Origin of the sequence: Rhodohalobacter halophilus, from assembly GCF_001715195.1 — a bacterium.
Taxonomy (GTDB): Bacteria; Bacteroidota; Rhodothermia; order Balneolales; family Balneolaceae; genus Rhodohalobacter; species Rhodohalobacter halophilus.
Map to the genome: position 1 here is coordinate 115343 of NZ_MDWE01000005.1, position 41969 is coordinate 157311.

A 41969-nucleotide genomic window follows, 5' to 3' on the forward strand; every position below is an offset into this window, starting at 1 on the left:
GACAAAATTTGTGCTTCGTAAGTCTCTGGAGCTTGGATATCAGCCCATTGTTCTCATCAACAAAATTGACCGGAAGGATGCTCGGCCTGATGCGGTGTTGAATGAAATTTTTGACCTTTTTGTGTCACTCGATGCAAATGACGATCAGCTTGATTTTCCCGTTCTGTACGCAATTGGAATTGATGGAATCGCAAAGACTGAACTGGACGATGACAACGAAGATTTGAGTCCGCTTTTTGAACTGATCGTAAATCATATTCCTGCACCGGAACAGGTGAGTGATGCCCCGTTTAAAATGCTGGTGAGCAGCGTGGACTGGAACGACTATGTTGGGCGAATTGCGATTGGCCGAGTGGAGCAGGGGACCATCAAAACCAACCAGGAAATTGTGCTGATGGATCGCAAGGGAAATCAGAAGGTGAAAGCAAAAGCCACAAAACTTTTTACGTTTAACGGATTGAACCGAGAGCCGGTTGATAAAGCGCTAGCGGGCGATATTTTTGCGATGGCCGGATATGAAGATGTGGAGATAGGAGATACACTGACTCACGTTTCAGATCCGACTCCGATTGAGTATTACGATATCGATCAGCCTACAATGGCGATGTATTTTCGTGTAAACAATTCACCTTTTGCAGGGCGTGAAGGGGATTATGTGACATCCAACCAAATTAAGGATCGTTTACACAAAGAGATTCGGACCAACGTATCGATTCAGGTAGAGCAGACTGATAATCCGGATATTTTTAAAGTGGCCGGACGCGGTGAGCTGCAATTGGCTATTCTGATTGAAACAATGCGCCGGGAAGGGTATGAGTTTGCCGTTTCCCGACCGGAAGTACTACTGAGAGAAATTGACGGTCAAACCCATGAACCGTTTGAAGAGGTGGTCATTGACGTCCATTCCGATTACAGCAACAAGGTGATCGATAATATTCAAAAACGTAAAGGGATCATGACCTCCATGGTTCAGGAAGGAGAAAACCACCGTATTGAGTTTAAAGTGCCTTCGCGAGGCTTGATCGGTTTTAGAGGTGAGATGATGACCGAAACCCGAGGTACCGGAATTATGCACCAGCAATTTGATGGCTATGAGCCTTTTGCAGGAGAGATTCCGGGCAGGAATCGCGGTGCGTTAATCTCACTTGAGCAAGGGGATGTGACACCGTATGCCCTGGAAGGGCTACAGGATCGCGGACAGTTTATCGTTGTGCCCGGAGATCCGGTCTATATGGGGCAAGTGGTCGGGATCAATAAGCGAGCTGATGATCTGGTTGTGAATGTAGTGAAAAAGAAAAACCTGACGAACCACCGGGCTACACAAACGGCCGACTCAGTAAAAATCTCACAGGCTAAAAAAATGAGTCTTGAGCAGTGCATCGAGTTTATTGATAATGACGAACTGCTCGAAGTTACACCCAAGAGTCTTCGAATCCGAAAGCTCTATCTGGATCACAACGAGAGAAAGAGAGCTGAGAAGCAGAAAGAGTTGGTTTAAGCACAGGAATTTTGCAGTCATCGGATGATTAAGTTTCATTCGATGACTCAATGTTATTATTTAGGTTTTTGGAATGCCTCATTTCAAATTATCGTTTTCAACTCTATGAAAAATTTCAACAGCTACAGAGTCTTTAAACGAAACGAAAGAGAACCAAATCCGGATGGAGAATATGTTCTCTACTGGATGCAGATCAACCGGCGATTCCACTACAATTTTGCATTGGAGTACGCCGTAGGCTGGGCCAATAAACTGGGAAAACCACTTCTGATTCTGGAAGCATTTTCATGCGATTATCCCTGGGCTACAGACCGGTCTCACACATTTATGATGCAGGGGATGAAGGAGCATTTGGAGTATGCGACGGATCTGGATTTGAACTATATCTCTTTCGTTGAAGAGAAGGCCGGTCAGTATGATAAACTATTGAGAAATCTGGCTTCGAATGCGTCACTATTGTTAACTGATGAATATCCGGTATTCATCATGCGTAAACGGAATGAACAGTATCCGAAAGAGATGATAATTCCGTATATCACTGTTGATAGCAACGGATTGATTCCACTCGGCCTCACAGATAAAGATCCATACAGCGCCTATTTTTTCCGAAAAATCATGCAGAAGAATTTTATAGAGGCGTTTACGAATCCACCAAAACGGAATCCACTGGATGATCTGGAAAATCGTCAACAAGTAGATCTGCCTGAAGCTTTTTTTGAGAACATCCCTGATGCTGAAAATGCGTTATATAATATTCCGGGATTTATTTCTAAGCTGAATATTGATCATTCAGTAAAGCCTATTGACTGGCAGGGAGGCCGCTCTGCGGGTTTGGGGATGATGGGGCAGTTCATTAAAAACGGTTTGCTTGAGTATGATGAAAAGCGCAATGATCCCGATGAACAGAAAACGAGTCAGCTCAGCCCCTGGCTTCATTTTGGAAAAGTTTCGGAGTACGAAATTGTGAAGGCAGTACTCGATCATCAGCCAGATGGATGGGACCTTGATAAGATCACTTTTAATAAGGGATCAACCGGAGGTTTTTTTAACGGCAATCCAAATATTGACGGATTTCTGGATGAGGTGATTACGTGGCGCGAAGTTGGCTTTCATTTTGCCCACCACAGGGCTGACTATGACAGGATAGACAGTTTACCCGATTGGGTACAGAAGACAATGGATGAGCACCGTGACGACCCGAGGGAGTGGGTTTACAGCTATGATGAACTGAAAAACTCACAAACACATGACGAGATCTGGAATGCAGCGCAAACGCAGCTTCGTGAAGAAGGCATTATCCATAACTATCTGCGAATGCTCTGGGGAAAAAAAGTGATTGAGTGGACGCCCGATTATGAGACTGCGGCTCAATATCTGATTGATCTGAACAACACGTACGCTATCGATGGGCGTGATCCCAACAGTTACTCCGGTATTTTCTGGTGCCTTGGAAGATTTGATCGGGCATGGCAGGAGAGACCCATTTTTGGGAAATTGAGGTACATGACCAGTGAAAGTACTCGCAAAAAAGTCAAACTGAAAGAGTACCTGAACCGGTATGGAAAACAGAAAAGTCTGCTCTGATCTGCCAAAAGTTTTCCCCTAACAAGGGGAGAGTAAGAGGGGTGTCAACTAATTTCACTCAAAGCCTATCAATAAGCTCATTAACCAACCGCGCAAAATCTTCTTTACGGCTTTCGGCTGCAACCTTCACTTCGGAGTGATCCAGTTTCTGTTTGAGAACTCCGGCTGCCATATTGGTGACCAGCGATATGGCAGCAGCAGGTAAATTCAACCGGGATGCTTCGATTAGCTCCGGAGCCGTACTCATACCTACTACATCCGCTCCCATCACTCGAAACGCCCTGATTTCTGCTTTGGTCTCATAACTTGGTCCTTTTGCGAATAGGTAGGTGCCGCGCTGTACTTCCAAACCGATCGATGCAGCAATTTCCCGAACTCTGTCTGCTGTTTGCTGCAAATTATACTGAAAGCGTTCGGAGGGAGCCGGGGCTACTTTATGAAAAACCCGGAATACATCGTCGATAACCATCAGATCGCCAACCTTAAAATTGGTGTTAATGGCACCGGCCGCATTGGAAACGATTAGTTTTTTCGCATTGAACGCCTTGGCCAGGTGAACCGGCAGTACGGTTTTAGAGAGCGGATATCCTTCATAATGATGAAATCGGCCCGAAAATGCGATAACCTTCTTCCCATTCACCAAGCCCGTAAAAAGCTCACCTGCATGGCCTGCCACGCTGGAGTGGGGAAAGTTTGGAATTTGATTGTAGGGAACCGAAAAAGGTTCATCAATTGTGGTCGAAAAATCACCCAAACCGGACCCCAGAATTACGACTGCTTCAATCTTGTCCGGGAATTCGTTATCCGTCAGAAAATTTTTAATCCCGTCAATGTAATTCGGAAGTTTCGTCATGATACATTCTCTATGATGTAACCTTTATTTTCATCAAATCCGGTTAGTTTAAACATCGGATGGTCAGTTTCGTGGTAGGTTAAAAATGTATATCCCTCTTTGTATGCAACCTTTTGAAGTTCTTTCCGGTTTTGAGAACTCTTTTGGGGATCGAAATCGTATTTGGCTTCAAATGTGCGGTTAATTGCACTTCTTCGGCCAACCACATCACCTGCCATAATAAATTTATTTTCTCCATTTTCATAAAAAAGTGCCTGGTGAAATTCGGTATGCCCGCCAATAGTTTTGGTTCGAACATACTCAATCGGGTTACCTTCCTGCTTCAGAAACCCTAAATCGGCATGAGCATCCAAAAAGTTAAAAAAGTCGATTTCATCTTCACTTTTATTGTCGATGATGGATCGCAGTTTTTCCCACTCTTGACCCGAAACCCATACTTTTGCCTCAGGAAATGTCAATTCCCAATAGCCATTTTTTCTATGAGCCAATCCTCCAATATGATCGAAATGAAGATGGCTCGCAAAAATGTCTGTGATCTCAAAATCTTCCACATCCTGCTCTTCCAGGTTTTCGAGAATTGTGTCGATGGATGTATCAGCACCGAACAGATCGCCCAATCCAACATCAAAGAGTATGTTTCGGTCACCGTCCTGTATGAGGAATGGATTGATTGAGAGCTTAAGTGCACCTTGGTTTGGCGGATCATCCCTGTTTATTCGTTTGAAATCTTTATCGAGTCCCACAGAAAATGTTCCTTCATATAGCGGGGTTACATGTACACGGCTCATGGTGATGAATGTTTAAAAATGAATTTGGTGAGCGGACTTACTTGTTTTCAAATTTTTCGTAGGCATCAATGATGTCGCGAACCAGCTTATGGCGCACAACATCCGACTGATCGAGATAGACAAACGAAATACCTTCAATGTCCTTTAAGATTTTTTGAATTGAGATCAGCCCCGATTCTTGTCGTTTGGGGAGGTCTGTCTGTGTGATGTCTCCGGTGATGATCGCCCTGCTGTTGAATCCGATACGCGTCAGAAACATCTTCATTTGAGTATTGGTAGCGTTCTGAGCCTCGTCCAGAATAACAAAGGCGTTGTTGAGTGTACGCCCGCGCATGTAGGCCAGCGGAGCAATCTCAATCGTATTTTTTGCAAGCTGAAATTCCAGTTTGTCGAACTCAATCATCTCTTCCAATGCATCGTACAGAGGGCGAAGATAAGGATCTACTTTCTCTTTCAGATCTCCGGGGAGAAAACCGAGATTTTCGCCGGCTTCTACGGCAGGTCTTGCCAGGATAATTTTCTTCACTTTTCGCTCTTTAAGTGCCTTTACGGCCAAAGCTACAGATGTATAGGTTTTCCCGGTTCCGGCCGGTCCGATGGCGAAGAGGATATCATTCTTTTCTGAAGCCCGAATAATATTTCGTTGACCGCCGGTTTTGGCTGTGATGGCCTCTCCGGTGTGGGTGTGAATGATCACATCTCCTTTGTCCTCAATAAATGGTTTTCGCTGAGAAGCGGATCCAATATCACTTTCAGATTTATTGGCAAGGGCAAGCAGGGTAGAGAGGTCTGCCGGCTTGATATTGCCGGTCTGACGAGCAATGGAAATCATTTCACCCATTATATCTTCTATGGCACCAACTTCTGCCTGCGGGCCGAGTATTTTAATACGATTTCCCCTCGCAGTTATTTTTGTTGAAGGGAAAGCCCGGTCAAGCTGATTCAGATGTTCATCTCCAAATCCGAGAATGACAACCGGATCGAGATCTTTAATAAAGATCGTTTTTTCGATGAGTTGTTGAGATGTTTCGATAGGTGATAACTGATTTAGTGAGTCTTTAATTTGAAATGTAAGAAATCTATGTGAAGTTGATTTAAACGACTTTCTCCGAACCTTTTAGAGCCAGACTATTCAACTCTTCAATTCGCTCAGATATGTTTGGTGCTTTAAAAACACTGCTTCCGGCAACAAGCACATCTACACCTTTTTGAACAAGTTTTTGGATGTTTTTGGTTCCGACTCCACCGTCAATTTCAATTAGGAAATCGGCACGTAGTTCACTTCTGAGATCACGAAGCTCTTCTACTTTATCAAAACTAGCCTCAATGAACGACTGACCGCCAAAACCTGGATTTACACTCATGATTAGAGCCAGATCCACATCAGGTAAAATGGGCTTTAACAGTTCAACACTTGTTGCCGGATTGATCACTACACCGGCCATGCAGCCGTGGTCTTTAATATTCTGAATGGTACGATGTAGGTGGGGACACGCTTCGTAGTGAACCGAAATCAGGTCAGACCCGGCATCGGCAAAATCTTCTATATATTGATCCGGATTTTCAATCATTAAGTGAACATCCAGAAATGCTTCGGGGACGGTTTGGCGAACCGCGCTCACAATTCCCGGCCCATAACTGATATTGGGAACAAAATGGCCATCCATAATGTCGCAGTGGAACCAATTAATTCCGGACTCAGAGCAGGTATTTAACTCTTCTCCAAGTTTCGTGAAATCAGCGGCAAGAATAGAAGGTGCCAGGATCGGCAGGTCAAAATTCATAGGAATTAATTTTCAGAATTATCAATTTGTGATGTATCGGGTGGAGTAGATGATGTGGTATCATCGATAATAGCTCCTGTTTCTGACTCTTCGCGTGCGTCGAATCTTTCTGCAACAACAAGTTCAATGGTTTCACCTTCCTGAAGTTCAGCTACATTCGGGCTGAAAGAGAGTACTGTATTGGGGGTTACATCTCTGGATGGCTCAAAGCGAATGGGGCCTACACGTAATCCGGCTCGCATTATTTGTTGCTGAGCTTCAGTCAGCCGTAAACCTTCCAGCTGCGGGACATCCACGATGCGGGCACCGAGTCCGTCACTGACAACAAGGTTTATGGCCGTGCCTCGGTCCACCGTGTCACCGGGGGCCACAGACTGGCGAAGAATGGTATTTTTAAATCTATTGGATTCGTAGCTTGTGGAGCCAATGGTTAGCCCGCTGTTTTCGAGCTGAAGTCGTGCATTTCTATATGACAGATTAACCACATTTGGAACTTCAACCTGGGGAGTAGACTCAGTGTTTACCGTTAAATAGACTTTCCGGTTCGGCTTAACGAGTTGCCGTGGCGAGGGAGACTGGTCGATTACATAGTTGGCGGGATATGCAGAATGGGCTCTCCGGTCATGAACTTCAAAGCGGAGTCCATAATCAGTAAGAAGTGATTCAGCTTCCTCCAGTGAAAGTTTGGTTACATCAGGAATGGTTACTCCTTCATTGTAATTTGTGTACTTCGGCATAATGACAAAGTCCATCAACAGTACAAAAATTACCCCGGCTGAAATCAACCCGCCGATTGAGAGATAAAATGTTTTGCTTGTGAGGAGTTTTTTCAAAGTTTTCATGGGTCAAAAATACGATTTTCAATCTGTTCTTAGAAACGAACTGTCATACTAATTTGACGGCCCGGTACAATACTTGGAGTTGCTTCTATACGGTTTTGTTTCAGTTGAACGGTGAACAGTGCATCGAGCGCAGATACAACATGATTTGCCACCAGAAGCATTTTAAAAGATCGTCCCGATCTGTACAGATCATTAAAACGTTCGGCATCATCAGCAAATTGCCAGAAAAGAGAACTTGCGTGTGATCCGTTTCGGTCGAAAAGAAACCGCCGGTTATAGCGATTACCTGTGTGGCCAAGCTGATCATGGAAATCGTGGTAATCTCTCCATCCGGACTGATATTGATAATATTTGGCAATCAGCTCATAATATTGCTGAGAACCGTATGCGGGCAGAGCGTGAGAAAACCGACTGGCTGACTGATCATCTGTCGTCATATACCGAGTGTTTCGTTCACTCTCTCTGAGCAGTGTGATGTCAACTGCCTGCCAGTCAACAGATGGATCAAATGCCGGTGTAACACCTTCAATTTCGTCTCTAAGCTCATCAATATGTGGATTGGACAGATTGTGCACTTCATGATACTCAACCAGCCAGTGGGCATACTGAACCACGCTCCAGTTTTGGTCAGCCTGCTCTTCATACCTTGTTTCTAAACGTCCGGCGCGGTTATACCTGTCGATGGTCAGGATGATAGCCGAAACTTCAAGGGCTGCAAATAGGCCGGCACGAAGCCAGTTTTGGTTCACTGCCTGAGCTGAACCCGGAAGAAAGGCGGAGCTTAAAAATGCAACACCGGGATCGGTTCGGATCTGATGTTTTAGAGAAAATGAAGTTCTATTTTCTGATGCCAGTACATTGGTTGACGGCAGCAGATCTCGCACCGAAATTTCTGCTTCCGAAGTCGGCTGCACAACCACGCTTACGGCCTCTTGAGAAAGCGCGCCGTATGGAAAAACGATCATTATAAAAAGAAGCAGCCATTTGCTCATAGAACATCAAAATCGAAGGTTAAGCCAAAGTAAAACAGTAGTTCATTTCCGTAACGAATACGATTTGATTCTGATGTTGTAACAAATTCTGACGGTAGCGTTACTTCAAACCGATTCAACCCGTAGGAAGTATTCAGGAAAAATTTCATGGGGAAAAGATAGGCATTGTTGAATGCAAATCTCAGCTCAGCTCCAATACCTGATTTTAATTGGTTTCCAATATCAAGCGGGCCGCCCCAGCCGTTCCCAGTTTCAGCGTAGAGATGGGCGTATAGTTTGTCAAGCGTGTATGGGCCAATCTGTGTGTAGATTTCCTGAATGAGCGGTGTGATAAATGACGTTCGTAAAAATGCTGTGCGTTGTCCGCCAACAGCAAAAAATGGATAGGAGCGCAGTCCGGACAATCCTCCGTTGTAGTCAAGATAGAAGTAATCTTCAGGACTGTTCAAGTAGGCAAATGCTCGAGAGGTAATGAGCCCGGTTGATTGACCCATTAATGGAAAACCAAGTGCACTTATTAACTCGAGGGAGTGGTTTTGGGTTTGGTTATAGGCGGGGGAGAGTGTTCCATCTTCTACTTCAAATCTGTCGAGAAGCCGCCCCGGCTGGTACTTATAACCAAGTGATGCTTTAACGCCTTCTGGGGCGATGTCTGAATGTCGTGTCGGTTTGATTGCTTCGGTGTACCAGGTTGCGGATAGTGTCGTTCCTTTGAAATACTCTGAAGTGGACCCGGGGATAAATTCTCTATATTCTTCAGAGAAGAAGCCATCACTTGAAACGGTATAGGGGGAGTAGGAAACTCCCAGTTCCAGCAAGTTCCAGCGATTAATTTTGCTTCTCAAAAACAGATTTGCTTCCCAGATGGAGTATCGTGTATCGATAAAACGGGATTGGGGAAGACAGGAAGTGCATGCAAATTCCTCTATTTCGAGCCCGTTTTTAACATTCCGTTTCATGTTATAAAGTTCAATCGACAGGGTAGGCGACCAGCTTCGTTTTATGAACGGTAATCCACGGTAATCTGCAATCAGAAAAAGGTCGCGATCGAGATGATTGATTCTGGCCGGACTAAAGTATCCGGAAAAACTGTCTGCCAATCTTGAACCCGGACCCATTAAAGCTCCTGCAAAAATTGCCAGGTTTTCAGTTACATCACGTATAGAAAAGTAGGCGCCAACTTTTAAATCTCGCCATAAATTTTGTGTGAGAGAGCCAAACTTACCGGATCGGATGAGTGCTCCATTGCCTCCGTTTAATTGCGTGTAGTTATCAAACCGAACGACAGGGTAGACGGCCAGGCCGGTCGATGTTTCCTGATAAGGTTCAATGGAAAATTTCTCTGCTGTGTCCTCATCAACCGATCTTTCATTTATTGAAGTGAGCTGAGACTCGTCGGACTGCCAGGCGGGATTCAACTCAAAATGCGCGTTTTTCAATTCTGTTTTGGCAATTTTGTAACCGTCTGGTCCGTACCCAGAAAAGTAGAGCTCACCCTCATGTACAAATGGCATAAATGCACCCCCGTGTACTTCCGTCATTTTCTCCATTTGATGGTTTGTCAGATTGAGCCGGTAGATATTAAAAATGCCGTTCGGATCTGCTGAAAAGTAGAGATACTTTCCCACTGAATCGACCCATGGATCCCTGAAATCAACGAACCGATCCTCTAAAATTGTGTGCATGCGGGCAGTTGACAGATCGTATGAGTAGAGATTTCGGGATGTGCCTTTTGCAGCAGAAAAATAGATGATTTCACGGCCGGGGTGCCAAATCGGTGAAAAGATCGTTTCACGATCCTGAAAGTCGGTTAACGTCTCTATACTGGCCGTTTCCGGATCAATTATTACGAGATTTTGAGTGCCATTTTTCAACTGAATGGCTGCAATTATATCTGCGCTTTCAGACCATGCCGGATCCTGAAGCCGCTTGTCAAAAGTGAGCTGTTTACTTTTCCTGTTGGCGATGTCATATAGATAGAGATCGTTATAAAACTCACCATATCGGTTTTTTTCGCGCTTGCTAAAGATAATCTTCGAACCATCCGGAGAGAACGAAAATCGGCTGCTGATAAGATCGAGCGATGCATTACTGCTAAAACCGTGACTGATTTGGTACTGCTCACCTTGTGTAAAGTTAGACTCACGGGATTGATTTTCAAGCTCCATGATTTCACCATTATCATTGATAATCAAGGATGTGTTCCCTGAATCCCTGCCTCGGTTTGATAGGTAGGCGAATCGTTCGCCATCTGAACTCCACTGTGGATAGAAGTTGAAAAATCCCTTCTTTTCAACCGTAACGGTTCTTGTAATCTCTTTTTGACCCAGTTGTGCTACATACCCTGAACGCTTTAGGCTGATCCATTCATTAAAAAGTTCCTCACCGGACTTTCCCAGCACAGACTCTATTACCCGGCTGAAGTTTGAGTGACTTCCATCTGCAGCTTTTTGTGAAAGTTGCATGAGTACATCTTCGCCAAACTGACCGGCAAGGTGAGCAGTAAAAGCGAATCCCATGTTATAGATTAGTTCTCGTTCCAAACTATTTTTGGATGTGAAAACTCCCATTTCGTGAAAGGTGTGATGATTGTCACCAAGCAGTGCCGACCGAAGAATCATATCTCTGTGGCTATCCCAGAAATCACGTTCCCAGCCTTTTTTTTGAAACTGAGCCGCACCTTCGGCAAACCAGGCAGGAATGGCCACGGTTGAAAACGGATGAGTAATGATACCTCTCGGAAATCCATAGAGAACATCCGGTCTGCGTACATCTTCGTAGGCAAGCCACTGCAGATAGATTGCCGGAATATTTTTACTGCGTTTCATGGAAGCCCCGAGTTGTATCATATGTGTAAACTCGTGAGCAATTACATTTTCAAGCCAATCGTGTGTACCGCGAAGAGGGGTGTCAAGCGGTGGGATCCAGATCTCAATTTTGTCATCAAAAAAGAATGCGGCTCCGTTGGCGTAATCCTCACGGTCTCTTAAAACGATGCTGATTTTATTTTCTGGTTTGAACTGATATAGTTCCGTAATCGGTTCATAAACATCGTCGGCAATGGCGGCACTTACCCTTGCAATCTCTTCACTCCCTTCCTGAAAATGTATCAGAAAATGATTGCTCTGAATGGTAAACCAGGGGAGGTGATTGTGCGGATACTCAAAATTTTGTGGTGAGACTTGCGCATGTACATTGATCACTCCACACGTTAGCAACGTAATAAGAAATAAAAATGACAGGCGATATGTATTTTGCTGGTTCATCTACTTAATAATCGCAATGTTTACCAGTTTACTTTCACTTCTATTTCCATTCTTTGCTGTGATTCGAGCGATATAACCGCCGCTCGCCCAGTCGGAGGTGTCAACGGTAATCTCTTCCGGCGATCCACCCCGGCTTTGAACAGTTCTGTGATAGATTGTTCGCCCGCTAAGCGTTGAGATTTGAATACGAATTTCAGCTTCACCATCCGTTTGGAACCGGATAGTTGTTTCATCTCTGGCAGGATTCGGCCAGTTGTAAGTCTCCTCCTTGTTTAGAAATGTGAAACCGGGTTCAGTAACTTGAGTGTCAGGAATGGTTGCCGTTGACTTATTATTGCCGGTGTTACCATAGACGGACCCCCATCGGATTTCCTTCAGAGCCGGAAAATGCCATAGTTTAAAATCACCGGCCGGACTTACAGCCGCCACGTGTGTGTTGAATATTACGGGATTGACAATGTTTTGGTTGAGATCGCTATAGCCGCCAACAAGCAGCGGGAATCCCTCAAGCAAATCACCGTTCATATTGAAGGCGTATAGATTAAGGGAAGATACATCCACACCGGCAACAAGTATGTTTAGCTCGTCATCTCCATTCAAGTCAGCAATCAGAGGCGTTCCCATGAATGAAATACCAGGTTTTGGAGAGATTGGGAAGTGGCTGATCATCGCTCCATTTGAGTTGACCGCATGCAGTTTTTGCTCTTCAACGTTAATGAAGATAAAGTCGGGATTGCCATCTCCGGTCAGGTCGGTAACAGCAGGCCGGGAGATAGCACTGCTTTTCGAGATTTGAATATGGCTTGAATAGCCGTCGGAATCTGAATAAAGATTCAGATTATTACCTTCAAGCAGATAAAAGGATGGAGCCTTGCTACTACTACGGATTAATCCGGCATAGAGCCGTTCATAATCTTGGATATTAAATAGGGGGTGTGAAACAGTTCCGCCCGGATAAGAGAGGATGAACTCCTCTTCTGAAATTTGTGCAAATGCACCGGCATCAGTTTCTGTTCTATAAATGATCCGATTCTGTGTTGGAAATGCCACACCTGATTGCAGATCATATCGAAAAGGAATTCCGTCTAAATCGAGGATTCCCGGTTCAACGCTGCTGATATTTCCCCGATTTGAGGGGACTGAAAATTCTGACACAACTTGCCAATCCACACTATCAAATTGATATCTTTCAATATTTATTAATGACTGTTCGGGTTCGGCCGGTGCAGAGGCGATGAAGAGTTGATAGCTGTCTGAAACAAAAAGTGGTTGCTGGATCTTTTCAACTGTGCTTAACCGATCACTCAGTTGGCCTGTTTGTGTATTGTACACCTGAACCCCATTCCTTCCTGTAATAAAAAGTGAGTTGCCGTCAGAATCCGGGAAAAGTGAAAGTGGATAGTGATTAAAGTAGGTGTCGTCTGATGGGGTAAACGGCTCAATATCAAGGTCAGATCGTGATTCGATGAGTGTGTAAAAATCTGAATCGAGTGAAGCAGGCTGAATGGAGAACGATGCATGAACCAGGTTATCAGAAAAGTCGAAAAGTTCGAAAGAGGCCGGTGAACCCGAATGACTTCTGTTAGCAGGAGTTGTAACAGGGCCAAATCTGTTTTGATAAAGGGTGATTTCTCCAGTCTGAGTTATCACTGTTGCGTTATTTCCACTCCACCAAAAATCAAATGGTGAGCCGTTGGATGGATTTTGGAACAGACCGGCTGATACCGGCCGGCCGATATCTTGGGCGCCGTCAGCTTCAACTAACGAGATTCCCCGTCGATTGGGATTACTGTTTATCCGGTTTTGATCAATTTTTTGACCGATTACGGATTCATCAACGTGCCAGATGAGAATTCCCCCGTTCAGATGCCGGTCATTGGATTCATCGTATCCTCCGGGCAGGGCAAAATCAAAATTTGAGACGTCAGTAATAACCCCGGGTTCAAGAAGTTCATCAAAACCGCTAACCTGATTGACAAACAGGTCATCCAGATTCGAAAACTGCTGCACAACGGTTGTCCCGTCATCCCTTTGGATTGTGATGCTAATTCCCTCGTCAACCGGATCCCTGTGCCGGTTCTCAATCAGGTAGTATTCGTTAACCGAGAGATTAATTCTTGCAATGCTGTTTGGCTCTCTTAAGTAGGATGCCGGAAGGGTTACGGTGTTATCCAAAAGTGGGTCTACACTGAAAGGAGTTGTCCAGCCAAGATAGATCTTCTCCCAGGCAGACATCTCCGGAGGGAATAACCCGTTGTATGCAAAGATACCTGCACCGTCCATCAATCCAAACCGGCCGATACCGGACTGACCTGTTTCTGTATTAAATAGATCCGGCAGCCCCAGATGACTGCCAATCTGGGCAGTCAGCATGCCGTTGATGGAGAGCGGAATCACAAAAGTTTCGCCACTGATCTCTTCTCCGGCACGGGTAAGAGTCCGGGGCAGTATAAGTGTATTTGAAACCAATAGGTCGCCGTTTTGAAGTGGAAAACCGGAAAAATTCGGATCATCAAACATGTCAGCCAGCGCCGATTGGCTCAAATAAACGGAGGGAATATCCTGGGGAGTTCTGTTCAGAGTGGTTCCCGTTAGCTCAATATCCCTCCCGATTCCTGCATGAAAAATCACAAAAGCGGTGTTTTCCCCAATAAAGCTGTTGGGAACCTCAACCTCTGAAAGTGACTCCCATACATCCTTTGTAAGTTCTGATAAAATGGAAAGGTCTGGTTCAGGCCCAATGGGGGAGTATTCGGCCATCTCCTTCGGAAGTCGGACGATCTCAGGCAGTACAAAGTATTCGATGATTAACTTACCATCAGACATTCGCTGGAAGTAGTTTTTGGTAAACTCCAGATGAGCTTCAAAGTACTGCCGATTATGGGGAAGAGCGTCGATATTGGTGCCGGGATTTTCAAGATATGAAACAGCGCCATCATCAAACGTTCCGTTACCTGAAGTGTATGGATTCTCATCGGGCTGAAATTCTACCATCACAGCAAGAATTTTCAGATCACCTTCTACAGGTTCAGAAATGGATATCGGAGATTGTGAAAAAAGGGGAGGGGTGTGCAGAATACATAAAAAAAGCAGTGATAAAAATGATATACCACTGCTTTTCAAATGCTTCAATATCATTCACATAGTGCTTACTGGAAGTTTACAAGAAGACTCAGTCTGATCGTATTAGCAAGCGGATGATCTTCTTCCAGCGTATAGATATAACTGAAGTCCACGCCAAAAATATTGTAACGAAGTCCGGCGCCAAGTGTAATAAACTCTCGGTTTCCGTTATCCGGATTTTCGTAGTAATAACCGCTTCTCAGGGCAAACAGATTATTGTACCAATACTCTAAACCAAAACCCCACATTAGCTGCTGTGGCAGACTTAACGAAACAGTTTCGCCCTGGCCTCTGGTGCGTTCCAGGCTGCCCCAAGAGTTGAAGAGTGCTTTAAAAACACCCATCGGCTCATATACCTCATCTCCGTTTTCGTCAACGGTACGCTCTGTTCTGGCCATTACTTTTGAAATATCATTAGTGAAAGTAATAGTGTTCATACCGCGATCGTCAATATCCATTGTGTAGGCCCAACCGAGTCGAAGCATGGTTGGCAGCGGGTCTTTCTGAGCATTATCTGTATACTGCATACCCGGGCCAATATTGGAAAGATTCAAACCGGCATTGAATGAAGCATTTCTGTTGGCTACTTCAAAAGGGTTTGATTTGTAAAGGGCTGCGATATCCACACCTACACTTGAACCGGGATTAATTTTTTGACCGCTCACCTCTCCATCTGCCAGAGAGCTGTAGATATATCGGATTCCTGTACCCAGCGCAAAATTGTCTGAAAGCTGATAACCGTAGGAAAGTCCGGCGGAAATTTCGTAACTGTTGAATCGTCCAAGATTTTCGGCAAATTCATCGGTTCGAACCTGCTCACCGAGGTTCAAAAAAGTGATATGTCCACCAATGGTTCCAATACCGTCAACATGGTATGTACCGACCAAGTAGTCATAAAAAAGGTCAGCATTGAAGGCAGGCAGCCAGTTTGCATGTGTTATACTCACCTGATTTTGATTCTGAAAAGCGAGACCTGCAGGATTCCAAAAGATTGCTGAGGCATTATCGGCAATGGCAACTCCGGCGCTACCCATTCCGGCACCTCTTGAGTCCGGTTCAATTTGTAAAAATGGTACGGCAGTGATGCCAACCTGAGCCTGTGCTGCAGGAATCGAAAGCGCCAGAATTGCTGCTAAAAAGATGGATGATAATGCTTGTTTCATAATATGTTGCCTTGATTTGCTACTTGATACCGGCAATTATTTGTTGTGATACTATTGCAAACGGTATGGATAAAGATCGCGTATTTAAATATCGGATTAGGGTTAAAAAATGTTAGAGTCAATAAATGACGTTTAGTTCCGAAAATAGTGGTTGTAGCAGTTTATAATAGGCGAAGTGCTTTGCTTCTAATTGGTTATAAAGAAAAACGAATAATCGTTTTAAAACATGAATTTACAATCTGAAATATTATACATCCGTCGGCTCAAAAATGCAAAATAATTGTCAATACCGACGGATGTTTACGTTTTATAGCTTAGAGCATTTCTACTACCAGTGCGGATGCTCCGCCACCGCCGTTGCAGATACCCGCACAGCCATACTTACCACCCGTTCGTTTCAGTGCATGGAGCAATGTTACGATAATTCTTGCCCCGGAACATCCAATCGGGTGACCAATACTTACCGCTCCACCGTGAATGTTTACTTTTTCAGGGTCGAGCTCGAGAATCTGATTGTTTGCCAGTGAAACAACTGAAAATGCTTCATTGATTTCAAAAAGGTCGATATCATCCTTGCTCAAACCGGCACGTTTAAGTGCAATCGGGATGGCATCGGCAGGAGCGGTTGTGAACCATTCGGGAGCTTTTGCAGCACTACCGTGACTAACTACTTTCGCCAGAGGTTTTAACCCCAACTCTTTTGCTTTCTCTTCACTCATCATTAAAACAGCCGCTGCACCGTCGTTGATACTGCTTGCATTCGCTGCAGTGATGGTTCCCTCCTTATCGAAAACGGGACGGAGCTGAGGTATTTTATCAAAATTTACGCGTCCGAGCTCTTCATCCTGTTCAACCTCGGTTACGTTACCTTTTCGGTCTTTCACCTTCATTTTTACAATTTCATCTTTGAAGTAGCCCTTTTCGGTAGCTTCAATAGCTCGCTTATAGGATGTGATCGCAAATTTGTCCTGATCTTCGCGGCTAATATTACACTCTTTTGCACAAATTTCACCTGCATTACCCATGTGGAAATCGTTGTAAACATCCCACAATCCATCTTTCAATATTCCATCTTCAACATTGGAGTGTCCGAGCTTTGCCCCGAACCGGTGTTTAGGCAGGTAATATGGAACATTGCTCATGCTCTCCATGCCACCGGCAACCATAATATCATTCTGCCCCAGGGCAATTTGATCGGCAGCTATCATAATTGCTTTGGTACCTGATGCGCACACCTTGTTTACTGTAGTCGAAGGGGTTTTCTCAGACATTCCGGCTTTCAGAGCGGCCTGGCGTGCGGGAGCCTGACCTATTCCGGCAGTTAAAACATTACCCATTACAACTTCCTGAACGTCATCGGGTTTAATACCGGCCGTTTTTACCAGTTCGCTGATGACGGCCGCTCCAAGTTCAGGAGCTGAGAAAGATGACAAACTTCCGCCGAAGGCACCCAGCGGTGTTCGTTTAGCTGCTACAATTACTGCGTTCTTCATAATGTTATGGTAGTTTTTTTATTAAAAAGCTTGATGTAAGTCGTTGATCAGATCTTCAACATCTTCAATACCAACGGAAAGCCTGATGAGTGAATCTTTAAGGCCGGCCTTCAGTCTTACTTCCCTTGGAATAGATCCGTGTGTCATTGAAGCAGGATGGCTGATAAGAGATTCCACTCCTCCCAGGCTTTCTGCTAAAGTAAAAATAGAGGTTTTACTCATAAACTGTGAGGCTTTTTCGATAGAGTCGTCTTTCAGGCTAAAGGAGACCATCGCCCCAAAATCATCCATCTGTTTTGCGGCAATTTTGTGCTGTGGATGAGATTCCAATCCGGGATAGAATACTTCACCGACAGCTGAATGATTATTCAGGTAGTCGGCAATTTTCCTGGCATTTTCTACCGACCGTTGTACACGAACGTGAAGGGTTTTAATACCTCTCAAAATCAAATAGCAATCCATCGGGCCCGGAACGGCGCCAGAGGTTTTAATTTGAAATCTGAGCTTTTCCATAAACTCTTTGTTTGAAGTAGCAACAGCTCCGCCAATAGCATCGGAGTGTCCCCCCAGATATTTGGTGGTGGAATGCATGACAGCATCAGCCCCGAGAGAGAGCGGGCGCTGGAGATAAGGCGAAGCAAAGGTGTTATCTACTACTGTTAAAATATCTTTGCCATCACACAGGTCAACAACAGCTTCAATATCAATAATCCGTAGCAGCGGATTTGTGGGAGTTTCCATCCATACCAGTTTGGTGTTTTCCTGAATGGCATTCTCTATCTCATTCAAGTCTGTCATATCCACAAACGAAAACTCAATCCCGTACGGTTCAAATACTGTAGTAAATAGTCGGTAAGTTCCACCATAGAGGTCATTCGTTGAAATGACATGATCGCCGGGTTTCAGGGTTTTCATAACCGCATCAATTGCGGCAACACCACTTGCAAAACAAGCACATTCATCCGCGCCTTCCAGTCCGGCGATTAATTTCTCAAGAGAGGTTCTTGTCGGATTCCCCACCCGGGCATAATCATAGCCCTGATGGTCATTCGGGGCTTTTTGAGCATAAGTTGATGTTTGAAAAATCGGAGGCATGACCGCTCCTGTAGTCTCCTCCGGCTTTTGTCCGGCATGAATCGCTTTTGTATTAAATTTCATCTCTTACAGGTTATATGATCTTTTCAGTGATTCCGCTTCTTCATTCATATCCAGCTCCAGATAGATATTGTGAAGATTTCGAATATAATTAATGTTATCGGGATTGTTTTCAGAAAGACGTTCCCACAGTTCCAGAGATCGTTCCAGAAGTTCTGAGCGCTTTTGTATCACAGACTCCAATTCTGTTTTCTGTGATAGTTCGGCAAGGAGAAGTGCACTGTTCTTTAAATATGCAGCTTTTCGGTAAGCGTGTTCATCAGAGAGTGGAACGGTTTCATCAATTTCGTTATAAAGGCTGTCTATTTCAGTAAGCTGTGTAAGCATCGGGTCAACATCAGATTGAACGATGTCATCATTTCTGTTGATCAGTGCATTGATATCACGGCGAAATGTAAAGTAGAGCTCACTTGCCAGCGACTCCTTATACTCAATTCTTCCGGGATATTTTTCTATGAGTTCGTTAAGGATTATAGTAGCAGATTCATGGTCGCCATTTAACATGTAGGCATTTGCGAGGCCGTGCTTGATTTGAGGTCTGTCAGGATACTCTGAACTCAGATTTTCGTATCGGTTTATCGCCGTTTCAATATTTCCCGATTCCAGATAGAGATAAGCCAGTTTTTCGCGGATATCCGGCTGATCGTCTCCATGGACAGCAAGGGCATCGTTCAACGCTTGAATTGCCTGCTCGTAACTGCCGGAACGGTAGTGGGTATTTGCCAGAAGGCTATAAGTAACCAGACTGTCTGGGTTTACGGTGATTGCATTTGATAAGTGGGCAACAATTTTTTGATTCAGTTCGCGGTCGGCCCCGTTATTCTCTTGTTGAAGCAGGCGTACACCTTCGCCTTGTTCAAGTGACCAACTGCTGCGAATAATTTCATCCAACCGTTTGATGCCGGATTGTGAAGAAATTCCATTGTCGGCAATATCACGAATATTGCGATAGTAGATTTCTCGCTGTGATGGTGGGTCCGTTTTTTGAGCAATTTCAGACAGCAAGTCAGCTTTTTTAATCAATAAGTCACTGTTATTAGGTGACCTTTGAAGTTGCTCATCAATGGTATTCAACCGATCAAGAAGTTGTTCAACACTCTGTTGCGGGCTATTTGTAGATGCCTGTTCAGTTGTTGTGCAGGAGTAAGCAAAAAAAATCCCGAAGGTGAGTAAAATACTCACCATTCGGGTTTTAAAATTTATCATAGAGTTAATTTCGAGTAGTTGGAATTACATTCCGGCTTTTTCCATTGCTTCTTCGGCTTTCTCTTCCATGCCAAGAATGGTATAAACCTGGAAAAGTGACTGCCAGTTTTCTGGATTTTCCGGATTCAGTTCGGCAGCTCTTTCGTAATAAACGAGTGACTGCTCCAGATCTTGCCGGGCCATGTCATCAAACATTTGAGACTCCTCGTTGTCGTCAGTGTTATTTCTACGCTCAAAATAACTGGCCGCTCTGTTTTGGTAGATAATTCCTAAAATAAAGTTTGCTGATTCATCATCAGGTTCGAGCTCAACAACTTTTTCCATCTCACGGATAGCAATCTGAACCATCTCATCAGAATCTTGTTGTTTTCTTTCAATCAGGCTTTCAAGCTCTTCAATTCGATCTTCAATACGCTGAAGTTCACTACCTGATGCATTTCGTGCTTCCTGTCGTAAATCAAACATTTCGTCGTAGTGACTGCTCACTTCATCGTTCAGTTCATTTACGAGCTGATAGATCTGAGTACCAAGTACTCTTCTGTATTGTGGGTTTTCGGGATCATCTGCAATTAACCCTTCCACAAGTTCAATAGCTTGGTCTCTGTCGCCGGATTGTAGATATGCATCAGCAAGTAGCTGAATGAAGATCGATTCGTCAGGATAAACTGAACGTGCTTCTTCGGCGTACCGAATGGCTTTAGCGTAGTCCTCATTTACAAGAAGAATTCCAACCATGTACTCATAATCGTCTGCTTCCGGGGTTCCCAGCAATTCCATCGCTTTTTCGTAGCTCGATACTGCGTTCTCCATATCCTGCTCATTAAAATAAGCTGAAGACATCACCTGGTAGGTGAGGGCACTGTCTGGCTGGATGGTTGCTGCATTCTCAAAGTGCGCAATTGCGGTGTAGTTAGGATCCGGTGTGGCAGCATTTAAACTGTCATCATTCAGGATATTTACACCTGCGTTAAATTCATCAGCCCAGAAAGAAGTCACTGTATCTTCCAATTCCTGGTATTCATCCGGCTGCTCTTCGAGAGAACTCATAATCTCTTTTGCTCTATCGTAGGATACCCGTGCACGCTCGTAGTACTCTTTACGGTCTCTTGGGTCTTCAAGTGTTTCGGCTTGGGCACTCAGAACATAGCCTTTGTAGTAGTGAGCGATATAGTTGTTGTCATCTTCAGCAATTGCTGAGTCAACAATTTGCAGTGCTTCATCGAAATTACCTGTCAGGAGCTGGACTTGAACGTCGTTAACCAATGGATCTGTGGTTTCACAGCCCCACATGAACCCTGCGAGTAGAAAGATGAGTAGTAGTGGTTTCAGAATTTTCATGTGTTTTATTCTATCTGTTGTTAATTATATTCGTAGAAGTGAAAGTAAACATATATAGCGCTTTCCGCAATAATTGGACGGAGTGATAATTAATTTCCGTCAGTTCAGTGAAGTTACCATATATTAGTACAATGCTTATTTAACCGATAATGTTTCAAAATAAATAAAAATGAATCATAAAACTGTTTCTACAAACAAAGCACCCAAAGCGTTAGGTCCTTATACACAGGCAACCGTTCATAACGGAGTTGTCTACTGTTCCGGACAAATTGCACTCGACCCAATAACGAATGAAGTTGTTCAAGGAGGAGTGAAAGAACAAACCCATCAGGTATTGAAAAATCTTTCTGAAGTTTTGAAAGAGGCCGGTTCCGGATTGGATAAAGTGCTAAAATGCACAATTTTTCTGGATGACATGCGAGAGTACCCCAATGTAAATGAAGTATATGGAACCTACTTTTCCGATAACCTGCCGGCACGTGAAGCTGTTGCGGTGGAAGCTCTTCCTAAATATGTGAAGGTTGAAATAAGTTGTATCGCCTATATTTAATTGTAGGGTACAGTAACCTCACCGGCTCTCCGATTGCCAACTCCGTCAAAAACTTCGTATGCAACGGTGTTGGCAGGGAGCGGTAGAAATCTCGGGTGGTAAAAGATTAAAAAGTTCTTTTCAGGGTCGTACTCTACAATTCCTTTTTCGCCGTTTACGGTAATTTTAGATTTTCGGAAGTCAATTCCACTATCTTCATCTTTAACAGGAATTCGAACAATATGCATACCACCAAGGTTTTGGGTTATTGCCGGTCTGCCTACCCAGGGAGCAATAGAATCTTCTTTTAGCCTCAGGTTAGTAATTTCATTCAGAGAAGCCCGTACCATTCCATTCGAAATATCTGCTCTGATGAATCGCTCTCTGTTTCTATAGGGATCAACAGAATAGAGCCCCAAAGTCTCTTTATGCCGAAAGTTTTCCGGAAGAATGTAATTGAAGCGGGCAGACCGATTGATCGGCAGCTTAACAGGTGAAAATTCAATGTCAATCTGATTTGATGTTTGTTGCACATTCATTCTGACTGTCAAAGAGTCGTACAGTGCTTCACTTGGAAATTGAATCCACAGTTTTTGATCTGCTGTATGGAGCAGATCCACTTCTCCCGGTATCAGTTGTTTTTCGGAGGAGGTATGGGTTGTATAGAGAAACTGTTTTTCGCGAAAAATAGAAGTCGAAATATCAGGACCGGCAGAAGCTATTAAAGATTCCTCCGCCACAATTTGTGATGATACCCAATTATGTGGCTCAAAATTTAAATCCTGACTGGGTAGCGGATAGGTTGCCACGTATTGGATATCGCCACCGTCATCTGAGTTTTCAATATTCAGAGTGAGTGATGCAACGGATTGGTTTCCGTAAATATCCTCTGCAACTATTTGAATTGTGTATTCTCCCTGTTTCCAATGAATGACACCTTCATTCTTCAGGCTTTGATAAATTGGGAGCCGATTTCCTGAAACCCGAAACAGTCTTTGAAATCCCTGGCGAGTTCTGGCTAAAATGGGATAGGAGCGATCCAGAAACATGTCATTCGAATGATAGAATGAAAACTGATCCTTAACAGAATGGAAGAGAGTATCTCCATCCTGAACCATCATTAATGAGTGGACGGCATAGGAGTTAGGTGCCCGGTTCGCCTTGTCGTGAACATTAACGGATAATCCTACGGGGCCGTTTACAGTGATTTTTCCAAAATCATAGTGTCCGTTAGAGCCACGTGCGGGGAAAATTTCATATCCTGTAAATGAGTAGTTCTGCTCACTCAAAAATTCAATGCCGAGCTGTGTGAATACGGGCGGTAATGAATCGTCTACATCATCTGCAAGGTTTGAAAGCAGAGGGTTGATTGGGTTGAAATTGGAATCCCTGATTTCAAAATGGAGATGCGGAGGGCCGACACCTGTTGAGCCGGTATATCCGATTACATCTCCTTGTTGAAATACAAATCGATCATCATTTGGAAAGTGATCGAGCTCAAACCGATAGTCCTGTAATCGAATTGAGTCGGCATAGGCTTGCAAATCGGTTTCAAATCGGTTCAGGTGGGCATATACTGTGTAGGTGTCGTCGTCATGTCTCAAATAAATGACGTTTCCATAACCGTGTGGCCCGATTCCAATCCTGTGAACAGTGCCGTTTCTGGATGCGTACACTTTATAGCCTTCCTGCCCCCAGGTCCGAATGTCAATTCCGGAGTGGAGATGTGCGGAACGGGTCTCACCAAAAGTGGAGGAGAGGTATTTGGTGGCATCAGTTGGCCAAAGATATTCTGTTGAGTCATTTAAGAATTCAATGCTATCCTGTCCATACACAAGAGAACTCGGGAGTAAAAAAATGACCGATAAAGGGATAATGAAGAATCTATGAAACATGGACTTGTAGTGATGAGAGTCCTTCACCCAACGAGGCTTTAATGAGATCACCTTTCTCAACTTTTGAAACACCTTCGGGTGTACCTGTATAGATCATATCGCCCGGAGTAAGTGTGAAATGTTGAGATAAGTAAGAGATTAATCTGACAACGGGGAAGAGCATGTCAGAAGTATTTCCAGTCTGGCGAACTTCTCCGTTAACGGATACAGTAATATTGAGGTCAGTAAGATCAATCCCAGGGTGATATTCTATTAAATTTCCAAGAGGAGCAAAAGTGTTAAGGCCTTTAGCGAGTGTCCAGGGCAGACCTTTCAATTTTGCCTGAGACTGGATATCTCGTGCGGTCATATCCAATCCTACACCAACAGCTTTTATGGATTCAAGTGCTTCCTGTTCAGAAATATTCTTTACGGTTTTTCCAATTAAGATCACCATTTCAACTTCATGGTGTACATTTTTTGATGAGTTGGGAATTTTAATTGAGTCGCCGTTAAATATCAGACTGCTGCGCGGTTTTAAAAAAACAACCGGTTCCGACGGAACTTCATTTTTTAACTCTTTGGCATGCTTGGCATAATTTCGGCCTATGCAATATATCGAACCAAACTGGAGCTCAGGGAAGTCGGGAATATGATGAGTCATGGCACATGAATTGGGATGATCTACCGGAAGAAGTTCTCTTTAAAATAAAAAAAGCTCCGACAAAATTATCGGAGCTTTAAAATTCTTTCAGTAAGAAGATGAAAATTTATACCTGCTCAACAGATACATATTTTCTTCCATTGCCTCTGCGCCTGAACGTTACTTTTCCGTCAGACAGTGCGAATAGAGTGTCATCACCGCCGCGGCCTACATTCTCACCGGGGTGGAATTTTGTTCCGCGCTGGCGTACAATAATATTACCGGCTTTAACTACTTCGCCGCCGTACTTTTTAACACCCAGTCGTTTCGATTCTGAATCTCGTCCGTTTCTTGTGGAGCCTTGACCTTTCTTATGTGCCATTGGTATACCTCGTCGTCGTTAATTACGAAATTTTGTCAATTTTAATTTGGGTAATTGGCTGTCGGTGTCCGTTTTTTACCCGATATCCTTTACGTCGTTTCTTTTTGAAGACAATGACTTTATCACTCTTCAGATGCTCAACAATAGATGCTTCAACTTTTGCACCGTCAACGGTTGGCTGGCCAATTTTTACTTTTCCTTTCTCATCTTTAACTAAAAGTACATTTTCAAATGTTACTTTACCTTCAGCTTCAGGCAGCCTGTTGACAAACAGTGTTTGGTCTTCAGAAACTTTGTATTGATGCCCGCCGATTTTTACGATAGCGTACATAGGATTAAATAATTTCTTTGATTGCAATTCAATAATTTGGATAGAAACCAAAGATAATGCTTTTTCATTAAATCTGAAAACCTTTAAAGAATGTTTTTTAGCTTACTGATGTTTGTGTTTGCAAGTATTGATTGGGTGATTCAATGAGGAAATAAAGATTGCCGGATGAATTCTGGAGGAAGTTTATTTTCGCTAAAATCAGTTTTTCTAAATTGCAGAGTTGCTGTATTTTACACTCAAAAATAATTACACACAGTTATGAAACAACTACCCGACCTTCACAAGCAAGCGTTTAAGTACAAAAATAAGAAACGTCTACAACGCGATGGTGGTCGTGCATGGATTAAAGACTCCCAGCTTTTTGAATCACGAAAAGGAGCTAACGGCCATCTGGAGACCGTAAAAGATGAGGGTACCCGGAAGCAGTCTCAGTAATCTGTTACTCTCAATAGCTGATTGCTGTATCAGAACGCTTTGTGAATGCCGTTTCGATTCACGTGGCCTATATATTTGCCAATCACTCTGACCTCTTCAAACACATCCGGTTCAACGTGAATGGTATCGTACTCCTCGTTGGCCGGTTCGAGCCGTAATCCATTCTGATCATAAAAAATTCGTTTCAGGCTCGTTTCGCCATCGTATAAAATCGCCCCGATATCCCCATCTTTAACATCGCTGTCCATCAGAAGTACAAAATCTCCATCAAAAATACCTGCATCTTTCATACTCATGCCAGATACCCGAAGAGCAAACATTTGGTCAAGATTTGGAAATAGAGTTTCCAGTGTAATTTTTCCAAGATCGGCCTCAACGGCTTCCTGAAGATACCCGGCGGCAATGACTCCTCGAACTTCGATTCCCTCTTTTTGTATACCGAGTATATCTTCGTGATCGGGATGGATATCGTACTCATCATCCTCACCTTTAATCAGATAACCTTTTTTTAGCAGGGCCTGAATATTTTGGGTTACACTGTTTGGAGATTTATAGTTAAACTCATCGGAGATTTCCCGATAGGTTGGCCATACATCGTGATCGTTTTTGTATTCTACGATGTAATCGAGAAATTCTTTCTGTTTACGAGTCAATTGAGCTTTATCCATAACCAAATTTATTTACTGTAAGATATATGTGCAAGAAAAGAACTTCTGATTCAAAATTCAATCTTATTTGTTTGAAATACCGTACTATTTTTTCACTTTTTCTTGGAGTGCTTTTTTTAAGCAGTTGCTCAGGTGATCCGGATTACCTCCAGCGGTATGAGGTAGTTATAACTGATTATCCGGACTTGCTTCAACATGTTTCAGATCGAAATTTCAGCGGTATTATGGAATTTGTTGATCATGAGGAGCCGCAAGTGTCCAGTTTGGCCTGGAGAGCATTGGCAAAAACGGACCTTGATGACAGTGAATTAAAACTTCTTTTTGATAGGGTAATTCGATCGGATCAAAAAGGCGGATGGTTTGCACTCAGTTTTCATGACTTAAATGATGACCACCTGGCTCAGGTCCGAGAAGCGTTTCAAACAGGAGAGATTCAATCTGAAGAAGTCTGCGAAGTGTTTTTTCGACTGGGAAATCGGGCGGATGCCGAATTCCTTATGAACTCTGATCATGCGTTAGAGTCAATTCATTGTGCAAAAGCTGTGGGAGGTATTCTTGCAAGGGAGGAAATGCCCCAAAGTTTTAGCATGGATCTGATACGATCGGCGCTGGATCATAATAGTTCTATAATTCGAAGAAATTTACTGTATGGATATTATCGCGCCGCACTGAACAGGCCTGAAGTGCCATCGAACTCTACCGCTGAATTGATGAACAAGTGGGTTGAATTTGGAGTGGGGCAGGATGAATTTGTGGATATGACGATGGTAAGAATATTTGGAAATGAAGGGCTGCATGTTGTGATGGATTCGCTTTCAGATCAAGAACTGAATTCCATGACCGGACTTTCCGTAGATCTTTCCATTGCAGTAGGAGAGAGGGTTCCTCGCAGTGATGATGTTGAACCGATCTTTAGACTTCTTGATCACAAGAACAACCATGTTGTTGTTCAAACCCTCGCGTCACTGGCGCAATTTGACAGGCTTACACCTCAATTTCTGGAACAGATCGAAAAAGAGGTGACTCAAACCACAAGGGATGCAGAGATCTTTGTCACTTCATTAAATCTATTTTTAAGAAACGGATATCGGGTCTCGCCCCATAGAGTCAGGTTAGATCATTTTGCGCAAAACAACCCATATTTGACAGATCGATTTCTTGTTGTTTACAGTGCACTGGATAGTGATCAAGAGTATTATGAGCGGTTGGCTTCACTTATTCAAAAGGGTGGGATAGAAGCACTTCATGCGGGACGAATGCTGACCACATTTCTGCAGCGGCCCGGCATGATGAATCGTTATAGAGAAGAAGTAGATGAACTTCTTGCTTTGGTTTTAAGCGAATCAAACAGGTCTGCCCTGGATGGATTGACACAGATATTTCTGGATGAAGAACTATTTGAAGATCATGTATTTACCCACCTTCAGGATGCATATAATAGCTATGTGGAGACAGGGAGTACAGAGCAAGCTCAGATAGTCGGAACGGTCTTGGAAGAGCGATTCCCGGACCGTTTTGTACCAGCCGATATTGAATTTGATGAACCATTCAGGCTGCCGGATACAAATCGCTTATACGAAATGGGAACGCGTCCATTCTGGGAGCTTAAAACAGAAAAAGGGACACTTGTTGTACGCCTGAATCCTATCGAAGCTCCATTTACAGTTTCCTCCATCGATAGTCTTACACGATCAGGCGCTTATGATGGAGTTGTATTCCACAGGGTAGTCAGGAATTTTGTAGCACAAGGCGGGGATTTTGATCGAAGGGACGGTTTCGGTGGACCTGATTATCGAATCCCTACCGAGCCATCATATGAGACTTTTGAACGTGGAATGGCAGGAATTGCCAGTTCCGGTACGGATACGGAAGGAAGTCAGTTTTTCTTTATGCATCGCTGGGCACCACACCTTGACGGACATTACACCAATTTTGGCCAGATCACCAGGGGACTGGATGTTCTGGATAAGCTGCAGGTTGGCGATAAAATAATCGAAGCGAGAATATATCCGGAATAATTTCATGGCCGTATCCCACAAATTTAATGGATAGAAATGGAAATAAATCCATCAAGTAACTATTGGATATCTAAGGTTCATACCTGGCTGGATTATGAACTGTCCGGCTCATCACTCTTTCTATTGAGCTATATATACCCTTTAGCCTTTTTGTTGGCAGCCGGTGCGGCACTACTGTTTGTGCCGCTGTTGCTCAAAATGCTGATTGAGGAGCGAAGAATTGGCTGGCTCATTTCATTTCTGATTTTTGTAATCGGGCCACCCATATTTGCCGTATTCTATTTCGAAAACCCAACCGTTGACGGTGTGGGTAAGTTTGTAATGATCGGCAGTTTCTATTTTTACTGCGCAATTTTAAGGCTGGTGATCCCCGGCTGGTACAGAGATGAATAACAATCAGGCACGTTCCAGAATTACCGCGTATCCCTGCCCCACTCCAATACACATGGTTACCAGCGCGTACTGTTTATTCTGTTTTTGTAGTTCGATAGCAGCAGTTTGCAAGATTCTGGCACCGCTCATTCCCAATGGATGCCCTAAAGCAATAGCGCCGCCATTTGGGTTGATTCTGGGATCATCGTCGTCAAGTCCCATTTTTCGAGTACAAGCCAATGATTGCGCTGCAAAGGCTTCATTCAGCTCAATGATATCCATATCATCGTAAGTCAATCCCGCTTTTTTGAGAGCGATCTCTGATGCATAAACCGGTCCGATCCCCATAATTCTCGGTTCCACTCCGGCAACTCCGGATGAGACAATTCGCGCCATGGGTTTCAATCCGTGCTCTTTCAATCCTTGACCCGAGGCGATCAGCATGGCGGCCGCGCCATCATTTAGCCCGGAGGAGTTACCCGCAGTTACGCTGCCGTCTTTCTTGAAAGCCGGACGCAGTTTAGCTAAAACTTCCGGTGTGGTTGACGGGCGTATAAATTCATCTTCTTCAAACAGCAGAGGATCTTGCTTCCTCCGGGGTATTTCTACCGGCACTATCTCTTCGGCCAAACGTCCGGATTCTCTCGCTTTGGCAGCTTTTTGTTGAGACCAGGCCGCAAATTGATCCTGATCTTCCCGGGAGATTTGGTACTTCTCAACAAGATTTTCCGCTGTATTTCCCATCCCATCGGTTCCGTACAGTTCGTCCAGTTTTGGATTGATGAATCTCCAGCCAAAACTGGAATCGTGCATCTCAGAATCGTTTCCAAACGGTTTGGTTGATTTTGAAATTACCCAGGGTCCGCGAGTCATGTGCTCCACGCCGCCGGTGATAAACAGATCCCCGTCACCGGCTTTGATGGCTCGGTTGGCATGGATGGCTGCCGACATACTGGAAGCACAGAGCCTGTTCACCGTTTCACCGGGAACCGTAAATGGAAGTCCCGCCAATAGAAGAGCCATTCGAGCAACATTTCGGTTGTCTTCCCCGGCCTGATTAGCACATCCCATAATCATATCGTTAACTGCTGCGGGATTCAGCTCTGAATTCCTTTTCATCAAAGATTTGATCACATGTGCGGCTAAATCGTCGGTTCGAACAGGTGAGAGGCTTCCACGAAAATTTCCGATGGGTGTTCGAACGGCATCAACAATAAAAGCTTCTTTTTGGTCAGACATGAGACTAGCGATATGAGAATTGAGAGGTTTCTAAATTTAAGTTGTAAGAATGAATATGTAGATGTGTCTAATGAAAAATAGAGTTTAATATAAAACATAGGAGATCAAGATGAACTGTTTCAAATGCGTGATGAAAATCAGAAAATGATTTATACTCTTCAAAAAAACTTATCAAATGAGTGACAAATAAAAGAGGTGAGAGTCAATAATACTTCTCAAATTTCAATTCTGAATGTTTTCCAAATATCGCACATATCTCGGCGGCAACTCAAAGGGCCGCTCTTCGGGGATTGCCGGGAGGCGCGGATTCTGAATCACGGGTTTTTGTGGCTTCTGTTCCGGATTCCAGGAGAAGTTGTCCAGGCGGCGGTTTACAATTTGAGGGGATTCAGGCAGATAGGAACCGTCAATATTTCGCTCTGCTTTAAACAGATCGAACTCACCATCTACAAAGAACATGGTGGACGAACCTGCCGCTATCATTTCAAGTAAACCATCGGGCTGATCCTCTTCATCACGCTGGTGAAAAATAATTTCACTTTCATTAAAAACAACAATTCGTTCAACGGCTCCATCAGCGAAGTATGCGTGCAGAGTATCGCCGGCCATTTGATGAAGGCGTCCGGTTATCGTATCCTCCTGAACTGCGATTGGCCTGGGATAGGATGAGAGAAATCGGATATCATCATTTTCGAGGTAAGCCTCAATGACCGGCCCGGTTAACTGCATATTTTTTTGCCAGAGTTTTGGATTGGATCGCAGCTCAAACTTCTCTTCATGATCTCTGTAGAGAGCAGTATCGGCAATGGCAGTAAATTTTGTAGACCAGATTCTTACATTCTCAAATGCATCCATCGTGGATGTTGTATCGGTCTCAACCAGTTCTATTGTTTTTGCCAGAAGGTGCGTGGTATCGGATTCATTCTCGTTGAGCTCCATCAGCCAGGCATCATCACCTGTGAGCAGGCGATAACCGGTAGAATCCGCATAGAGATAATTACCGGAAAAAGTGACCTGATCTTCATAATCATCAGCGTAAACACGTCCAAAAAGTTCATAAAGGTCGATTTGACGGTTCATGAATAGAGAATCGGCTTCAAGATATTGTGTGCTGTCGGCCAGTTGAACGTTTCCTCTGAATGCGGCACTGTCTATATCCTGATAATATAGGCCGGATTCTGCAAGGAGTGTACCCCGCTCATCCTCAAACCGGACAGGATCACTGAAAATGATAAGATCCAGAGCCAGTGCTGCATCCATGGCATCACTGAAAACTGTGTTCGACTCGGACTGAACAATAACCCTTCCGCGAAGCTCACTATAATCTGTCTGTGTATTGTAGTAAAGAGTATCAGCCCAGATCATTTCTGATTCGGTTTCAATCTGAATATTGAAGGCATGAAACAGGTTTTCTTCTGTAAACTGATAGACACTGTCGGCATCCAGCATCATTCGATCAGTCGAAATTTTCACGTTACCTAACAACTTTTGTACCTGCTGTCCATTGATGACAGAACCCTCACCCCGATCAGCGTCCAGGATATTTACCCGGGTTTGTGAGAGTACAGCAGTGGGGATCATAAAGAGAATGACAAGTAAAATAGATGCTGTTTTGCTATGCATGATCGGGAGTCTCATCAGTCAATAATACGCCTTCCTCGAGGCTCTTCAATCACATACTCAGATAGATCCGTTAATCCATCAAATCCTCTGCCGGAAATGCTGTCGGATGGGGTGATAATGGTGACAAAACGGGGGGATGTTATCCGGTCTGTTTTTTGCGACCATACCAGATAGTCGGAGTAGAGTTCTCTGTCTGTATTTGTTAATACCCGGACCGAATCATACAGCTCAAACTCACTTTGCTGTTCCAGATAAATTGCGCGTCGGCTCCATGCTTCAGTCTCTACAGCTCCGGTCGTATCGAAAAGTTGAACATAAACCGGTCCGTCGATGTGTGTTTCTGCCCGCTCTTTGGATTGATAGCTGATTGCATAATTCCCCTCGATATAGATTCTGGCTCTTTCCTGCTGCATGAGAGTCATTCGAACATCCCAGCTTTCTGTAGTTGTGATCAGTGAATCATTCAGGGTAGACTGAACCTGTTCACTGTCGTAGTCAGACAGATTGCTGCAGGCTCCGGACAGGAGGAGTGAAAGTAGCAACAATGGCGGAATGATCTGTAACGGATGTTTAATCATAAATAATCGCTTGGAATCAGGCGGATCGATACAGTATTATTCGACTTTGTCTGATGATATCCGGTTTTAAAAAGATCAGACGTAGCCGGCTAAGTTGTGCCGAAAAATCTGTCGCCCGCATCTCCGAGTCCCGGAACGATAAAAGCCTGCTCGTTCAGTTTCTCGTCCACTGCAGCAGTGATGATCTGAACATCAGGGTACTTTTTCAAAATTCGTTCCAATCCTTCAGGTGCAGATATCAACGAGATAAACCGAATATTGTTGGCTCCCTGTTTTTTCAAAAATCCGATGGCATCGTCAGCACTGCCGCCTGTAGCCAGCATCGGATCTACGACAAGAGTTAAGCCGTTATCGAGACCTTCCGGAAGATTTGAGTAGTAATCTACCGGATTGTGCGTCTCTTCGTCTCTATACATACCCAGGTGGCCAACTTTGGCATCGGGTATAAAATTGATAATTGCATCTACCAGGCTGAGTCCTGCACGAAGAATGGGGACAACAATAATTTCCGTGTCAATTTCACAGCCATCGGTTGCGGTGATTGGAGTGTTGATTGTGGTGGTTCGCAGCGGGAGATCCTTCAGCGAGAAATAAGCCAGGATTGTGGCGATACGTCCCAGGGCAGCTCGGAACTCGTCAGTACCTGTGGTTTTATTCCGCAATATGGAGAGATCGCGGGCCACCACTGGGTGATCGATTACCGTTATTTTATCCAGAATCTCCTGACGTTTACTCATCGTCCTCACTTTCTTCCATACGCTTGAAGTACTCTTTGGATGTCGCATAGACAACACCGGAAAGGGCAAACAGCGCAATCAGGTTAGGGAATGTCATCAATCCAAGTGCGATATCTCCGATTGCCCAGATTGTACCCAATGCTGTAATGGCTCCAATAAAGTGGAGAAGAATATAAACTCCTTTGTAGTAGATGATCGATTTGTCTCCGATTAGGTACTGAATGGAGCGGTCACCATAGTAACTCCAGGCTATAGAAGTAGAGATAGCAAAAAGGAGAACACAGATGGTTACCAGGTATTTTCCGCCGGGGAATAGCGGAGCGAGCCCAATTTCAAACGCCTGTGAGGTGAGTGTTGCACCATTGTAAATCGCATTTCCATAAACGGTTCCGGTGCTTTCGCCCGTGTCTGACCGGAAAGCAGTGTTGGTGCTCATGTCAATGGTACCGGTGAAAAATTCGGTTTGAGCCGGATTCACATAGAGCGTGTCGATGGAAAAGTTATTGCGAAGGAGTGTACCATTTGAAACAATACCTTCATTCACTTCAAGAATATATGGACTATCAGTCACTTCAGTAACCTCATAACCCATGTCGGGAGAGTTGAGGTTTACATCTGTTGGATGCTTTGTATCCCAAACTCCGGTTGAAATAATCACGAGTCCGGTCATGGTACATACCAGAATTGTATCGATAAAGGGCTCAAGCAGAGCTACAGCACCTTCACGAACGGGCTCTTCAGTTTTCGCAGCACCGTGTGCAATTGGGGCTGAACCCTGACCCGCTTCGTTCGAAAAGAGTCCGCGCTTTACACCCCAGACCATTGTGGTGATGAACATCCCGGAACCGACACCGAATGCTCCGGCAACAGGATCAAAAGCATAGGTGAAAATTGTAACAAAAGAGGGGATCACCTGATCGTAATTCATCAGAAGGATTACAAGAGCACCCAAAACATAGAGAATTGCCATCAATGGAGTGAGGCGGGCAGTTACATAACCAATACGCTTAATTCCGCCGATAATTACAAATCCAACAAGGGATGCGGTGATCAGGCCTGTGACATAAGTTGGTACCGTAAAAAAGAATGAATTTTCCATCACATCGGCTACGGTATTTGCCTGAATCGCGTTCCCGGTAAAGAAGGAACAAATAACCGCAAGTGCAGAGAATGCTACGGCAAGCCACTTCCAGTTTGGCCCCAAACCGCGCTCAATGTAGTACATCGGTCCACCGGAAACGGAACCGTCTGCATTTTTAATTCGATATTTAATAGCCAGTAAACATTCTGAATATTTTATGGCCATTCCAAAGAAAGCAGTTACCCACATCCAGAAGAGGGCACCGGGTCCGCCATAATGAATTGCGATCGCTACACCGGCAATATTACCGATACCAACCGTAGCAGACAAAGCTGTTGAAAGTGCCTGGAAATGGTTGACATCCCCTGTATCGTCAGGGTTGTCGTAATGTCCCATTACTACCTTTACACCATGACCAAATTTGCGAAGCTGGATAAAGCCCATTCGCAATGTGATGAAGATACCAAAACCCAGTAGTGCAACTACCATCAATGGCAGCATTTCCGGGGTATTCCAAACAAGATTGTTTACAAAATCAACTACTCTGTCAAGCGTTTCCATTCTATTTTTTTAGATTCCGATTAATTCAAGACCGAATGTATAAAAGATTTATCTTAAATTTTGTGAAAATTAGCGATCAAATGAACGATAGCTTCCCAAAATCACTTTCAAAACTAAAGAGTTAAAAAATACTCTCTAAATAAGATTCGTATTTAATCAAAAAAATTGACGTAAATCCCAAAAATTATGACGAAAGCAGATATTGTTGATGTAATTTCATCATCGACGGGAATTACCAAAGTTGAAACTGAAGCCGTAGTAAACGGATTTATAGATACGGTGATCGATGCCATGAAGCGTGGCGAGCACATCGAACTCCGTGGCTTTGGAAGCTTTAAGGTTGTAAAACGAGCACAGCGAGTGGCAAGAAACCCCAAAACAAACGAAGAAGTAATTGTACCGGAACAACATGTGCCAGTTCTTAAAATTTCCAAGGATTTTAAAGAACAAGTAAACGAAGCCCACAACTAAGATTACATTAGCCGAGAGTGCTTCAGCACATAAATTATCCGGACGGAGTGCTTTTCGGCATCCCTTCCCAATATAACCCTGTCTGCGTACCATAATAGTTCCGGTGATTTAGGCAGCGTATATATTTAGTTTACAATTTGAATGTCAATTCACGATTTTCTGACTCGATTAACGAGATCACACAATCAGGATATGTCTTCAACAAAAGTGAATTGGGTTCTGTTTATCATCGTTTTCCTGCTGGCCGGCTGCAATCGCCCGCCGGCTGCAGATGTTTATGAAGCGAACGGTATTGTTTCAATCAACGCTTTCTCCCAAAATCCCGGGGAATTTTGGAGTTCCGATTCTACGATTGTTGCATCTTCCATTGTATCTGATTCTCTCAGTGAGATCAGAGCCGGTGAAGTAATCTATCCGTTTTATATCCAAAATCGTGGAAGTTATGTGCTTTGGCTGTTGGGCGGTTCAAAAAATGATGGGGAGAATCTACTTCAGATACGTTTTTTGAAAGAATCTAATGAAACACTATCAGTACACCGGGTGGAACTGGCTTCAGGTAATATTCCGGGATGGGTAAACCTTGATCAGATTACCGAAGAGCCGATTGTACTGCATGCTGAAGAGAAAGGATTTTATAAACTCCAGCTGGAGTCTGGCGGAACCGGCGGGCTGATCATAAGTAAGATACATCTTTCAAAAGACGGCAGTGTAATTCCCACAGGTGCCGGTTACCCCGAAACCACCGATTGGCGTATGGAGCCGGAAATTGAAAAAAGACTTCTGCAGGCCAGAATTCCGCCATCGTGGGTTTTTGGTGTAATCTCAAATCAAAGTGGGGCCGCATCGGACGCACGATTATTTGATGACTATTACAGCGGCGAAAATCCGGATCATCGGGATACCACCTCCGGTACTATTTTAGCACAAGATTTGGATCGAAAGGATTTCAGGTTTTATACGGATTACACATCCTTTAAAAACTCAATGTCTGAAACGTCAAATTCCAGATTTTTTGCTTTCTATCCGGTTAATAATCTTCTCGACTCTAACCATAAAATCTTTCCACTGCCCTGGTACAGACCGGCAGAAAGTGCCGGATTTGATGCACTCAGACAAACGGTTCACCTGCTTTCAAATCCCGACCGGGTTACTTACGAAAGTCCATGGCTTCACATTCTACCACACTGGTATGATCCGCATCATCAAATTGATTATGACATTTCCGAGGAGTTGATGATTCGAACGATGCAGCTGGCCACATTTCAGAATGTGATGTTTACTCCATTTCAATCGAGAGATCAGGCGGTAGGGCATCGGCACTATTACCGTCAACTGATCGATTTCAGGCGCCGGCTTTTTCCCTATATCTACAGCTATGCCAACAGAGCCCGAACAATTGGCACCAAGCTCTTAACGGGAGACCGAAATCATCCGGATCAGTTTCTGTTTGGGGATTATTTATTAGTGGCGCCGGTTATTGAGGAAGGAGCAGAGAAACGTGAACTCTATCTGCCTGAGGGGAGCTGGTATGAATATGAAACAGATCAGCGACTAGAGGGAGAACAACAGATCGAAGTTGATGTTTCACTCCACTCCATTCCATTATTTGTGAAAGCCGGTGCTATCATCCCAAAGAGACCGGACGGTAGTTTACCGATTACAACAAACGATAATCATCAACTTTTACTCGAAGTTTACGGAGGCAACTCCGGGACGTTCCGTCTGTATGAAGATGATGGCGAGACTTTGGGATATCTGTCCGGAGAATTTTCAACTATCGCCTATCGCTATTTTGAAGGAGATGGATACTCAACCTTTAATATTGGTGCTCAGGTCAATAACTTCCCTAACAGACGGCAGAAGACAGAATACCAAATGTATTTCAAGTTTGTAGATGAACCTCGCCAGATAACTGCAAATGGTGATATTCTGCAGCGGGGAGAGGAGGGATGGTCCTACAATCCTGATCGACAAACTCTGAAATTGAATTGGGTTCAAACCGACAGTGAGCGGACACAATTTCGGATAGATTTCTAAATTTTGCCCCGATGATTTTTTGCCAATGACCTGACATTAAGTGCAGTTTCAAGCTGATTCATTAAATCCGGGTTATTGATCAGGATCTCCCAAAGTTCTTCAATTTCGAATTGGGAAAGGTTTCCGGAAATGTAGGTTTCAATTTTTTTGTAAACCTCAATTTCCTTCTGTTTTGTTTGATGAATTTTATTTTTCAAAACCTAAAAGCTTTATTGGTTCGGGTATCTATTTTGATTTTTCACTCTTGTTGATCTTAGATCAAATCAAATAAATGTAAGAATCGAACATAAGGCACTTAAAAACGGGACTCCTTACAGCAAATATTTGTAAAAATAGAAATTAGACAGAACTCTCTACGTGATTACACGAACCCGAGTATGTGTAAAAGCTTAATACATCACATTCGTGTAGTCGTCATAATTTTCTAAAATAATTCCGGTTCCGCGCACTACGGTTGTCAGCGGATCTTCCGTAATGTGAACGGGCAGTTCGATGGCTTCCGAGATCATTTTATCCAGATCTTTTAGAAGGGCCCCGCCCCCGGTAAGCATAATTCCCCGGTCAAGGATATCGGCTGCAAGTTCAGGAGGAGTATTTTCAAGGGATTTTGTGATCGCGTCGAGGCACGTATTAACAGACTCATGAATGGCTTCACGAACATCTTCTGATGTAACAGTTAGATTTTTTGGTACTCCGCTTACAAGGTTACGCCCCTTTGTGGTCATTTCAAGTTCCTGCTCACCGGGAATAGCGGAACCAATTTTATGCTTTATTTTTTCGGCTGTTCGTTCGCCGATCAACAAATTATGTTTTCTGCGGATGAAATTGACAATCTCCTCATTCATTCTTTCACCTCCAATACGAACGGACTGCGCATGAACAATTCCTGAAAGTGAAATAATTGCAATTTCAGTCGTTCCGCCGCCAATGTCTACGACCATATTACCTACCGGTTCATTGACGTTCAGATCCATACCTACAGCTGCAGCTACGGTCTCTTCGATCAGGAATACCTCTTTGGCTCCGGCATTCTCGGCACTGTCTCGCACGGCCATTCGTTCAACTGCGGTAATTCCATTGGGAACAGTTACCAACATGGTTTTAACAGGTGAAAACCAACGTTTCTGCATCACTTTCTGAATCATTGCTTTCATCATTTTCTCAGCGAGATTGAAATCAGCAATAACGCCACCTTTCAGCGGACGCACGGTTCGGATCTGTTTATGTGTTTTTTCATGCATTTGCTGAGCTTGGTGTCCAACGGCAATGATTTTATCGGAGGGGTCGAGTGCTACAATGGAGGGTTCGTTTAGCACTACGCCTTTCTCCTTCATGTAGATAAGCGTGTTGGCAGTCCCCAGATCAATTGCCAGATCAGAGTTTAAAGAACCAAAAAAGCCGCGTTTAGATTTTGAGCGTTTTCCGTCAGATTTCCGGGCAGTCATACTGTCGTTCATGATGTTTAAGGCCTGTATATTTCAGAAAAGAGCAGAAACAGTAGATAACCGGTTGATAGCTGATTCTGCCGGGCAGAAATATTTGTAATGAATTTGTACTGAAATGTTCCTGAAAAAAGGAGAGTAAATTGGAAGTTTTTGATGAAAGAGGTGGGTATAGAGAAAAAGCAAAAGATATCAGGAAAAAATGTTGTTCAAGTGGATGGGTTTCCCTTATATTTGGAATCTGTTTTAACGAGCAGAAGTGCCAATTAGGCAAGCCTCGGTGGCGGAATTGGTAGACGCGTTGGACTTAAAATCCAATTGACATTACAATGTCAGTGCCGGTTCGAGCCCGGCCCGAGGTACTTAGAACGAGCCGTAAAGTGTAATAAAACAACGCTTTACGGCTTTTTTATTTTCCACTGTAAAACAATTGTGAAACAAATCCTCTCTTTTCTCCCCTCAAAACTTGTTTGCAGTCTGAGAGTGAATCAAGGACACTTGAATAAATCTTAAAACCAGCGTCAGCTCTTTAACACTTGTTCCGCATTTCTTATAGGTTAGTAAATCGTTAGTGAAACTCCCCGTTCGGAATAATTTTTTCAGTGATGGCTTAATTTCTTCTCCCTCTTTTCAATCCCTTCAAATATGAACTTTTCGCTCTTTCTTAAATTTCAAATAAAGTAACCAATGAACTATAAAATTTACCCCTATAAGCGAGGCAAGCTCTACCGGATCTTCGTGGTTTTCAAAGATGATGAAGGAAGAAAAAAAACCTTATCTACTGGAATTACCTACCCGCTGAGAACAACTCAAAAAAAGAGAGATCAGGCAATGAAGACTGCGGAGAAAGCCGGGTTCCTGAGAATCCTGGAATACAAGAAAATTCAGGAGGAAGAGAACAAAATTCCGGGGGATGACCTGCTATCGAAATACCTGAAGGAGAACTACAACCCACATATCCGCGCCAACTGTGCCCCCAAGACTGGGGTCAGTTACCGCAACGCCATGAAACACTTTATCCGTATTTGTGGAGACAAGGTGATGAAAAAATATTCCCGAAAGGATATTCAGGACTATAAGATCCACCGCTATGATGTGGATGGCATACAGAAGATTACCATTAACATTGAAATGCGGTCCATAAAGAGTGCTTTCTACTGGGCCTACAAAAACGAAATGATTGATCGAATGCCCTATAAGGGACAGGATTACCTGTTTGAAGCCAAAGCTAACAGGCGAGCATTTGAAGAGTTTGAAATTAAGAAGCTGTTCCGTGTGACCGAGGGAAAAATGATCGGGCTAATCGTTCGGCTTGCCTACTACACAGGAATGAGGATTGGTGAAATGTCCGATATTACCTGGAGAATGGTAAATCTGGAGGATAAATACATTCAGCTTTCGGCTGAAATTACCAAAGCCAACTGCTCGCGAGCCGTACCATTGAACGACAAAGCATTTAATGTTATTAAGATCTTCGAAAACCAGCTCAGAGCTAAACAACGCAAAAATCCGGAGTGGTATGAAGGCAAGGAGATCAGTGAGTGTTATGTCCTGCAAAAGCATCGTGGTTACGGCAAGTATGAAAGGCGGGGGATTCAAGACATGTTCCGCAAGTCGATGAACGAGGCCGAACTGCCCAAAGAGCTTAAGTTTCACTGCCTTCGTCACTCTTTTGCAACTCACGTTCTCCAAAAGGGAGCCGATATCTATGGTGTGAGCAAAATTATGGGTCACTCTACACCGGTTGTAACGGCTGAATTTTACGATCACAGCACGGCATTGAACTATCGGGGTGTGACCGACCTGCTGGGGTGAGTACAATTATAATATTGATAAAACCAACCACTTACAGGCTGGCTTCTATACGTTCCGCCCATCGTATAGCACGGTCTTTAATCTCTTTCTCTGCGTCTGTAACCTTTAATCTTTTCAAAAGGGTGTCAACGCCTATCATATCTTCGAGAATCAATCGCCTTACAAATTCAGTGTCTTTTTCACGAAAGGCTATCAGCTTACTCGCAGCCAAGTCGTGAGCTTCAATACAATAACCAATGTTATTTTCATTCATATAATCATGAACCTTGTTCGTTCTTTGCTCCCACCCTTCAGGAAGCTTAGCTGTTTCAATTGGAACCCCGTGAACATAAAAGCCATGAGTTTTGTGAAACTGAGAATTCTCACCTAACGCGCCATCAATCTTATCAACTGCTTCAGGCCTGTTTTTTGGCGCAACATCTACTTCAATCGATTTTCGTAATTCTGTATGAGGTTCCGGGTATTGCCCAAGAATTGCCTGCGAACCAAAAATTATCAATTCCTCATCTTCAGAAACCGTGCAGGCTGCTCGGATGGCATGTTCCAGCTGTTCTCTGTTCATGATTGCTTAAGCACCTCTTTTAAATGTTCAAACTTATTCTTTTCACTCTCCGTAAGTACTTGCCAAAACGGGAGTGATTGCCGTAAACGAATCGCTCTCTCAGAATCCGATTCCATAAACTTTTTCAATCTCTGATTAGAACTGTTTTCAAGAAGATTCTTCCATTCCAACAGTTCCAACTTCTCACCCGTAGAAGTTTTATCGATTTGCTTATCAAGCAAGGAGATGGTTCTTGGTATAATTTCCGGATTTGATTTGAGCAGTTCTGTCCAGATTTTTGATTCCACCATCGATCTTTCATCAAGATCTTTATGGCTTGTCACTGAAGTGGATTTATTGGTCTGAGGATTCAGATAATCTTTTGGATCGATCCCCCACAAATGAACCGTTCCTTCTTCAGTAAGATAGGGTTTTGTCTCCAAATCAGCGATGGTTACGCCTCTGATATCAATCGTTACATCAAATGTTGATTCTACTTTATACTGAATCAGCTTTTCTCTGAATTCACCGGTTAAAGAGTCAATTGTTTTCAGTTTCCCCAATAGTGCTATTTGAACAGGATCACCATACTCATCTTCACCGCGTGCAGCACTACCAAAGATCCAAGCTGATTCAGGTTGTCTCTCGAGATTACTCAGCCCTGAACGTAAAGTATCCACCAATTCTTTATAACGTTGGGTTTCCATGTTAAATAGACTTACTAACTCCCTGTAAAGCGGGTAATCTTCCCGCACAGTGACCAGTTGTTGTCTGCCGTACCCGGTATAGGTTACAACCCCGGTTTCCACCAGTCTTTTCGTGATGTCATAAACCCCTTGCCTGGACAGATCGGTTCGTTCCAGCAGTTCAGAGTGACTTAATGGGTGCTTTGATCTGATTAATACACGGAGTACAATCACATGCCCTTTCGAGCCAAGAATGGCTGTAAGTGGGTACCTTAATGCGCTAAGCTGATTTTCAGAGTTTTTCATGACTATTTACAGTTTAATCAATCTGTATAACAATATATCAATATAACTTGACAAATGTTAATTCAACTTGACTATTGTCAGTATTACTTGACAGCAGTCAAGTTCTCAACTGCAAAAAAGGGCAGATCTGCGTAAACCAGTATCTCTTTTCTTTTCTGATTTGATGCCATTACGTTTTATTCCCTCTTTTCGGGGCTCTCTTTTTCGAGGTCAATTCAGCATCCTGAATTTTTCTCCCAAGTTCATCATCTGAAGCCAGATCTAAGATATCCTTTTCCAGCCCCAGAGCGGTGAGAACCTGGAAGTAGTTTCCAATCGCCACACCAAGATCACCTTTTTCTATTCTTCAGAGAGTTGATGTACCAATATTTGCACGTTCAGAGACCTGTTCAGCACTCAATTTTCTTCGTAACCGTGCCAATTTGAACTGCTCACCGACTTGCAGGAGCATTCGTTCATTTTTGGGAAGTAATATGGATCGTTTTCTATTCATAACATTTCATATATGAAATAAA

General features: G+C 43.7%; 37 protein-coding genes, 1 tRNA gene and 1 pseudogene (1 of these 39 cut by a window edge). 10 read left to right on the forward strand and 29 right to left on the reverse strand.

Translation table 11 applies throughout. From position 1 onward, the window contains the following. Both typA and BG260_RS02310 read left to right on the forward strand, forming a co-directional pair. Positions 1 to 1498: the 3' portion of a translational GTPase TypA gene (gene typA, locus BG260_RS02305; RefSeq protein ID WP_069130322.1), read on the forward strand. It extends 323 nt beyond the left edge of the window; only the last 1498 of its 1821 coding nucleotides appear in the window; the start codon falls outside the window, past its left edge; the stop codon is at positions 1496 to 1498. A gap of 105 nt (positions 1499 to 1603) precedes the next feature. Next, positions 1604 to 3082, forward strand: a complete 1479-nt coding sequence (locus tag BG260_RS02310; protein WP_069130323.1) for a hypothetical protein — start codon at positions 1604 to 1606, stop codon at positions 3080 to 3082. Between the two features lie 58 nt (positions 3083 to 3140). Here the strand turns inward: BG260_RS02310 and BG260_RS02315 are convergent, their stop codons facing one another. The 13 genes from BG260_RS02315 to BG260_RS02375 form a co-directional block, all read right to left on the reverse strand. Next, positions 3141 to 3935, reverse strand: coding sequence for a purine-nucleoside phosphorylase (locus BG260_RS02315; protein WP_069130324.1), 795 nt, complete (start codon positions 3933 to 3935; stop codon positions 3141 to 3143). Further along, positions 3932 to 4723 carry an MBL fold metallo-hydrolase gene (locus BG260_RS02320; protein WP_069130325.1) on the reverse strand — a complete coding sequence of 264 codons (792 nt, stop codon included), beginning with the start codon at positions 4721 to 4723 and terminating at the stop codon, positions 3932 to 3934. The genes BG260_RS02315 and BG260_RS02320 overlap by 4 nt, the downstream gene beginning before the upstream one ends. Before the next feature lie 37 nt (positions 4724 to 4760). Beyond that, on the reverse strand, positions 4761 to 5564 hold the full coding sequence (locus BG260_RS02325) for a PhoH family protein (protein WP_245683879.1): 804 nt from the start codon (positions 5562 to 5564) through the stop codon (positions 4761 to 4763). A 253-nt stretch (positions 5565 to 5817) separates the two neighbouring features. Next, on the reverse strand, positions 5818 to 6507 hold the full coding sequence (gene rpe / locus BG260_RS02330) for a ribulose-phosphate 3-epimerase (RefSeq protein WP_069130327.1): 690 nt from the start codon (positions 6505 to 6507) through the stop codon (positions 5818 to 5820). Positions 6508 to 6512: 5 nt separating this feature from the next. After that, positions 6513 to 7349 carry a PASTA domain-containing protein gene (locus tag BG260_RS02335; protein ID WP_069130328.1) on the reverse strand — a complete coding sequence of 279 codons (837 nt, stop codon included), beginning with the start codon at positions 7347 to 7349 and terminating at the stop codon, positions 6513 to 6515. Between the two features lie 29 nt (positions 7350 to 7378). Beyond that, a complete protein-coding gene (locus BG260_RS02340) occupies positions 7379 to 8341 on the reverse strand; it encodes a hypothetical protein (protein WP_069130329.1) in 963 nt (320 codons plus the stop codon). Continuing rightward, entirely contained in the window at positions 8338 to 11607 is a 3270-nt protein-coding gene (locus tag BG260_RS02345; protein ID WP_069130330.1) for a TolB-like translocation protein, read from the reverse strand. The genes BG260_RS02340 and BG260_RS02345 overlap by 4 nt, the downstream gene beginning before the upstream one ends. Next, positions 11608 to 14745, reverse strand: coding sequence for a T9SS-dependent M6-like inactivated metalloprotease (locus BG260_RS02350; RefSeq protein WP_069130331.1), 3138 nt, complete (start codon positions 14743 to 14745; stop codon positions 11608 to 11610). Between the two features lie 11 nt (positions 14746 to 14756). Next, a complete protein-coding gene (porV, locus tag BG260_RS02355; RefSeq protein WP_069130332.1) occupies positions 14757 to 15893 on the reverse strand; it encodes a type IX secretion system outer membrane channel protein PorV in 1137 nt (378 codons plus the stop codon). A 314-nt stretch (positions 15894 to 16207) separates the two neighbouring features. Next, positions 16208 to 17386 (reverse strand): acetyl-CoA C-acyltransferase, encoded by a 1179-nt coding sequence (locus BG260_RS02360; protein ID WP_069130333.1) that lies wholly within the window; start codon positions 17384 to 17386, stop codon positions 16208 to 16210. Positions 17387 to 17407: 21 nt separating this feature from the next. Next, on the reverse strand, positions 17408 to 18544 hold the full coding sequence (locus tag BG260_RS02365) for a cystathionine gamma-synthase (RefSeq protein WP_069130334.1): 1137 nt from the start codon (positions 18542 to 18544) through the stop codon (positions 17408 to 17410). A gap of 3 nt (positions 18545 to 18547) precedes the next feature. Continuing rightward, a complete protein-coding gene (locus BG260_RS02370; protein ID WP_087148672.1) occupies positions 18548 to 19747 on the reverse strand; it encodes a tetratricopeptide repeat protein in 1200 nt (399 codons plus the stop codon). A gap of 24 nt (positions 19748 to 19771) precedes the next feature. Further along, a complete protein-coding gene (locus tag BG260_RS02375) occupies positions 19772 to 21085 on the reverse strand; it encodes a tetratricopeptide repeat protein (protein WP_083750054.1) in 1314 nt (437 codons plus the stop codon). 169 nt (positions 21086 to 21254) lie between these two features. Between BG260_RS02375 and BG260_RS02380 the strand changes: the two genes are divergently transcribed. Beyond that, positions 21255 to 21635 (forward strand): RidA family protein, encoded by a 381-nt coding sequence (locus BG260_RS02380; protein WP_069130337.1) that lies wholly within the window; start codon positions 21255 to 21257, stop codon positions 21633 to 21635. Here the strand turns inward: BG260_RS02380 and BG260_RS02385 are convergent. The 4 genes and pseudogenes from BG260_RS02385 to rplU all read right to left on the reverse strand — a co-directional run. Continuing rightward, the gene (locus BG260_RS02385; protein WP_069130338.1) at positions 21632 to 23509 is read right to left on the reverse strand and encodes a M23 family metallopeptidase; all 1878 of its coding nucleotides are present in this window, start codon (positions 23507 to 23509) and stop codon (positions 21632 to 21634) included. The two genes, BG260_RS02380 and BG260_RS02385, sit on opposite strands and share 4 nt — an antisense overlap. Beyond that, a complete protein-coding gene (locus tag BG260_RS02390; RefSeq protein WP_069130339.1) occupies positions 23499 to 24152 on the reverse strand; it encodes a fumarylacetoacetate hydrolase family protein in 654 nt (217 codons plus the stop codon). Before BG260_RS02390 ends, BG260_RS02385 begins: the two co-directional genes overlap by 11 nt. A 106-nt stretch (positions 24153 to 24258) precedes the next feature. Next, complete coding sequence (rpmA, locus tag BG260_RS02395; protein WP_069130340.1) at positions 24259 to 24513, reverse strand: 50S ribosomal protein L27; 255 nt, start codon at positions 24511 to 24513, stop codon at positions 24259 to 24261. 28 nt (positions 24514 to 24541) lie between these two features. Beyond that, a pseudogene (gene rplU / locus BG260_RS02400) lies at positions 24542 to 24844 on the reverse strand (50S ribosomal protein L21); the annotation flags it as partial. Between the two features lie 258 nt (positions 24845 to 25102). On the opposite strand from rplU, the gene BG260_RS14120 reads away from it, so the two are divergent. Further along, positions 25103 to 25279 carry a hypothetical protein gene (locus tag BG260_RS14120; protein WP_176719413.1) on the forward strand — a complete coding sequence of 59 codons (177 nt, stop codon included), beginning with the start codon at positions 25103 to 25105 and terminating at the stop codon, positions 25277 to 25279. A gap of 29 nt (positions 25280 to 25308) precedes the next feature. Here BG260_RS14120 and BG260_RS02405 read toward each other — a convergent pair whose 3' ends face one another. Beyond that, on the reverse strand, positions 25309 to 25947 hold the full coding sequence (locus BG260_RS02405; protein WP_069130342.1) for a LexA family protein: 639 nt from the start codon (positions 25945 to 25947) through the stop codon (positions 25309 to 25311). Positions 25948 to 26018: 71 nt separating this feature from the next. Between BG260_RS02405 and BG260_RS14250 the strand changes: the two genes are divergently transcribed. Then, positions 26019 to 27965 (forward strand): peptidylprolyl isomerase, encoded by a 1947-nt coding sequence (locus BG260_RS14250; RefSeq protein WP_218089711.1) that lies wholly within the window; start codon positions 26019 to 26021, stop codon positions 27963 to 27965. Between the two features lie 36 nt (positions 27966 to 28001). Continuing rightward, a complete protein-coding gene (locus BG260_RS02415) occupies positions 28002 to 28358 on the forward strand; it encodes a hypothetical protein (RefSeq protein WP_069130343.1) in 357 nt (118 codons plus the stop codon). 3 nt (positions 28359 to 28361) lie between these two features. Here the strand turns inward: BG260_RS02415 and pcaF are convergent, their stop codons facing one another. From pcaF to BG260_RS02440, 5 genes are all read right to left on the reverse strand, one after another. Further along, a complete protein-coding gene (gene pcaF, locus BG260_RS02420; RefSeq protein WP_069130344.1) occupies positions 28362 to 29576 on the reverse strand; it encodes a 3-oxoadipyl-CoA thiolase in 1215 nt (404 codons plus the stop codon). Between the two features lie 222 nt (positions 29577 to 29798). Then, positions 29799 to 31214, reverse strand: coding sequence for an OstA-like protein (locus BG260_RS02425; protein WP_083750055.1), 1416 nt, complete (start codon positions 31212 to 31214; stop codon positions 29799 to 29801). Beyond that, entirely contained in the window at positions 31214 to 31777 is a 564-nt protein-coding gene (gene lptC / locus BG260_RS02430; protein ID WP_069130345.1) for an LPS export ABC transporter periplasmic protein LptC, read from the reverse strand. Before lptC ends, BG260_RS02425 begins: the two co-directional genes overlap by 1 nt. An 89-nt stretch (positions 31778 to 31866) precedes the next feature. Beyond that, entirely contained in the window at positions 31867 to 32493 is a 627-nt protein-coding gene (gene upp, locus BG260_RS02435; protein WP_087148675.1) for a uracil phosphoribosyltransferase, read from the reverse strand. A gap of 13 nt (positions 32494 to 32506) precedes the next feature. Then, complete coding sequence (locus BG260_RS02440; protein WP_069130347.1) at positions 32507 to 34156, reverse strand: alanine/glycine:cation symporter family protein; 1650 nt, start codon at positions 34154 to 34156, stop codon at positions 32507 to 32509. Between the two features lie 186 nt (positions 34157 to 34342). Between BG260_RS02440 and BG260_RS02445 the strand changes: the two genes are divergently transcribed. Continuing rightward, the gene (locus tag BG260_RS02445) at positions 34343 to 34627 is read left to right on the forward strand and encodes an HU family DNA-binding protein (protein WP_069130348.1); all 285 of its coding nucleotides are present in this window, start codon (positions 34343 to 34345) and stop codon (positions 34625 to 34627) included. Between the two features lie 192 nt (positions 34628 to 34819). Further along, positions 34820 to 36664, forward strand: a complete 1845-nt coding sequence (locus BG260_RS02450) for a glycoside hydrolase family 31 protein (RefSeq protein WP_069130349.1) — start codon at positions 34820 to 34822, stop codon at positions 36662 to 36664. On the opposite strand, the gene BG260_RS02455 is transcribed toward BG260_RS02450, so the two are convergent. Both BG260_RS02455 and BG260_RS02460 read right to left on the reverse strand, forming a co-directional pair. Then, positions 36661 to 36861: a hypothetical protein gene (locus BG260_RS02455; protein WP_069130350.1), complete on the reverse strand. Its 201-nt coding sequence runs from the start codon at positions 36859 to 36861 to the stop codon at positions 36661 to 36663. The two genes, BG260_RS02450 and BG260_RS02455, sit on opposite strands and share 4 nt — an antisense overlap. 192 nt (positions 36862 to 37053) lie before the next feature. Then, positions 37054 to 38121 carry a rod shape-determining protein gene (locus BG260_RS02460; protein ID WP_069130351.1) on the reverse strand — a complete coding sequence of 356 codons (1068 nt, stop codon included), beginning with the start codon at positions 38119 to 38121 and terminating at the stop codon, positions 37054 to 37056. 259 nt (positions 38122 to 38380) lie between these two features. Here BG260_RS02460 and BG260_RS02465 point away from each other — a divergent pair. Then, positions 38381 to 38468: transfer RNA gene (locus BG260_RS02465), tRNA-Leu, on the forward strand. A 325-nt stretch (positions 38469 to 38793) separates the two neighbouring features. Then, a complete protein-coding gene (locus BG260_RS02470) occupies positions 38794 to 39921 on the forward strand; it encodes a tyrosine-type recombinase/integrase (protein WP_069130352.1) in 1128 nt (375 codons plus the stop codon). 31 nt (positions 39922 to 39952) lie between these two features. On the opposite strand, the gene BG260_RS02475 is transcribed toward BG260_RS02470, so the two are convergent. From BG260_RS02475 to BG260_RS14260, 4 genes are all read right to left on the reverse strand, one after another. Beyond that, entirely contained in the window at positions 39953 to 40483 is a 531-nt protein-coding gene (locus tag BG260_RS02475; protein ID WP_069130353.1) for a DUF6036 family nucleotidyltransferase, read from the reverse strand. Beyond that, complete coding sequence (locus BG260_RS02480) at positions 40480 to 41454, reverse strand: helix-turn-helix domain-containing protein (protein WP_069130354.1); 975 nt, start codon at positions 41452 to 41454, stop codon at positions 40480 to 40482. Before BG260_RS02480 ends, BG260_RS02475 begins: the two co-directional genes overlap by 4 nt. Positions 41455 to 41623: 169 nt before the next feature. Then, a complete protein-coding gene (locus BG260_RS14255; protein ID WP_218089712.1) occupies positions 41624 to 41776 on the reverse strand; it encodes a hypothetical protein in 153 nt (50 codons plus the stop codon). 24 nt (positions 41777 to 41800) lie between these two features. Then, positions 41801 to 41947 carry a hypothetical protein gene (locus BG260_RS14260; RefSeq protein WP_218089713.1) on the reverse strand — a complete coding sequence of 49 codons (147 nt, stop codon included), beginning with the start codon at positions 41945 to 41947 and terminating at the stop codon, positions 41801 to 41803. Positions 41948 to 41969 lie beyond the last annotated feature (22 nt).

Coding starts and splice junctions, on each gene's coding strand:
- rpmA (WP_069130340.1), bottom strand. CDS start 24,513: ATGGCACATAAGAAAGGTCAAGGCTCCACAAGAAACGGACGAGATTCA.
- BG260_RS02365 (WP_069130334.1), bottom strand. CDS start 18,544: ATGAAATTTAATACAAAAGCGATTCATGCCGGACAAAAGCCGGAGGAG.
- porV (WP_069130332.1), bottom strand. CDS start 15,893: ATGAAACAAGCATTATCATCCATCTTTTTAGCAGCAATTCTGGCGCTT.
- BG260_RS02325 (WP_245683879.1), bottom strand. CDS start 5,564: ATGGGTGAAATGATTTCCATTGCTCGTCAGACCGGCAATATCAAGCCG.
- BG260_RS02450 (WP_069130349.1), top strand. CDS start 34,820: ATGTCTTCAACAAAAGTGAATTGGGTTCTGTTTATCATCGTTTTCCTG.
- BG260_RS02480 (WP_069130354.1), bottom strand. CDS start 41,454: ATGAAAAACTCTGAAAATCAGCTTAGCGCATTAAGGTACCCACTTACA.
- BG260_RS02340 (WP_069130329.1), bottom strand. CDS start 8,341: ATGAGCAAATGGCTGCTTCTTTTTATAATGATCGTTTTTCCATACGGC.
- BG260_RS02335 (WP_069130328.1), bottom strand. CDS start 7,349: ATGAAAACTTTGAAAAAACTCCTCACAAGCAAAACATTTTATCTCTCA.
- BG260_RS02415 (WP_069130343.1), top strand. CDS start 28,002: ATGGAAATAAATCCATCAAGTAACTATTGGATATCTAAGGTTCATACC.
- BG260_RS02360 (WP_069130333.1), bottom strand. CDS start 17,386: ATGAAGAACGCAGTAATTGTAGCAGCTAAACGAACACCGCTGGGTGCC.
- BG260_RS02390 (WP_069130339.1), bottom strand. CDS start 24,152: ATGACTCATCATATTCCCGACTTCCCTGAGCTCCAGTTTGGTTCGATA.
- BG260_RS02440 (WP_069130347.1), bottom strand. CDS start 34,156: ATGGAAACGCTTGACAGAGTAGTTGATTTTGTAAACAATCTTGTTTGG.
- BG260_RS02405 (WP_069130342.1), bottom strand. CDS start 25,947: ATGGATAAAGCTCAATTGACTCGTAAACAGAAAGAATTTCTCGATTAC.
- BG260_RS02425 (WP_083750055.1), bottom strand. CDS start 31,214: ATGAGACTCCCGATCATGCATAGCAAAACAGCATCTATTTTACTTGTC.
- BG260_RS02345 (WP_069130330.1), bottom strand. CDS start 11,607: ATGAACCAGCAAAATACATATCGCCTGTCATTTTTATTTCTTATTACG.
- BG260_RS02445 (WP_069130348.1), top strand. CDS start 34,343: ATGACGAAAGCAGATATTGTTGATGTAATTTCATCATCGACGGGAATT.
- BG260_RS02375 (WP_083750054.1), bottom strand. CDS start 21,085: ATGAAAATTCTGAAACCACTACTACTCATCTTTCTACTCGCAGGGTTC.
- lptC (WP_069130345.1), bottom strand. CDS start 31,777: ATGATTAAACATCCGTTACAGATCATTCCGCCATTGTTGCTACTTTCA.
- BG260_RS02460 (WP_069130351.1), bottom strand. CDS start 38,121: ATGAACGACAGTATGACTGCCCGGAAATCTGACGGAAAACGCTCAAAA.
- BG260_RS02370 (WP_087148672.1), bottom strand. CDS start 19,747: ATGATAAATTTTAAAACCCGAATGGTGAGTATTTTACTCACCTTCGGG.
- BG260_RS02320 (WP_069130325.1), bottom strand. CDS start 4,723: ATGAGCCGTGTACATGTAACCCCGCTATATGAAGGAACATTTTCTGTG.
- pcaF (WP_069130344.1), bottom strand. CDS start 29,576: ATGTCTGACCAAAAAGAAGCTTTTATTGTTGATGCCGTTCGAACACCC.
- BG260_RS14260 (WP_218089713.1), bottom strand. CDS start 41,947: ATGAATAGAAAACGATCCATATTACTTCCCAAAAATGAACGAATGCTC.
- BG260_RS02385 (WP_069130338.1), bottom strand. CDS start 23,509: ATGTTTCATAGATTCTTCATTATCCCTTTATCGGTCATTTTTTTACTC.
- rpe (WP_069130327.1), bottom strand. CDS start 6,507: ATGAATTTTGACCTGCCGATCCTGGCACCTTCTATTCTTGCCGCTGAT.
- BG260_RS02310 (WP_069130323.1), top strand. CDS start 1,604: ATGAAAAATTTCAACAGCTACAGAGTCTTTAAACGAAACGAAAGAGAA.
- BG260_RS02315 (WP_069130324.1), bottom strand. CDS start 3,935: ATGACGAAACTTCCGAATTACATTGACGGGATTAAAAATTTTCTGACG.
- BG260_RS14120 (WP_176719413.1), top strand. CDS start 25,103: ATGAAACAACTACCCGACCTTCACAAGCAAGCGTTTAAGTACAAAAAT.
- BG260_RS02380 (WP_069130337.1), top strand. CDS start 21,255: ATGAATCATAAAACTGTTTCTACAAACAAAGCACCCAAAGCGTTAGGT.
- BG260_RS02470 (WP_069130352.1), top strand. CDS start 38,794: ATGAACTATAAAATTTACCCCTATAAGCGAGGCAAGCTCTACCGGATC.
- BG260_RS02350 (WP_069130331.1), bottom strand. CDS start 14,745: ATGATATTGAAGCATTTGAAAAGCAGTGGTATATCATTTTTATCACTG.
- BG260_RS02475 (WP_069130353.1), bottom strand. CDS start 40,483: ATGAACAGAGAACAGCTGGAACATGCCATCCGAGCAGCCTGCACGGTT.